47 protein-coding genes (2 of these 47 cut by a window edge) are annotated in these 57,671 nt (G+C 32.7%); 29 read left to right on the top strand and 18 right to left on the bottom strand.

Features of this window, described 5'->3' with window-relative positions:
* Positions 1-603 carry the start of a zinc-dependent metalloprotease gene (locus tag J8M14_RS17775; protein ID WP_211076170.1) on the bottom strand. Its footprint begins 1,821 nt before the window's first position, so the window shows 603 of its 2,424 coding nt (coding positions 1-603); the start codon lies at positions 601-603; its stop codon lies beyond the left edge, outside the window.
* Positions 604-715: 112 nt separating this feature from the next.
* Between J8M14_RS17775 and prfB the strand changes: the two genes are divergently transcribed.
* A protein-coding gene (gene prfB, locus J8M14_RS17780; protein WP_211076171.1) for a peptide chain release factor 2 occupies positions 716-1,814 on the top strand; the annotation gives its coding sequence in 2 pieces (ribosomal slippage) (positions 716-778 and positions 780-1,814; 1,098 coding nt in all).
* A 12-nt stretch (positions 1,815-1,826) separates the two neighbouring features.
* Complete coding sequence (arsC, locus tag J8M14_RS17785) at positions 1,827-2,168, top strand: arsenate reductase (glutaredoxin) (protein WP_211076172.1); 342 nt, start codon at positions 1,827-1,829, stop codon at positions 2,166-2,168.
* A gap of 70 nt (positions 2,169-2,238) precedes the next feature.
* Here arsC and J8M14_RS17790 read toward each other — a convergent pair whose 3' ends face one another.
* Together J8M14_RS17790 and J8M14_RS17795 are read right to left on the bottom strand one after the other, a co-directional pair.
* On the bottom strand, positions 2,239-4,638 hold the full coding sequence (locus J8M14_RS17790) for an immunoglobulin-like domain-containing protein (protein WP_211076173.1): 2,400 nt from the start codon (positions 4,636-4,638) through the stop codon (positions 2,239-2,241).
* 14 nt (positions 4,639-4,652) lie between these two features.
* Positions 4,653-5,204, bottom strand: coding sequence for a conjugal transfer protein TraO (locus J8M14_RS17795; protein WP_211076174.1), 552 nt, complete (start codon positions 5,202-5,204; stop codon positions 4,653-4,655).
* Positions 5,205-5,565: 361 nt separating this feature from the next.
* On the opposite strand from J8M14_RS17795, the gene J8M14_RS17800 reads away from it, so the two are divergent.
* Positions 5,566-8,046 (top strand): TonB-dependent receptor, encoded by a 2,481-nt coding sequence (locus tag J8M14_RS17800; protein ID WP_211076175.1) that lies wholly within the window; start codon positions 5,566-5,568, stop codon positions 8,044-8,046.
* Positions 8,047-8,063: 17 nt separating this feature from the next.
* Here J8M14_RS17800 and J8M14_RS17805 read toward each other — a convergent pair whose 3' ends face one another.
* Together J8M14_RS17805 and J8M14_RS17810 are read right to left on the bottom strand one after the other, a co-directional pair.
* Complete coding sequence (locus tag J8M14_RS17805; protein WP_211076176.1) at positions 8,064-8,609, bottom strand: conjugal transfer protein TraO; 546 nt, start codon at positions 8,607-8,609, stop codon at positions 8,064-8,066.
* Between the two features lie 230 nt (positions 8,610-8,839).
* Positions 8,840-9,046, bottom strand: a complete 207-nt coding sequence (locus J8M14_RS17810) for a hypothetical protein (RefSeq protein ID WP_211076246.1) — start codon at positions 9,044-9,046, stop codon at positions 8,840-8,842.
* 157 nt (positions 9,047-9,203) lie between these two features.
* On the opposite strand from J8M14_RS17810, the gene fumC reads away from it, so the two are divergent.
* Both fumC and J8M14_RS17820 read left to right on the top strand, forming a co-directional pair.
* On the top strand, positions 9,204-10,601 hold the full coding sequence (gene fumC, locus J8M14_RS17815) for a class II fumarate hydratase (protein WP_211076177.1): 1,398 nt from the start codon (positions 9,204-9,206) through the stop codon (positions 10,599-10,601).
* Between the two features lie 1,239 nt (positions 10,602-11,840).
* Positions 11,841-12,269 carry a DUF1801 domain-containing protein gene (locus tag J8M14_RS17820; RefSeq protein WP_211076178.1) on the top strand — a complete coding sequence of 143 codons (429 nt, stop codon included), beginning with the start codon at positions 11,841-11,843 and terminating at the stop codon, positions 12,267-12,269.
* 61 nt (positions 12,270-12,330) lie between these two features.
* On the opposite strand, the gene J8M14_RS17825 is transcribed toward J8M14_RS17820, so the two are convergent.
* Positions 12,331-13,608 (bottom strand): cystathionine gamma-synthase family protein, encoded by a 1,278-nt coding sequence (locus J8M14_RS17825; RefSeq protein ID WP_211076179.1) that lies wholly within the window; start codon positions 13,606-13,608, stop codon positions 12,331-12,333.
* Positions 13,609-13,783: 175 nt separating this feature from the next.
* On the opposite strand from J8M14_RS17825, the gene J8M14_RS17830 reads away from it, so the two are divergent.
* The 7 genes from J8M14_RS17830 to J8M14_RS17860 all read left to right on the top strand — a co-directional run bounded on the left by J8M14_RS17830 (position 13,784) and on the right by J8M14_RS17860 (position 18,983).
* Entirely contained in the window at positions 13,784-14,239 is a 456-nt protein-coding gene (locus J8M14_RS17830; protein ID WP_211076180.1) for an Lrp/AsnC family transcriptional regulator, read from the top strand.
* Between the two features lie 114 nt (positions 14,240-14,353).
* Positions 14,354-14,971: a hypothetical protein gene (locus tag J8M14_RS17835; protein ID WP_211076181.1), complete on the top strand. Its 618-nt coding sequence runs from the start codon at positions 14,354-14,356 to the stop codon at positions 14,969-14,971.
* Positions 14,972-15,024: 53 nt separating this feature from the next.
* On the top strand, positions 15,025-15,945 hold the full coding sequence (locus J8M14_RS17840; protein ID WP_211076182.1) for a helix-turn-helix domain-containing protein: 921 nt from the start codon (positions 15,025-15,027) through the stop codon (positions 15,943-15,945).
* 82 nt (positions 15,946-16,027) lie between these two features.
* Positions 16,028-16,519, top strand: coding sequence for a nuclear transport factor 2 family protein (locus J8M14_RS17845; RefSeq protein WP_211076183.1), 492 nt, complete (start codon positions 16,028-16,030; stop codon positions 16,517-16,519).
* Between the two features lie 18 nt (positions 16,520-16,537).
* Positions 16,538-17,431 carry an alpha/beta hydrolase gene (locus J8M14_RS17850; RefSeq protein WP_211076184.1) on the top strand — a complete coding sequence of 298 codons (894 nt, stop codon included), beginning with the start codon at positions 16,538-16,540 and terminating at the stop codon, positions 17,429-17,431.
* Positions 17,432-17,658: 227 nt separating this feature from the next.
* Positions 17,659-18,240 carry a GDP-mannose pyrophosphatase NudK gene (gene nudK / locus J8M14_RS17855; protein ID WP_211076185.1) on the top strand — a complete coding sequence of 194 codons (582 nt, stop codon included), beginning with the start codon at positions 17,659-17,661 and terminating at the stop codon, positions 18,238-18,240.
* A 14-nt stretch (positions 18,241-18,254) separates the two neighbouring features.
* On the top strand, positions 18,255-18,983 hold the full coding sequence (locus J8M14_RS17860) for an SDR family oxidoreductase (RefSeq protein ID WP_211076186.1): 729 nt from the start codon (positions 18,255-18,257) through the stop codon (positions 18,981-18,983).
* 426 nt (positions 18,984-19,409) lie between these two features.
* Here J8M14_RS17860 and J8M14_RS17865 read toward each other — a convergent pair whose 3' ends face one another.
* Together J8M14_RS17865 and holA are read right to left on the bottom strand one after the other, a co-directional pair.
* Positions 19,410-20,756, bottom strand: a complete 1,347-nt coding sequence (locus J8M14_RS17865) for an MFS transporter (RefSeq protein WP_211076187.1) — start codon at positions 20,754-20,756, stop codon at positions 19,410-19,412.
* 142 nt (positions 20,757-20,898) lie between these two features.
* Positions 20,899-21,903, bottom strand: coding sequence for a DNA polymerase III subunit delta (gene holA, locus J8M14_RS17870; RefSeq protein ID WP_211076188.1), 1,005 nt, complete (start codon positions 21,901-21,903; stop codon positions 20,899-20,901).
* Positions 21,904-21,929: 26 nt separating this feature from the next.
* On the opposite strand from holA, the gene J8M14_RS17875 reads away from it, so the two are divergent.
* The 5 genes from J8M14_RS17875 (at position 21,930) to J8M14_RS17895 (ending at position 25,689) form a co-directional block, all read left to right on the top strand.
* A complete protein-coding gene (locus tag J8M14_RS17875; protein ID WP_211076189.1) occupies positions 21,930-22,373 on the top strand; it encodes a type I restriction enzyme HsdR N-terminal domain-containing protein in 444 nt (147 codons plus the stop codon).
* A gap of 116 nt (positions 22,374-22,489) precedes the next feature.
* Positions 22,490-23,494, top strand: coding sequence for a glycosyltransferase family 2 protein (locus J8M14_RS17880; protein WP_211076190.1), 1,005 nt, complete (start codon positions 22,490-22,492; stop codon positions 23,492-23,494).
* Positions 23,495-23,586: 92 nt separating this feature from the next.
* Positions 23,587-24,453 carry an OmpA family protein gene (locus J8M14_RS17885; protein WP_211076191.1) on the top strand — a complete coding sequence of 289 codons (867 nt, stop codon included), beginning with the start codon at positions 23,587-23,589 and terminating at the stop codon, positions 24,451-24,453.
* Positions 24,454-24,540: 87 nt separating this feature from the next.
* Positions 24,541-25,314 carry a DUF3108 domain-containing protein gene (locus J8M14_RS17890; RefSeq protein ID WP_211076192.1) on the top strand — a complete coding sequence of 258 codons (774 nt, stop codon included), beginning with the start codon at positions 24,541-24,543 and terminating at the stop codon, positions 25,312-25,314.
* A gap of 6 nt (positions 25,315-25,320) precedes the next feature.
* Positions 25,321-25,689, top strand: a complete 369-nt coding sequence (locus tag J8M14_RS17895) for a hypothetical protein (protein WP_211076193.1) — start codon at positions 25,321-25,323, stop codon at positions 25,687-25,689.
* A gap of 40 nt (positions 25,690-25,729) precedes the next feature.
* Here J8M14_RS17895 and J8M14_RS17900 read toward each other — a convergent pair whose 3' ends face one another.
* Positions 25,730-26,617, bottom strand: coding sequence for a carbohydrate kinase family protein (locus tag J8M14_RS17900; RefSeq protein ID WP_211076194.1), 888 nt, complete (start codon positions 26,615-26,617; stop codon positions 25,730-25,732).
* A gap of 13 nt (positions 26,618-26,630) precedes the next feature.
* Entirely contained in the window at positions 26,631-28,481 is a 1,851-nt protein-coding gene (locus J8M14_RS17905; RefSeq protein ID WP_211076195.1) for a glycoside hydrolase family 13 protein, read from the bottom strand.
* A 247-nt stretch (positions 28,482-28,728) separates the two neighbouring features.
* Here J8M14_RS17905 and J8M14_RS17910 point away from each other — a divergent pair, with 247 nt between their 5' ends.
* The gene (locus J8M14_RS17910; protein WP_211076196.1) at positions 28,729-29,772 is read left to right on the top strand and encodes a histidine kinase; all 1,044 of its coding nucleotides are present in this window, start codon (positions 28,729-28,731) and stop codon (positions 29,770-29,772) included.
* Between the two features lie 11 nt (positions 29,773-29,783).
* Positions 29,784-30,506 carry a response regulator transcription factor gene (locus J8M14_RS17915; RefSeq protein WP_211076197.1) on the top strand — a complete coding sequence of 241 codons (723 nt, stop codon included), beginning with the start codon at positions 29,784-29,786 and terminating at the stop codon, positions 30,504-30,506.
* 58 nt (positions 30,507-30,564) lie between these two features.
* Here the strand turns inward: J8M14_RS17915 and J8M14_RS17920 are convergent, their stop codons facing one another.
* Positions 30,565-31,152 (bottom strand): hypothetical protein, encoded by a 588-nt coding sequence (locus tag J8M14_RS17920; protein ID WP_211076198.1) that lies wholly within the window; start codon positions 31,150-31,152, stop codon positions 30,565-30,567.
* A 235-nt stretch (positions 31,153-31,387) separates the two neighbouring features.
* Between J8M14_RS17920 and J8M14_RS17925 the strand changes: the two genes are divergently transcribed.
* Positions 31,388-32,269 (top strand): AraC family transcriptional regulator, encoded by an 882-nt coding sequence (locus tag J8M14_RS17925; protein WP_211076199.1) that lies wholly within the window; start codon positions 31,388-31,390, stop codon positions 32,267-32,269.
* A 106-nt stretch (positions 32,270-32,375) separates the two neighbouring features.
* Here J8M14_RS17925 and J8M14_RS17930 read toward each other — a convergent pair whose 3' ends face one another.
* Positions 32,376-32,996, bottom strand: a complete 621-nt coding sequence (locus tag J8M14_RS17930) for an L-threonylcarbamoyladenylate synthase (protein WP_211076200.1) — start codon at positions 32,994-32,996, stop codon at positions 32,376-32,378.
* A 46-nt stretch (positions 32,997-33,042) separates the two neighbouring features.
* Entirely contained in the window at positions 33,043-35,373 is a 2,331-nt protein-coding gene (locus tag J8M14_RS17935; RefSeq protein WP_211076201.1) for a UvrD-helicase domain-containing protein, read from the bottom strand.
* A 202-nt stretch (positions 35,374-35,575) separates the two neighbouring features.
* Between J8M14_RS17935 and J8M14_RS17940 the strand changes: the two genes are divergently transcribed.
* From J8M14_RS17940 to J8M14_RS17975, 8 genes are all read left to right on the top strand, one after another.
* Entirely contained in the window at positions 35,576-39,343 is a 3,768-nt protein-coding gene (locus J8M14_RS17940) for a DUF3857 domain-containing protein (RefSeq protein ID WP_211076202.1), read from the top strand.
* A 170-nt stretch (positions 39,344-39,513) separates the two neighbouring features.
* Positions 39,514-39,801, top strand: coding sequence for a hypothetical protein (locus tag J8M14_RS17945; protein ID WP_247672692.1), 288 nt, complete (start codon positions 39,514-39,516; stop codon positions 39,799-39,801).
* A gap of 99 nt (positions 39,802-39,900) precedes the next feature.
* Entirely contained in the window at positions 39,901-42,051 is a 2,151-nt protein-coding gene (locus tag J8M14_RS23330; RefSeq protein ID WP_211076203.1) for a PKD domain-containing protein, read from the top strand.
* Positions 42,052-42,188: 137 nt separating this feature from the next.
* Complete coding sequence (locus J8M14_RS17955) at positions 42,189-42,728, top strand: DsrE family protein (protein WP_211076204.1); 540 nt, start codon at positions 42,189-42,191, stop codon at positions 42,726-42,728.
* A 4-nt stretch (positions 42,729-42,732) separates the two neighbouring features.
* Positions 42,733-44,022, top strand: coding sequence for an amidohydrolase (locus J8M14_RS17960; protein ID WP_211076205.1), 1,290 nt, complete (start codon positions 42,733-42,735; stop codon positions 44,020-44,022).
* Positions 44,023-44,033: 11 nt separating this feature from the next.
* Positions 44,034-45,593 carry an FMN-binding glutamate synthase family protein gene (locus tag J8M14_RS17965; protein WP_211076206.1) on the top strand — a complete coding sequence of 520 codons (1,560 nt, stop codon included), beginning with the start codon at positions 44,034-44,036 and terminating at the stop codon, positions 45,591-45,593.
* Between the two features lie 51 nt (positions 45,594-45,644).
* Positions 45,645-46,163, top strand: a complete 519-nt coding sequence (locus J8M14_RS17970) for a hypothetical protein (protein ID WP_211076207.1) — start codon at positions 45,645-45,647, stop codon at positions 46,161-46,163.
* 340 nt (positions 46,164-46,503) lie between these two features.
* Positions 46,504-49,371, top strand: a complete 2,868-nt coding sequence (locus tag J8M14_RS17975; protein ID WP_211076208.1) for a PKD domain-containing protein — start codon at positions 46,504-46,506, stop codon at positions 49,369-49,371.
* An 81-nt stretch (positions 49,372-49,452) separates the two neighbouring features.
* Here the strand turns inward: J8M14_RS17975 and J8M14_RS17980 are convergent, their stop codons facing one another.
* The 3 genes from J8M14_RS17980 to J8M14_RS17990 are packed head-to-tail and all read right to left on the bottom strand — an operon-like array spanning position 49,453 to position 53,371.
* Positions 49,453-50,376 carry a patatin-like phospholipase family protein gene (locus J8M14_RS17980; RefSeq protein WP_211076209.1) on the bottom strand — a complete coding sequence of 308 codons (924 nt, stop codon included), beginning with the start codon at positions 50,374-50,376 and terminating at the stop codon, positions 49,453-49,455.
* Positions 50,377-50,383: 7 nt separating this feature from the next.
* Positions 50,384-51,277: a patatin-like phospholipase family protein gene (locus tag J8M14_RS17985; RefSeq protein WP_211076210.1), complete on the bottom strand. Its 894-nt coding sequence runs from the start codon at positions 51,275-51,277 to the stop codon at positions 50,384-50,386.
* A gap of 9 nt (positions 51,278-51,286) precedes the next feature.
* A complete protein-coding gene (locus J8M14_RS17990) occupies positions 51,287-53,371 on the bottom strand; it encodes a M1 family metallopeptidase (protein ID WP_211076211.1) in 2,085 nt (694 codons plus the stop codon).
* Between the two features lie 102 nt (positions 53,372-53,473).
* Here J8M14_RS17990 and recG point away from each other — a divergent pair, with 102 nt between their 5' ends.
* Complete coding sequence (gene recG / locus J8M14_RS17995) at positions 53,474-55,576, top strand: ATP-dependent DNA helicase RecG (RefSeq protein ID WP_211076212.1); 2,103 nt, start codon at positions 53,474-53,476, stop codon at positions 55,574-55,576.
* Positions 55,577-55,590: 14 nt separating this feature from the next.
* On the opposite strand, the gene J8M14_RS18000 is transcribed toward recG, so the two are convergent.
* A complete protein-coding gene (locus J8M14_RS18000) occupies positions 55,591-56,097 on the bottom strand; it encodes a GNAT family protein (RefSeq protein ID WP_211076213.1) in 507 nt (168 codons plus the stop codon).
* 110 nt (positions 56,098-56,207) lie between these two features.
* A protein-coding gene (locus J8M14_RS18005) for an SLATT domain-containing protein (protein WP_211076214.1) crosses the window boundary here: on the bottom strand, positions 56,208-57,671 show its 3' portion. It continues 6 nt past the right edge of the window; only the last 1,464 of its 1,470 coding nucleotides appear in the window; its start codon lies beyond the right edge, outside the window — the gene reads right to left on this strand; it ends in the stop codon at positions 56,208-56,210.

Genomic DNA, 57,671 nt, shown 5'->3' on the forward strand with positions numbered 1-57,671 from the left:
ATGTTCTCCTTTTGGAGCACCTTTATAGGTTAATAAAACTTCAAACTCAACATTCTTAGGGAAAGCTTTAGTTCTTTCTAAACTCAAAGCACTTTTAGACTTATCAATACTATAAGTCCCTTCTTTTTTAAATTTTAACCTAGATATAACCTCATGGGCATCCTGCATTAAGAAAGGAGTGAAATCAATAATATACTTACCAGAATTTTCTTGCTTTATGGGAAACCCAAACAAAACAGATTTAGCAAATGCTTGTTCTATACTTTTCTTTTCAAGTTCATTATTTGTTTCAGCCCGATATCGCTGATTTGGTTGAATAAGTAATAGTTTATTCCCACTCTTTTGGAATTTTACTACTACCCCATCTCCAATTTGACCTCTATCTAAACCGATATCATTGGACCCAAGACCGGTAGTTAATGAATGAACATACAGAAACTCTTCACCTATTTTATCAACCTCTAAATAAATTTCATCCTTCGATTCATTATAATAAAAATTAAAATATCCTTTGTAAGGTTTAAGATCTTTTTGTTTTTCTAAAAATTGAGCTGAAATTGAACTAGTTATAATTAAGAACAAATAAAAGAGATGTGGTTTCATGAACGATGGTTTGTATAGAGATATTTGCAAAAGTTTTAAAGCTATAAAATAATCCAAAAATTGTTTCTTACTGAACTGTTAAATCCTATTTTTGCTATAAATTAAAACTACTATGATTAACACAGAATCTATATTAGATCTGAGAAAGCGCCTGGTTGCGTTAAGGAGGTATCTTTGACATTGATGCCAAACTAATTGAAATAGCCAACGAAGAAGAAAAAACTTTTGCTCCTAATTTTTGGGATAACGCCCAAGAAGCCGAAAAAATAATGCGGGCTCTTAATGCAGAAAAAAAATGGGTTTCGGATTATGAAAAAGGAGAAACTCTGGTTGATGATCTAGAAGTATTATATGAATTCTACAAAGAAGGAGATACTACGGAAACTGAAGTTAATGAAAGACACACCGAAGCATTAGAGCAGATCGAAGAGCTTGAATTTAAAAACATGCTCAGTGACGAAGGAGATAGCATGAGTGCTGTATTACAAATTACTGCTGGTGCTGGTGGTACCGAAAGTTGTGATTGGGCCAGTATGCTAATGCGAATGTACTTAATGTGGGCTGAAAAACAAGGCTTTAAGATTAGAGAATTAAATTATCAAGGAGGAGATGTTGCCGGAATAAAAACTGTAACTCTAGAAATTGAAGGAGATTATGCTTTTGGATGGCTTAAAGGAGAAAATGGTGTACATCGCCTAGTCCGAATCTCGCCATTTGATAGTAATGCAAAACGACATACCTCTTTTGCTTCAATTTATGTCTATCCTCTTGCCGATGATAGTATTGAGATCGATATCAACCCTGCAGATTATGAAATTATAACATCTCGATCTAGCGGAGCTGGAGGGCAAAATGTGAATAAAGTTGAAACTAAAGTACAACTTACACACTTCCCTACCGGAATTCAGATCTCATGTTCCGATACCAGGTCACAACAAGAAAACAGGTTAAAAGCATTGCAGATGCTAAAATCACAGTTATTCGAGATTGAACTTCAAAAACAAAGAGCGCAACGAGATGAAATAGAGGCTTCTAAAATGAAAATTGAGTGGGGTTCTCAGATTCGTAATTATGTAATGCACCCTTATAAACTGGTAAAAGATGTCAGAACTGCAGAGGAAACTGGTAATGTAGATGCAGTTATGGATGGAAATATTGATGCTTTCCTAAAGGCCTATCTCATGATGATGGGGCAAAAAAATGAAGACTAAAAAACAATTACAATGGTTAAAATATATCACAATCCAAGATGTAGCAAATCCAGACAGGCTCTTTCTATTCTAGAAGAGCAAAATCAAGATATACATATTATTAAATATTTGGAAAACGTTCCTACTGAACAAGAATTATCTGAACTCATTAGTCTTTTAAACATTTCTCCAATTGAACTTGTGAGAAAAAATGAAGCTATTTGGAAAGAAAAATATAAAAGTAAAGAGCTTTCAGATCAAGACTTGATAAAAGCTATGGTTGAAAACCCTAAATTGATAGAGAGACCTATTATCGTTAAAAACAAAAAAGCAGTTATTGGAAGACCTCCAGAGAAAGTTATAACAATATTATAAAAGAGAAAAACCCTTTATTTTATAGCATAAAATAAAGGGTTTTTCTCTTTTATCTAAATCTTTAAACCTTTTAGAGTAAGCATCTATCTATTTGTCCTTCCGGAACACATTCACAAAATGGAAGGTCTGGGCAAGGTACAAAGCCAGGATCACAAACACATTGTACTCTAACAGTTCTAACTTTTTCCTGAGCAGCATTACCAGCATTATCAGAGACATTATACCTAACAGTATAAACTCCTGCTATATTTGTATTAACATTAGACGTGGTTTGAATTCGAGAAGTAATATTTCCATCTCTATTATCAGTTGCTGTTGCTCCTGCATCCACGTAATTAGTTCCAACTTCTATCGTTACATTCGTGAAACCTTGAATTGTAATAACTGGTGGAGTAGTATCTGGAGGATTAGTCACCGTAATCCTTACCGTAGCCGTATCTTCTCCTCCTCGGCCATCCCTAACAGTCATTGTCACATCGTATGTCCCTGCACTATTAAAGGTAAAGCTTCTATTATTTGGAAAACCGCCAGTATTATTACCGTTACCAAAATTCCAAGTTGAATTCTGTATCGCATCATCAGGGTCAGTAGATCCAGAATTATTAAATGAAACCGTCAACGGAGCTGGTCCAGAGGTTGTATTTGTTGTAATTCTAGCTACAGGCGGAGCATTTACGATAACAGTCCTTGTAGCTGTAGCTGTATTATTTGCAGCATCTCTAGCAGTATATGTAATAATATATGAGCCAGCAACACTGGTATTTACTGTTCCGGAAGGAGTTGCAGTTACTGTACCATCTACATCATCTAATGCGGTTGCTCCTAATTCAGTATAGGTTCCTCCTAACTGTATTATTTGAGGGTTTTGAGCCGGACTATTCAAGGTTATTACAGGTGCAGTTGAGTCTGGGTTTATAGACTCTATTTGCACAGTTGCAGTTCCTACTCCACCTAAATTATCTGTTACAGTTAAAATAGCAGTATAATTACCCGCAGCGTACTCATGAGTTGTAGCTAAAGGAAATACACCAGATGTGCCTTCTCCATCCCCAAAATCCCAAGAAGACGATACAATACTACCATCACTATCAGTTGATCCAGAATTATTAAAAGATGTAGACAAAGGCGCTAATCCAGATAGTGGACTTGCACTAATCACAGCTACCGGAGGTGCATTAACAATTACCGTTCTAGTAATTGAGGCTGTATTTTGTGCAGCGTCTGTTGCGGTATACGTGATAGTATACTCCCCAGGAACATTAACATCCACATTATTAGACGCTATAACCTCAACTACACTGTCTCTATCATCTGTAGCGGTAGCTCCAGGATCAACAAGAGCATTCCCTTGCTGCACAATAAGGGGATTTTTATCCTCATCAACCAATACAATTACAGGAGCAGTAACATCTGGATCCTGAATCACGAAATTAATCATTGCTGTTCTAACAACAGGTGTCTGATTTGCATTAGAAACAGTAAAAACAAGCTCATGAGTTGCTGCTACCGTTCCTGTATACTGTCCTGTGATTTCATCAAGTACAAAAGGAATTTCTTGTCCTGGTTGATAAGATGTTCCGTTATATAATAAACTTCCTTCACTAGATGTTGTATAGGTCATGGTATACGTCGAAGAGCCTGCCGTTTCTTCAATACTAAAACCAAGACTATTTGGGACCCCTGTAATAGGAGGAGCACTTGTTCTAAAGACACTAAATTCAAAATCAGGAGTATCTGTTACTTGTAAAGTAACTGTAGCCTCTCTAATTATACCAAAAGTTTTACTTTCAGTTGTAAATAAGATTTGAACTCTTCCTAAAGTAAGTCCTTCAAATTGCCAAACAAAATTTCCAGCAGGTGTATCTACTAATGTATCCGGAGCAGCATCCTCGCCATTAATCAATACTTTAGCTGTACCAGTATTCTCATCAGCAACGACAAACGAATACCTCGTCTCATAAGTATCTGGGCTTACCTGTGTAGTATTTTGAGTTAGCTCTTTTACTTCTCCAATATAAGCAGAACCTTCCTGAGGTTCAATTTGGTAAGTAAATGCAGTATCTTGAACATTATAAGTTAATTCTATTTGTTCTTCTCTTTGTTGAATATTCCTTATCGTGATTAAAACTTTATGGGTTCCTACTGTAGTCCCTGTATAACTCACAGAAATAGAACCACTAGGGAAATCTATGAATTCATCTTCCGGAATTTCTTCAGAATTAATGGTATATGAACCTGTTCCTTCTATAACTTCGTATTTGAACATATAGTCACCAGCCTGAATACCATCAATACCGGTAATGTTAAACTGAATATCATCAGATGTATTAACAAAAGTCTGAATAGCACCAGTTTTACTTACTTCAACCTTAAAAAACACTAAAAGATCTTCAGTTATTTCTTTAGTACAAGCGATTGCTAACAAAAGAAAAACTAACATCCCAGAAATATATTTGTAACTCTTTTTCATAGTTCTAAAATTTTTTAGAATAATATTAATTTTCCACCAACGCCAATATATGGGCTAAATTCTCCGATATCACTATTGACATGGTACATTTCATTAATCTTTATGTTTATGGTAAACGTCGGAATAATAAAAATATCTGCATCTATTCCTGCATAAGCACCATAGACAAACTTACTATCAATAAGTAATAATTGACCATTATCAAGTTTGTCATCTCCGTTATTTATAACTTCATATCCTAAAGTAGCGCCCGCACCAAGTGATAAAGCAAATTTTCTACTGTTATTTCTTATAACATCAAAGAAAAAACCAGGATTAAATGCATACAAGTTTACAGGAACATCAACATCCTGAACTTCTAAATTAGAAAAGCTGGCTTGTACATTAAACTGAAGAAAATCAAAATCATTAACCTTATAATCTAATGTAGCCACAACACCAAATCCGTCTTGAACTATTCCCCCAGTCAATGATAAATCTGTTTTATGACTTTGTGCATTCAATGAGTGTGTAAAAACTGAAATAATAAAAACTAATAAAAGCTTATTAATCAACTGTATTTTCATAAACAATTATTTGACGATTAGTATGTTAATTTTTTAAAAACAAAGTGCAAATGTAAATACTCGAAACGTAATGACAACAAGAATTATTGTGTTTTTTTTATGTGGAAAAACCGTAAAGAAATTTTATGTTTTAAAATTACATTAACAAAAACCTCAACATTTCATTTAAAGCACTGTAAGACAATACCTTATAAATTAACAAGAATTTTCATACTAAAAAAATCAAAAAAAAGATTTTTTCGATTAAACCATATATCAATTAGTTAGTGCAAAAATTGTATTAAATCATATTTAACAGACAATTAACCTCATCGTTATATGTACTTCGATACTTTTGGTCAAAAAGCTATACTTGCTAAGCATGAGAAAACCTATATTTATTGTAATTTTCATCTCTACATTTTTAATTTCTGCACAACAAAGAAATTTCCAAGAGGAATCCGTAGTTATTTCTGGTTTGATATTAGATCAAGACACTAATAAACCATTGGAATATGCAACTGTATCTTTCTATAACTCTAGATTGCAAAAAATAATAACCGGTGGTATTACAGATAAAAATGGAAAATTTAGTATCGAAGTCAATAGAGGAATTTATGATATCAATATTGAATTCATTTCTTTTAAAACTAAAAAGCTTCCCAAGCAAAAATTATTCAAATCTAAAGATATAGGTACAATAACATTAAGCTTAGATAGAGAAACTCTTGATGATGTGGTAGTAGTTGCAGAAAAAACTACCGTAGAAATCAAATTGGATAAAAAAATCTATAATGTGGGTAAAGATCTTACCATAAGGGGTGGGACTGTTAGTGATGTATTAGATAATGTGCCTTCTGTATCTGTAGATGTTGAGGGTAATGTCGCTTTACGCGGAAACGACAATGTTAGAATATTGATTAATGGAAAACCTTCTGGATTAGTCGGATTGAATAGTACAGATGCATTGCGACAACTACCTGCAGAATCCATTGAACGTGTAGAAGTAATCACATCTCCTTCTGCACGGTATGATGCTGAAGGAACAGCAGGAATATTAAATATTATTCTAAGACGAAGTAAACTTCAGGGATTGAACGGTGCTCTAACTATGAACTCTGGATTTCCATTTCAGGCTGGTATATCAGGAAACCTTAATTATCGTACAGGAGACTTTAACTTTTTTACCACCTCAGGATATAATTATCGCGAAGTACCAGGAAATTCTCTTACTGAATCACAGTTCTTCAACCTAAGATCTGATCCTGATAATCCTGGGCAAATAATTGATCTTCCAGATACTTTTCAAAATGAGGAAAGGGATTTTGATCGTATCCGAAAAGGTTTAAATACTAATATAGGAGTAGAATGGTATATTAATAAAACATCTTCTATAACCGCTTCATTTTTATATCGATCTAGTGATAATGAAAGTAATACTACAAATATTATCACAAGACCGGATACTGACGGTACGATATTAAGTCAGAACATACGTTTTGATCCTGAAATTGAAGATGATACAACAAAACAATACTCACTTAACTATACAAAAGATCTTAATGCTAATGGTCATAAATTAACTTTTGATTTTCAGGTTGAAAATAGTAGTGAAGAAGAAAACTCCAGAATCACCCAAGATAATATATCAAGAATAGAATTAGTAAATACCACAGAAGACCAAGATCGTATCTTATTACAAGGAGATTATGTACTACCTCTAGGAGAAAAAAGCCAGTTTGAGCTAGGCTATCGAGGTAACTTTAATGACTTAGATACTAATTTTTTGGTTGAAGATGAAGATAATGGAGTTATTATTAGAAATGACAGTTTATCAAATAATTTGATTTTTAAAGAGCGTATTAATGCAGCTTATACCCAATACGGCAGTAAGATTGGTAAATTTTCTTATCTATTAGGGTTAAGAATAGAAGATACCAGAATCACAATAGACCAACAAACCAGTAATGATTTTATTAAAAAGAATTATACAGATATTTTCCCAACAATAAATTTAGGGTATGAATTATCTAAAAAACAAAGTTTAACTCTTGGATATAATAAAAGGATTAGAAGACCACGCTCTAGATTCATTAATCCATTTCCTTCTAGATCCAGTGCTACTAATTTATTTCAAGGGAATCCCGATCTTGATCCAAGCTATGCTAATACTTTTGATTTGGGTTATCTAAATAGATTTGGAAAACTAACCCTGAATACTTCTATTTATTATAGCCATTCTACTCAGGTATTTACTTTTATTTCTGAAGACACAGGAACGACTGCAGTTATAGGTATCGATGATAACAATGAGGAAGTTCGAGTACCTGTAATAAGAAGAACACCAGTAAACCTGGGTAGTTCTGATCGATACGGTTTTGAGTTTACACTTACATATAACCCTAGTCGTAAATGGAGAATTAATGGTAATTTAAATGCTTTTCAGAATAATATTAGAGGTGATTTTAATGGGCAAAATTTTGATGCAGATAACTTCAGTTGGTTTATAAGACTGAATAACAAAGTTACTTTGCCAGCCAAAGTCGATTGGCAAACTAGAATATTCTATAGAGGACCAAGTGAAGATGCACAAACCAGACGCGAAGGTATTTTTAGTATGAATCTGGCATTTAGTAAAGATATTTTTAAAGAAAAAGCTTCATTAACCTTTAATGTAAGTGATGTATTCAATTCACGAAAAAGAATAAGTACTGCTACAACACCTTCCTTTACTTCTGATAGTGAATTTCAATGGAGAGAACGTAGTTTTAATCTATCTTTTACCTATAGATTTAATCAAAAGAAAAAAAGACAACGATCCAGAAGAGACTTCAATGGTGGAGATGAAGAGTTTGAAGGATAAAATAATCTTCCAGATCTCTACTTCAGAATTAATTTCGCTCCCAACCCGACATACGGCGTAAATTCTCCAACATCACTATTAATATGATATATCTCGTTTGCTTTGATGTTCAATGCCAATGTAGAATTCAAAAAAATGTCAGCATCAATACCGGCATAAGCTCCATAAACTATCTTACCGGTATCGATTGTAAGAAGTGAATTGTTTTCTAATACTTCATCTCCTCCATTGATGGTTTCATAACCTATAGTCCCACCTGCACCTATTGACAAAGCAAAGGTTCGGGAATTATTCCTAAGTATATCAAAAAAGAAGCCTCCGTTAAATGAATATAAATCAACAGGAACATCTATGTTTTCCAATTCTATTTCAGAAAAACTAGCCTGTAAATTAAGTTGTAGATAATCGAATTCATTTACTTTATAGTCTAAAGTTGCCATACCGCTAAATCCATCTTGTACTATTCCCCCGGTCAGAGATGCAGCAATTTTATGGCTTTGCGAATAGCTGATAAGTGATACAAAAAATAAGGTAATGATTAATAATGATCTATTAAATGACATATTTTAATGAATAATGATTTGTGTTTAATTTCTTTTACGTAAAGCAAATCAATTACTCAATGACTTTAATTATTTTGAGGATGGGTGTTCTAATTTTGTGGATAAATGTTATTCCTCAAGGTATTTATGTTTCGAATATTATTTATCAAAAAGAATATAATACGCCGGTAAACAAAAAAAGGAAGTCCAAATTGGACTTCCTTTTATATAATATATATAATAATTTGTATCTATTCTCCTAATGCTGCTTTACGCTTAGCTTCTTTTCTTAATTTGAAATTCTCAAGATTAGCACCAATAATCCAATAAGGAACTACAAAAGTTAATAAAAAGATCATTAACCAAAACCCTATAGTCAGGATTGTTAAAAATGCTAAAAAACCAAGATACTGATCAAACTCGAACATAACGATATTATAATTTTCAATTTTTGCCAAAGATAATAACTCTTCCTTTTAATTCATAGCTTAAAATAATTTATTTAAAAAACTTCCTTAATGCTTCCTTTCTTACTTTAAAAAGTAATCTCTTTATTCAGAAATAGCTTATCAAATGCTTAAATTTGCGTTTTCAAAAAACAAATCATCTTTACCTATGGAATATAGAATAGAAAAGGATACAATGGGCGAGGTAAAAGTTCCTGCCGATAAGCTTTGGGGAGCTCAGACAGAACGTTCCAGAAATAATTTTAAAATTGGTTCTCCGGGCTCTATGCCTTTAGAAATAGTATATGGATTCGCATATCTAAAAAAAGCTGCTGCTTACACCAATTGTGAGTTAGGAGCATTACCTATCGAAAAAAGAGATCTTATTGCACAAGTATGTGATGAAATCTTAGCAGGGAAACATGATGATCAGTTTCCTTTAGTAATCTGGCAAACCGGATCAGGCACCCAAAGCAATATGAATGTAAATGAGGTAATTGCTAACCGTGCGCACCAAATAGCAGGTCACACAATTGGCAAAGGGGATAAAACATTACAACCTAATGATGACGTTAACAAATCCCAATCTTCTAACGATACTTTCCCAACAGGAATGCATATCGCAGCATATAAAAAGATCGTAGAAGTTACTATTCCCGGAGTTACGCAACTAAGAGATACATTAAAGAAGAAATCTGAACAGTATAGAGATGTAGTAAAAATCGGGCGTACTCATTTTATGGATGCTACTCCTCTTACTATTGGTCAAGAGTTATCCGGTTATGTTTCTCAATTGGATCACGGATTAAAAGCTTTAGAAAGTACATTACCACATCTAGCAGAATTGGCACTTGGAGGAACAGCAGTTGGTACTGGTTTAAATACCCCAAAAGGATATGCTAAACGTGTATCAGAATTTATTGCACAGTTTACCAGTTTACCATTTATCACTGCAGAAAACAAATTCGAAGCTCTAGCGGCTCATGATGCTTTTGTAGAAACTCACGGCGCTTTAAAACAGCTAGCTGTTTCTTTAAACAAAATCGGAAACGATATTCGTATGCTAGCTTCTGGTCCCAGAAGTGGTATTGGAGAATTAATCATTCCGGCCAACGAACCTGGTAGTTCTATTATGCCAGGAAAAGTAAACCCCACACAGTGTGAAGCCTTAACCATGGTTTGCGCTCAGGTATTAGGTAATGATGTAACAATAAACGTGAGTGGAATGCAAGGACATTTTGAATTAAACGTCTTCAAACCAGTAATGGCTGCCAATTTATTACAGAGTGCTCAACTTATTGGTGATGCCTGTGTATCTTTTGATGAACATTGTGCACAAGGTATTGAACCGAATCATAAAAGAATTACAGAGCTATTAAATAGCTCATTAATGTTAGTTACTGCATTAAATACTAAAATTGGATATTATAAAGCAGCTGAGATTGCGAATACAGCCCATCAAAATGGCACTACGCTAAAAGAAGAAGCCATCGCACTAGGGTATGTAAGTGAACAAGAATTCGAAGAATGGGTAAAACCAGAAGATATGGTTGGAGCTCTGAAATAAATTCTAAGAATCGTTTTACATTAAAAATCCGTATGCCTAGGCATACGGATTTTTTATTTTCCTTACTAGTTAAGTTTCCCCCAAAACACTAACACTAAGGTATATTTTTGCAAAAGCTATTGACTATCTATGAATAGCGTGGCTACTAGCTTTTGGAAGTTCTTTAATAAACTCTAAAATAAATCGAAAATTGAAGCTAAATAAATTCATGGTTTTATAGATGTAATAATGGTTCATAAAGTGTTTTAAATAATATGGTGTAAAGATACTTTGATAACACATAATGCGCAATGGGGGAAAACACCCATTTTTGATGGTTGATACCCCCTAAGTGCTTATTAAAGTAGAAATCAGATATATTTCAGTTTATAATAATTATGATATTTTGAAGTAATCATTAATGATAAATAACAAAAAGTAAATTATACCTATCAAAATCATCTTACTCCTTCCCAAGATAACAACATGTAGTTACCATAATTTTGAAGCCAAAAACATATTAAAAGGTTAGAAAAAAACGGTAGACAACAATTTCACTTCTAAAATTAAAAAGAATTCAATAGTTAATCTTAAGAAAAATTTAGATCAAAATATCCAAGAACCGATTAAAAAAGTATTGATTTTCCAAAACTTCAACAATATTATCATATTAATATAAAAAATAATACAAGCAGTGATGATCTAAATCTTAAAACCCTAATAAACAAAAGGATAACTCACTAAAAAAGACAAGTTTTCTACTATACAAAAAAACCGTAAGCCTTAGCAAACGGTTTTTTTATTTTCCTTACCAGTCAAGTTTTCCCCAAAACACTAACACTAAGGTATATTTTTATAAAAACTATTGACTATCTGTGGATAGCGTGGCTACTAGCTTTTGGAAGTTCTTTAATAAATTCTAAAATAAATCGAAAGTTGAAGCTAAATAAATTCATGGTTTTATATGTGTAATAATGGTTCATAAAGTGTTTTTAATAATATGGTGTAAAGATACTTTGATAGCGCATACTGCGCAATGGGGGAAAACACCCATTTTTGATAGTTGATACACCCTTAACACTTGTAAATTAGAATATTACCTATTTATACTCTTCCAAAAAATCAACATATTAAAGAGTACAAGTCAAAAACATCAGGGAATTATGAGAGATAATTAACCTTTAAATTTTATATTTAAGTAATTATTATTTTGATTTTCCTTTTCTATGATATCCAATATCAATTAAAATTTGCTGATAAATGAACAATGTAGAAATCAATACAAACCAGGAAGTTGAGCCTGTATTCAACAATTATCCTAATGCCATTCGAAAAAAAATAGAAAACCTTAGAACCTTAATTATAGAAACCGCAAACGAAATAAAAGAAATATCGGAGATAGAGGAAACTCTAAAATGGGGTGAACCCAGCTATCTTAATAAAAAAGGCAGTACTATTAGAATTGACTGGAAGAAAAGTAAACCAAAGCAATATGCTATGTATTTCAGTTGTTCTACCAAATTAGTTACAACATTTAGAACAGTATATAAAGACTCTTTTAGTTTTGAAGGAAATAGGGCAATAGTTTTTAGGATAAATGACAATGTACCTGAAGCTAAATTAAAAAAATGCATTACTGCAGCTTTGCTCTATAAAAAAGTAAAACATCTCCCTACTTTAGGTATATGAAAAAGCACAGCTTTCTTCATAACCGTGCTTAATCTATTATGAGAAGGATTTTTTGTAATCCCTATAACGTTTCGACTTCTAGATTGACCTCAACTTTTTCTAATGCTTGTTCCAGGTCCCATATCAAATCTTTAGCGCTCTCTACTCCTACTGATAAACGTAATAGTTTATCTGTTACATTCATTTGTTGTCTTTGTAATTCATCTACTCCAGCATGTGTCATCGTTTTAGGGTGTTGTGCTAAACTCTCAGTACCTCCTAAACTTACAGCTAGTTTCATCAGCTTCAAACTATTCAGGAACATAAAAGCTTCCTTTTCACCTCCTACGATATCAAAAGATACCATTGCTCCAGGAGCAGAACATTGTTTTTGATATGTTTCATAGGCTTCTGTTCCTTCTTCTAATAATCCCAGATAGTATACTTTATCTACTTTAGGATGATTTTCTAAATAATCTGCAACCACTTGAGCGTTCTGGGTCTGTTGATCCATTCGTATTTTTAATGTTTCTAAACTTCTGAGCATCAACCAAGCCGTATGAGGGCTCACCATATTGCCTAAAAATGTACGCAAAGTTTTCACTCGCAACATTAACTCTGAATTTCCTAAAACTGCTCCAGCAATTAAATCACTATGCCCACCAATATATTTAGTTGCAGAATACAATACTAAATCTGCTCCACATTGTAGCGGATGTTGCCATAGTGGTCCCATATAAGTATTATCTACCGCCACTAATGCTTTTCTATCCTCTGTACTATACTTTTCGGCCAATAGACTGAATTTTTCAATATCTACAATATCATTAGTTGGATTAGCGGGAGTTTCCAGATAAATCATTGCAAGTTTATCCGCTTTGCCCGAAGCTTTAATCATCTGCTCTACTTCTTCTATACTTTGATTCGGCATGACTCCAATAGTATCTACACCAATTTTATCCAAAAAATGGTGAATAAAATGATCTGTTCCACCATACACAGGGTTACTATATACGAGCAGATCCCCTGGTTTCAAAAATTCTAACAACACGGTACTAATGGCAGACATACCACTCTCAAACACTGCACAATCATCTGCTTTATCCCATAGACACAGCCTGTTTTCCAGTATCTCCAGATTAGGGTTATTAATTCTACTATAAATTAGCCCCAATTCTTCTTTAGGTGATTTTTCACGTAAACCATAAGCCAATTCAAAAAAAGCTTTTCCTTCTTCTGCGGTTTTAAAAACAAATGTTGATGTCTGAAATATTGGACATTTAATAGCTCCTTCTGACAACTCTGGTTTGTAGCCGTAGGTCATCATCAAACTCTCTGGATTAAAGTCGTGTTTGCTCATATATTAGGTATTATATAATAAAATAGTTGTTCTTTTTACTCTTTATAAAATTACACCTAAAAGAATTTAAAACCATAATACTGCATAAATTCAGCATAAAAAATAAAATTTATAGATATATAAAGAATTAAATTCTATTTTTGATATGTAGATAATATTCAAACAGAAAAATATTATGGATAAAACTGATCGATCAATACTACTTCTATTACAAAAAAATGGTAAAATCACTATCAAAGAGATCGCAGAGCGGTTAAACCTAACTACTACTCCAATTTTTGAACGTGTGAAAAAATTGGAAAAAGAAGGATATATAAAATCTTATAAAGCAATTCTAGATCGTAAAAAAGTTGGGCTTCAATTAATGGCCTTCTGCAATATCACATTAAATCAGCATCAAAAAGATTTTATCAAAAAATTCGAAAAGGATATTCAGCAGTTTCCTGAAGTGGTAGAATGTTACCATGTAGCTGGAATGTTTGATTACCTCATTAAAATCTATGCTGTAGATATGGAGCAATATCAGGATTTTCTTTCAAATAAATTGGCATCATTAGAAAATATTTCTAAAGTGCAAAGTTCTTTTGTTATGACCGAAGTAAAGGATTTCTCATACCTACCACTTTCATAGAAATTTACATTTAGAGCTAACAAAAGATCCGGAACTCATCATATTCTTTTGTTGACGTCAATAAAAAAGAATGAAAATTAGGACTATTTTTGAGAAAACTAACTATAATTCAGAATGAATAAAACCACAAAAAACATTTTTAAATATCTTATAGAAATAATTATTGTCGCATTTGGTGTGTTTTTGGGAGTTTATTTTAGCAACATAAATGAGGCCAGTAAAATAAAATCAGAAAAGAAAAAATCTTTAAGTATAATTGTTAATGAATTAGAATCTAACCAACAATTACTTGAAAAACATATCAATTATCATGAAGCCATTAAAATCCAAATTGATAGTATATCAATCAATTTAAGTGAAAAAGATAAGTTTTCAAGTTTTACAATAACCAATAAGTTTAATCACCATAAAATAAAAGGATGGAATGGGTTTCTATTTGCCAGGCTACAAAAGACTGGTTTTGAGGGAGCTAAAATTAGTGGAATTATGAAAGAATTCGATATTGAATTAATTCAAAAAATATCAAATGTGTATACATATCAAGAAACATATATCGATTTTGGCACATCTGTATTACACAAAGCGTTAGAAACAAATTCATCAACAAAAGTCGTTGATTTTATAGGAGTAATTAAATTAATGACATCAGACTTACTCGTTTTGGAAAAAGGATTAAATACAAGGTTTAAAAAAGCGATAACTGAGTTAAAAGCAACACATAGTAAGATGTAAAAATATATCAAAACATATTTTACACTTACCGCTTCGTATAGTATAAGAACCAAATGAAAAACTTCAAAACATTAAAAGAATACTCAGAGGCAACGGGAATACCGCTTGCTAAACACGAGCATTTTGTTGTCAGAAGTTTCCAAGAGAATATGCCTACAGTGGTTCATAAAATGCCAGCCTTCAGACATGCCTTTTATGCAATTGCATTAAAAATAAATGGAGAAGGTAAAGCCCTAGCCAGTCATTATTCAGAATTTCCTAATGGCTCTGTTGTTTTTTTTAATTCACCTTTTCAGATTTTATCCTGGGATATTGCTCCCAATTGGGAAGGTTATTATATTTTAATGACTCGCGACTTTATTGCTCAATCTCATCATTTTAAAGACTTTTTAGAAATATTTCCTTTCTTAAAGATTGATAAGGCAATTCCTTTTCAGGTTGATGAACAAGAGACGAAAACATTATTGAACATCTATGAAAAAATAAATCATGAATACCATAGTGACAAGGCTGATAAATTTGATTTCATCACTACCTATGTTCTTCTTCTTTTAAATCATGTAAAAAGATACTTTGACCAGGAAGTATCTAAAGAAACTGCCAATCAAATCATCAAAACTGCAGATTTAAAATTATTAAGTCGTTATCAGGAATTAATAGAGGTTCATTTTCGAGAAGATAATGAATGGGATTATTCTAAAAACTTGCACTCACCTAGCTTTTATGCCGATATCTTAAACGTACATCCTAATCATCTAAATGCTATCGTAAAGAACAATTTAGGTATAACCGCGTTACAATATATTCACAAACACCTCTTACATCTAGCAAAGTCATACCTGACTCAGACCAATTTAAGCATCAAAGAAATAGCTTACCAATTACAGTTTGACTCACCAAATAACTTCAACAATTTTTTTAAAAAACATACCCAAAACACTCCCGGCAGATACAGGAAGTCTGCTCATATTTGAAATTCATACTTTTTAGTTTGTTTTCATAAATAAGCTGTGCTGTCTTTGTGCGCATCTTTGTATCAACAAAAAAATAAATGATATGAAGAATTTAATCATCGTCTTGTTAAGCCTTTTTACAATCACCTTACACGCACAGCATATGAAAAACACACAAGAATTCATCAACCAGCTTTTTATAGCTGCAGATCAACACAACTGGCAAATAGTAGAACAATCATTTGCTTCCAGAGTAACTCTTGACTACTCTTCAATGACGGGAACACCTGCTAATGAAGTTAGTCCTAAACAAATTATAGATAGCTGGAAGGGTATCCTTCCCGGTTTTGATTACACCCACCATCAGGTAAGCAATTTTATTATTGAGCAGAATGATACCAATGCAAAAATATTCTGTTACGGTACAGCTACTCACTATTTAGAAAATGAGAAAGAAAATTTATGGACCGTAGTCGGTAGCTATGATTTTAACCTAAAAAAGAAAGAAGAAAAATGGTTAATTACCGAAATGCGGTTCAATTTTAAATATCAATCAGGAAATATAGCATTGTCACAATTAGCCATTAAAAATTAAACACCTAAAAAATACATTATGAAAAAAGTAAAATTTCAAAGTAACGGTTCAGAACTTGTAGGAGACCTTTATTTACCTGCTAATTATGAAGAGGGAAAGCAATATCCGGCGATTCCTATATTAGGGCCTATGACCTATGCAAAAGAACAAGCGCCAACCGAATATGCTAAAAGATTTGCAGAAAGAGGTTATATAGCATTAGCTTTTGACCCACGTTATCGCGGAGAGAGTGCGGGTACACCAAGAGAACTAGAAGACCCAATTGCTAAAGTCGAAGATGCAAAAGCTGCAGCTAGATATCTGGCTTCTCTTGCTATGGTTAATGATAAGCAAATTGTTGGATTTGCGTTATGTCAGGGCAGCTCAGAAATGCTAAGAGCAGTATCAGAAGATAACATATTCAAGGGATTAGTAACAGTTGCAGGACACTACCGAGACCGACAAGGTGATATTCAATGGATGGGAACAGAAGAAGCATTAGAAGAAAGGATTGCAGCTGGTAAAGTAGCCCTTAATACCTTTAAGCAAACAGGAGAAGTCATTAATGTCCCTGCAGTAGATCAAACCAGAATGGATGTTGGTATGCCGGGAAAATTTGTGTGGGATTGGTATCACAGCTGGTCTGATAATGGAGTATGGGTAAATAATTATCCAAAAATGAGTGATGCATTGCTTTTTGATTATGAATCATTAACTGCAGCCCAAAAATTAGATAAGCCCTATTTGATGATTCATAGTGATCATAGTTTTTTACCTGATGCGGCTAAAAGACAATTTGAAGCGGTACCAGCGACCATGAAAAAATTACAATGGGAAGGAGAAACAGGTCACCTACAATACTACGACGATCCAGAAGTTTTAGACAGAACTGCTGATCAAGCTATTGAATGGTATAATGCTATCTTTAAATAATTTAGAATATAAAATATTGTACATAAAGTGATGCAGGAACTAAATCCTACATCACTTTATGTAATTATAAAATCATAAAATACAAGACACAACATCTTATATACTTAATCGCTACGGAATTTCCTCAGGAGAAATTCATTTGAATTAATTAACTTGCCAATACAGCAGAAAGCTGTAACTGATTTTCGGTAATTAATCATACATAAAAGGTTTTATAATAACAAAGTATGAATGATAGAATCAAAATACTCAAAACAGAATTATTATCTGATAATTGGTATACCCTAAATAAAGTCACATATAATTATCAAAAAAAAGATGGTCAATGGGAAACCCATTCCAGAGAAGCATATGATCGGGGAAATGGGGCCACAATACTTTTATATAATACTAAGAATAAGAAAGTCATACTTACTAATCAATTTAGACTGCCAACCTATGTAAATGGAAACCCAACTGGGATGCTAATTGAGTCCTTTGCCGGATTATTAGATAAAGATAATGCCCAGGATTGCATAAGAAAAGAAACAGAAGAGGAAACAGGGTATAAAGTATCCAAAGTTAAAAAGATTTTTGAATCTTATATGTCTCCCGGTTCGGTAACAGAAATTGTATATTTTTTTGTAGCTGAATATGATAAAGAAATGAAAGTAAGCCAGGGAGGAGGATTAGCAGAAGAACAAGAAAACATAGAAGTAATCGAATTAGATTTTGACAAGGCGTTTAATATGATCTATACAGGGGAAATTAAAGATGGAAAAACGATAATGCTATTACAATACGCAAAAATTCATAATCTTATAACTTAAAATCTTTAGAATCCATGAATATAAAAGATGCAAAAGTACTCATCACGGGAGGAAACTCCGGAATAGGTAAAGCTACTGCCAAACTTTTAAAAGAAAAAGGAGCTCAGGTGGTCATCTCCGGAAGAAACAAAGATACACTTCAGCAAACCGCACAAGAATTAGGAATTGATTATATACAAGCAGATGTAACAGAAGAACTCCAGGTGCAACAAATGGTAAAAGAGGCCAAAAACAAAATGGGAGGTCTAAATACTTTGGTAAATAATGCCGGATATGGTTATATCTCCAGGCTTATTGATATTGAAGCGGATAGGTTTACTGATCAGTTTAAAACCAATATCCTAGGAGCAACATTATGTGCTAAAGAATCTGCTAAGCATTTTATAGATCAAGAATATGGTAATATTATTAACATCGGTTCTACCTCTTCTCTCAAAGGATCTCCCACTGCCTCTCCTTATGTAGCTACCAAATTTGCTTTACGCGGAATGACAGAAAGCTGGAGAAATGAATTACGCCCTCATAATATCCGAGTAATGCAGGTAAATCCTAGTGAAGTAATGACCAGCTTTGCAGATAATCGTGTAGATCAAAATGTTGAAAAAAAACAATACACTGAAGCTGAACAACAAACCAAACTAAGAGGAGAGGAAATTGCACATACCATTTCCAGTCTTTTAGAGATGGATGATCGTGGTTTCATTACTGAAGCTACCGTATATGCTACTAATCCAAAGGTATAAATAAGACAACATTACTAAAAACCTTCCTTTTGACCAAAAAAGACATTCCGTTTGGTCAAAAAGACGTTCTGTTTAGATAAAAAGACGTTCCGTTTAGATAAAAAGACGTTCCGTTTGGCCAAAAAGACGTTCCGTTTGGCCAAAAAGACGTTCTGTTTAGCTACAAAGACATAAGTTTTAGCCTGGAGAGCTAAATTTTTAGTAATCAGCACTATATTTTTAAGAAAGATGAATAAAAGTTTTAGTCGATGGAGCTAAACACTTCGTTAAAAAGACGCAACACATCGTCTATATAACCAAAAACATAGTCTGCATAGCTATACGTTAAGCATCGGAGATTAAAATTTTAGTTTTCGAAATTAAACGTTTAAGCAGGATGACTAAAGTTTTGGTAAGCAAAGCTAAAATTATTCTGTGCTATATGTTCTAAACTACCTGTGCTTCAGAAGTAGGTTTTGATATAGGTTTTTGTGTTTTAAAATAATTCCAAAATATTAATACAAATATCAAAATAAATATCCCGGATCCGATCATAAATACTTTGACACCAATACTCTCAAACAAAATACCCCCCAACACTAGTCCAAAGATACTGGCAAAACTACCCATACTGTTTCCGTATCCCTGTATGGCTCCTTGCATCTGATGATTTCCTGTCTTGGACAACAAGGATAAAAAACTGGGCCACATTAACCCATTCCCCAGAGAAAGTAATGTAATCGCTATATACAACATAACGATATCCGAAAAAGACAATAAATAAAAGCTTGTAGATAGAAAAACAGCACCTATAGCGATATAAAAAATATTAGAAATCTTACCAGAAAGATAGGATAATAAAGGTCCCTGTACTACAATCATAATTACACTAGAATATGCTAAAAAAATACCCAGGTCTATTGATGACCAATTCAATATTGTAGATGCATAAATCGGAAGCCCTGCATAAAACAGACTGAATGCCAAAAAAGTCAAAAAGTATATCCCAAATAATAATGGAACGCCTTTTTGTCTTAAAACTTTTACTAACGAATTATCATTTTCTTCTGCTGTCAGGTCATCTGTATAACAATCTTTATGTTCTACCTGAAAAAAACGTCTGAATGATTTTACATTAAGCCCACCAGTATCTACAACACAAGGGTTACTTTCCGGTAATCTACGCACAATTACAAAAATAGCAATCAATGAGATCATAGCGGCTAACATTATTGGTAATGATTCTCCTAAAAAAGTTGAGGCTAGAATACCTGCTACGGCAGGTCCTAGTACAAACCCTAAACTAGTGGATGCGCCCATCAATCCAAAATTCTTATCGCGATCTTCATCGGTAGAAACATCAGAAAGATAAGCGTTTGCGACTGAGACATTACCTCCGGTAAATCCGTCAAAAATTCGAGCAACAAAAAGCAAAACTAATGGTAATGTCATTATATAATTACCTGTTAATTCAGTATTTGATGACCATAATGTGATTTTGGGGAGCAGTAAAGCAACCAAAAACAAAGCCCAAGCAAGAAACGTTCCCGCTTGACTAATTACCAACACCTTTTTCCTACCAATTCGATCAGAAAGTCTACCGAGAATAGGGGCTCCTATAAATTGAAAAAAAGGATATGTGGCACCCAATATTCCATAAATAAAGCCATTACCTCCTAAATCGGTAACTATAAATATTAGGATGGGGATTACAATACTATACCCTAAAATCCCTATAAAATTAACCAGTAAAATTGGAAAAATGCTCTTGGTGAAGAAATTAAAAACACGCATCCCTAAATTTAAGGTTGATGTCCTTAAACCAATGTTAAACAATTATTAATAAAAAATATAATTCTGCTACTTTATATCATTTAAGATGTACTGCATCTTCACCCCTTGGAGTTAAGTATGCTCAAACCATATCGTTATTGATTCACCCCATTATTTTTACTAAAAGCTCTTTTAGGATATCACTTTGTGGAAGATTGGCTGCCCCTACTCCTTTGCTCTTTACATCAGCATCACGCAATAAAGCAATAATTTGACTTACCTTTTTCATGGGGTAATTATGTGCTGCTTCTGTATAGTCTTTTACAAAATATGGGTTGACCTTAAGGGCGCTCGCCACATTACGTTGAGACTTATCTGACAAACCGTGGTATTGCAAAACCTGTGAGAAAAAACTGTATAATAAAGAAATAGTCATCACCAAGGGGTTATCCTTAGGATTCTGAGCAAAATAATTAATAATTCTGTGTGCTTTGACTACATCTCTAATTCCGATTGCCTTACGAAGTTCAAAATTATTAAAGTCTTTACTGATTCCGATATTTTCTTCTACATGATGAGCAGTGATCTGTGACCCTTCAGGAATAATAAGTTTTAACTTTTCTAATTCATTACTGATTTTACCCAGATCTGTACCCAAAAACTCCACCAACATTTGCGCAGCTTTGGGTTCAATATTATACTTTGCACCTGCTAATACTTTCCTTATCCAATCAGCAACCTGATTTTCATAAAGCTTCTTTCCTTCAAAAATAATCCCATTTTTGGCAATAACCTTATGAAGTTTCTTTCGTTTATCTAGCTTTTTATACTTATAACAGACCACCAAAACCGTTGTAGGCTGTGGGTTTTCAGCATAATCTACTAGTTTTTCGATCGTTCTGGATAGATCCTGCGCCTCTTTAACAATAACTACCTGGCGTTCTGCCATCATCGGATATCGTTTTGCATTAGAAACAATATCTTCTACACTCACATCTCTCCCATACAGCACCATCTGATTAAAGCCCTTTTCTTCCTCTGCCAGGACATTTTTATCAATAAATTCTGAAATCTTATCAATATAGTATGGTTCTTCGCCCATCAGAAAATAGATAGGCTTTATATTACCATTCTTGATATCATTAACAATTTGTTTTACTTCGTCCATTCAGAAAAAATCATCACATTTGTGTTATGCAAAAGCTTAACTTTCCAGCATATCAATTCAGATTCAAAAGTAGCGAAAATAAAGTTTCTATTTTTGACCAAATTCGTAAAAAGTTTATCATCCTTACTCCCGAAGAATGGGTTCGTCAACATACAGTGCAGTACCTTATCGAAGAAAAAAAGTATCCCAAAAGCCTAATTAATGTAGAAAAACTGATCAAAGTTAATGACACCAACAAGCGATATGATATAATTATATTTAACCCCGATGGTAGTATATTTCTTATTGTAGAATGTAAATCAAATACCGTAAAGATTACTCAAGAAACCTTTGATCAGATTGCCAGATACAACCTAGAACTGCAATCAGAATATTTAATGATCACTAATGGTATGAACCATTATTATTGTCAGATGAATTATGATGAGAAACGTTATTCTTTTTTAAAGGATATTCCAAATTATAAGTAGAAAGTATAAAGTTTGTAGTTATATCATACTATAAGCTACCTTTATCGTTTTTTAAAACATAAAATTAGTTTTATGAACAACCGTTAATTAAGAATTAAACCTTTTATTTTGCACTTGTGAACATTGCAGTCGTCATATTAAACTGGAACGGAAAGACTATATTAGAGGAATTCTTGCCTTCTGTTGTAACACATTCTAAAGAAGCTAAGATATATCTAGCAGATAATGCCTCTACAGATAACTCCGTTACTTATGTTTCCAAAACTTTTCCAGAAATCAATATTATTCAGAATCAAACCAATGGTGGATATGCAAAAGGATATAATGATGCTTTGGCAAAAATTGAAGCCGATATATATTGTTTGATCAACAGCGATATTGAAGTAACCGAAAATTGGCTTACTCCAATTATTGAAACCTTTCAAAATGCTCAAGAAGTTGCAGCAATACAACCTAAAATTCTGGATTACAAAAAGAAAACGCACTTTGAGTATGCGGGAGCTGCAGGTGGTTTTATTGACAAATTAGGATACCCATATTGTAGAGGACGAATTTTTGATACGCTAGAAGAAGATCTTGGTCAATATAATAATGCTAGTGAGATCTTCTGGGCAAGTGGAGCATGTTTATTTGTTAGAAAATCTGTTTTTGATGAAGTTGGAAAACTAGATGAAGATTTCTTTGCGCATCAGGAAGAAATTGATTTATGTTGGCGAATTCAAAATCAAGGTCACAAGATTTTATATAATGATAAGTCAACTGTTTATCATCTAGGAGGTGCCACATTGGATACCATGAATCCTAAAAAGACATATCTTAATTTTAGAAACAGCTTATACTTATTACTCAAAAACGTTTCTGGAAATAAGGTTTGGTTTATATTAATTATAAGAATGATTCTGGATGGAATTGCTGGAGCAAAATTTATTTTCGAAGGTAGATTTTCTCATTTTGTCGCTATTATAAAAGCACATTTTAGTTTTTATTATAATTTTCCAAAATTTATCAAAAAACGTAAAAAAACTAGTGGTAAAAAGAAATATTATGTTATTTCTTCCGTTGTATGGCAGTATTATATACTAAAGAAAAAACTATTTAATCAATTAACCCCGGTTAGATAAATTTAAAATAATGTTAAGGGTGTATCTATGCGTCACTTTTTTAATATTTTTGAGTTTATATAACCAGAATAAGACTAAAAACACATTTTCTAATGAAAAAAGTAATGATTATTGGAGCCTCAATGGCTGTACTACTATCTTCTTGTGTATCGCAAAAGAAGTTTACAGATCTCCAAGCGAAACAGAAAGAAACTCAAGATTTACTAAATACAGCAACTGTAAAGTTAAATAGCTGCCTTGAAGATAAAGCAAGTAATGACTCTGAATTAAGAGTATTGAGAGATCAGGTTTCTAATTTAAAGAATCAAAATTCTGCTTTACTGAATAATGTAGGAAACTTAGCTACTTTATCTACTAAAGAAGCAGAAAACCTGGAAAAATCTTTAGAAAGCATCAAAGAAAAAGATCTACAGATCAAAACGATGAATGATGCTATGAACAAGAAAGATTCTGTAACCTTAGCTTTAGTAACAAGCTTAAAAGGAGCATTAGGTAATCTAGCCGATGATGATATCGAAGTTAATGTAGAGAAAGGTGTAGTTTATGTTTCTATTTCTGACAAGCTTCTTTTTAAGAGTGGTAGCTACAATGTATCATCTCGAGCAAGAGAAGTGTTAGGAAAAGTTGCTAAAGTAGTTAATGACAAGCCAGACATTGAATTCTTGGTAGAAGGACATACCGATAATGTGCCTATCAAAAACAAAGTTTTACTTGATAACTGGGATCTAAGTGTAAAAAGAGCAACTTCTGTAGTTCGTGTATTACAAAATGATTTTAAAGTTGATCCTAAGCGTATGACTGCTGCCGGACGTAGTTACTATGTTCCTGTTACTGATAATGGTAGCTCAGCAAATCGTGCAAAAAACAGACGTACTCGAATTGTAGTATTGCCTAAGCTTGATCAATTCTATAATATGATCGAAGAAGGAATGAAAAAAGCTTCTCAAGGAGGAAACTAAAAAAATATAATTTATATTAAAAAGGGTTATCATATGGATTAACCCTTTTTTTTATTTTATATTTGACAATATTTTTTTATTCAAATGATGAAAAACCTATTTATTTACCTTTTTCTTGGTATTACCTTTTTTGCCAAAGCCCAAAACTCTACTAACACATCTATCGGAGCGAATGAAAAACTAACGTATACCGCTTCGTATAACATGTCTGGATTACTTACTAATCTTGCACAGGTTATTATGAAAACCGAAAGAGTAAACACCGGAAAAAGTAATTATCTGCGATTAAAATGTAATGCAGCTACATATTCTAAATGGGATTCATTTTTTAAAATCAGAGATGTCTATGAAGCCTATGTAAGTCCAAAGACTTTAAAGCCATATCTATACAAAAGAGATATCAACGAAGGGGGCTACATCAAAAAAGAAAAATATGTATATAGCTATAAAAAGAAAACCATTAAAGCTACTATGCAAAAGAAAAAAGAGCCTAATACTACCACTTTAAAAATGAGTAGTAATACATATGATGTAGTTTCTACGCTATATCAGATTAGAAATATGGATATTGACAAAGCTCCGGTAGGTTCTAATCAAAAGATTACCATTTTGTTTGACAGAAAACCTCAGACTGCATATTTAAAATTACTGGGTAAAGAAACCATTACCAATAAAGTTATAGGTACAAAGGAATGCTACAAAATTGCCGTAAGCTCCAATAGCAATGTCCTTAAAGGAAATAATAAAAATATTATTTATCTGACTGCTGATAAAAACAAAGTTCCTGTTTTGATTAAGTTCAGTATCCCTGCAGGAACAGGTTTACTTACCCTCACCGATGCTTCAGGATTAAAAAATTAAACAACTATGAGAGTTCTATTCATAATATTAGCTGCCGTAGCTTCTTTATTAGGTTTAATAATGACTATCCTTCCGTTTGGCACATTAGGAATTCTTCCTGGTATTATTGCATTACTAACAGGTTTGGGAGCTTTTTATATTTCTAAAAAACAACAAAAGCCTAAAAAGTTATCGTTACTATTTGTTGTGATAGGAGTTTTGGTAATACTAGGTAGTGGTACAAAATCTTTATGGGTTAAAGATGAGGTTGCTGTTGATCAGGAATTCGAACAAAAAGAAGAGAAGATTAAAGAGGAAGCTATAGAAGAACTCAAAGAAATAGAAAGTGAATTAGAAGAAATCGAAGGAGACCTTGAAGAAATTGAAGGCGAATAATCTATTCTAATCCACTTTACTAAAAACTTGAAATACGATATCAAGAAAAATATTTTTGATATTCTTGATCTATACGTTTTGCCGATAAATCATGATTAGCAATCTCATCTGATTGAATGCACAGACCCGCAGAAATTGTAGCCAATTGCATACATTTTCTAATACTATACTCTTTTGAATGACCATATACGAAACCGGAGAAAAAAGCATCTCCTGCACCATTAGTGTCTTTCATTACATATTTATCGATAATAGGTATATCCATCCAGCCGTCTGGAGTAATCACTGAAGCACCATCCTTTCCATGAGTACAAACAACTATTTTTTTGCCTTGCAAAATCATTGATTCCATAAATGGTTTATAGTCCTTAAGATTATCTGAGCTTAAAAAAATATAATCAGAAGCATTTATAAAATCCTGATGATAACCACTAGTTCCATCATAATCATGTAAGTCTGTCCATACCTCCACTCCCACTTCATTGCATAAAGGAAGAATATTTCTACAGTAATTAGAAATATTGACCACTACGATATCTGAGGAATTCAACTCATCAGAAAACTTATCATAATCGATATCAGGAGTATCAGACATAGGATTCATAAAAATAGAAATCCGTTCTCCTTTTTGATTCATAATATTAAGATGTCGTTCTGTTCCCTGAGGATCGATATCATATATAAAATTAAGTTGCGGTTGATCGAGATAATTGATAATTTCTTCTCCATAACTATCTCTTCCGATCAAAGAGTGAAAGGTAACATCAAAATCTAATTTACATAAACTAACTGCTTTTCCGGCACCAGTATTGGCTACAGCTTCTTTAAATTTACAGTGATGAATTGTAGTAGGAACAGGTTCTGGAAATTCATCCAAATGAATAATTGAATTGTATGATACACCTCCAATATTAAATACTTTTTTCATACCACCAAGTCATTTATTTAGATAATTCTAAAATTAAAGCTGAATTTCCCGGTAAATCAATCTTGTTTAAGTTCCTAAAATCTTTACCTGTCAATATATCTTTTGCATTGACAAACTCCCCTATAGATTCCCTAAAACGTCTTAGATCATAACCTTTATAACCTTTTTTGCTATTATTAATAATCACCATAGTTTTTTCGGAATCTGTATGTCTAAAATATACATATACATTATCCAACGGTTGATAATGAGTAAGCTTACCCTCGTGTATAGATTTAGCATTTTTTCTCCAATTCAGAATAGTTTTGATATAGTTAAAAGTAGAATTCTCTTCTGGTGTTCGACCAGCTTTAGTAAACGCGTTTCTCTTATCACCTTTCCATCCACCAGGAAAATCCTGTCTTACTTTCCCGTCAGGTCTTTTATTTTTCATCAAGATTTCATCTCCATAATATATTTGTGGTATTCCACGTGTAGTTAAGGTAAACACCATACTTAACTTTAACTTCTCTACATCTCCGTCCAACAACGCTAACAACCGATCCACATCGTGGTTACCATTAAAGATTTTATTATTTCCTGGATTTCCATAAACAAAATCTTCAGCAAGAGTTTTATATAGTTCTGAAATATCACCGTTAGGTTCAAAAGCTCTGATCATCGAATAGTATAAAGGATAATCGCTCACACTATTTACATAAGGTGTATACCCATCTCTATTCTGTTTATCGTTATTCCAGTATGACAAATACGATGCTCGTTCTGCCCAGGTCTCTGCCACCATATAAAAGTTAGGGTACTCTGTTGTAAGCGCTTGCATCCAATTAGCCATAGCTTCTTTATATGGATATGGGTATGTGTCCATACGTATCCCATCAATTCCTGAATATTCTACCCACCAAATAGAATTTTGAATCATATAGGTTTGTAGTAATTTGTTTTCAAGATTTAAATCAGGAAGGTTGGTATCAAACCAACCCTTCGTTAGTAGGTTAAAATCACTCTGTGATACATATGGATCACCAGCTGCAATGTTGGTAAAATTACTACGAGTAAAGGTGTCCCATTGATTTAACCAGTCTTTTGATGGAAGATCGTTCATCCACCAATGTCCAGCTCCACAGTGATTAAATACCTGATCCATAATTACTTTCATTCCTTTTTGATGTGATTTATTTACTAGAGTAATAAAATCATCATTATTGCCAAAACGCGAATCTGTTTTATAAAAATCTGAAATTCCATAACCGTGATAAGAATAGGCAGGCTGGTCATTTTCTAAAAAGGGATTTAACCACAAAGTAGTAACACCTAATTCTTCTATATATTCAAAATGATCCAGAATACCTTTTAGATCTCCCCCATGTCTTCCGTTCATATCTTTACGGTTTTCTTTTTCGATAGTATCATCAGTAGAATCATTAGTGACATCTCCATTAGCAAAACGATCCGGTGTGATTAAATACATAACATCAGATGGTGTAACCAATTGACCATTTCTACCACTGTTTTCTCTTGATTTCAGGGTATAAGTATGATCAAAAGTTGTCTTTCCATTCTTGAACCTAATTTTTAGATTACCTGGATTGGCAGTTTCAGAAATAGATATATCTAGAAATAAGTAATTCGGGTTTTCTACTTTGTTACTAGTTTTTAATTGAACTCCGGGGTAATCAATAGATGCATCATACTTAGCGATGTTGTCTCCGTGAATAAGTAGTTGCAGATTAGAATTTTTCATTCCCACCCACCAAAATGGAGGTTCTACGTGTTTAATATTTTCTTTTTTTTGAGCTTGACTCATAAAAGAAGTCCCAAAAATAAATACTGTGGCAAGCAGTATACTTCTAAAATTGATTTTCATAATTATATTTTAATTGTTTTCAGGCTCTAAGTACTTACACCGGAATGCTAATAACAATTTGATAATACAGATTACCCGATTTTTGGATAAACAACCAATTATTACGGAAACTTGCTGAACAATAATTCAAGTAGTATTTAGAAATTGTATTAATGTTGTATGTATTATATTGCCGGTTGTTTGTAATCAAAACTATGATACGTATACTTTTTTTCAGATTTTGGAGATCCAATTCATATCTATTTTGATGAATCTATTTATTACCAAAAACAAATTTCCGAACCGAATTGCAAAACACATTGTGTATTGGATAGGGTTGATCATATTTTTTGGTGTCACCTGGGGAACACACGATAATGATTATAGTCGCTCATTTATCATACAGTCTTTCGGGTTGCCTGCAAGAATGATATTAGTATATGTTTCTATTTACATTCTGATTCCAAAATTTTTCCTCAAAAAACAATTTATCGCTTTTATCATATCATACATCTTACTTTTACTTTTCTGTAGTATTTGTATACAAAGACCCATCATATACTTTCATGTAGAACCATCTTATTTCCCTGGTTGGCAAAGTCAGGGGTATTTTACCATCACAGAATTAATGAATACTGTTTTGGATGTAAATATTGCCGCTATTATCCCACTGGGCGTAAATTTCTTTAAGTTTTATTACAACTCTCAACAAAAGGCACTAACACTACAAAAAGAAAAATTAGAGGCAGAATTAAATCAACTTAGAAACCAGGTTCACCCACATTTCTTGTTTAATACATTAAATAATCTATATGCGCTAATAATTAAAAAATCTGACCTGGCAGGACAATCAGTACTTAAGCTTTCGCAATTAATGCGGTATATGTTATATGAAGCAAATGTTCCAAAAGTTTTTATATCTAAAGAAATTGAATACCTTAGAAATTATGTTGATCTAGAAAAAATAAGATTTGATAAAAATGTAGACATAAGTTTTAATTCAGAAATAGATAAAGACTACGAAATATCACCCTTTCTTTTAATACCGTTTGTAGAAAATGCTTTTAAACACGGTACATCTTGTACCCAAAACTCCTGGGTAGTTATTAATTTAGTCGTAAAACAATATCAACTTGTATTACAGGTCGAAAACGGAAAAAATCAAAACTCAAAAGAACAAACCACAGATAGCGGTATCGGTTTTTCTAATGTCGAAAAAAGGTTAGATTTATTATATAAGGATAAACATACTTTAGTTATAAAGGATAATGAATTATCATATGAAGTATTTTTAAAATTAAATCTGCAGTAAATCAATTTAGGATGAAAGAAAAGATTAAATGCATCGTGGTTGATGATGAGCCTCTGGCAAGAGAAATTATAGAAAGTTATGTTTCTAGAATTAATGATCTGAAACTTATAGGTTCTTGTGCCAATGCTATTGAAGCATTTGATTTTATTGCAAAAAACAAAGTTGATTTAATTTTTCTGGATATACAGATGCCAGAACTTACCGGGATTGAGTTTTTAAAAGGACTTAACCCTACTCCTAAAGTAATCTTTACAACTGCATATAGTAATTATGCGGTAGATGCATTTAATCTGGAAGCCATTGATTATTTACTCAAACCCATTGAATTCTCCCGTTTTTTAAAATCTATACATAAAGTACTTAAGTTAGAAAAACCAGCAACCCAAATTAAAAATACAGTAGACGACGGGATTAACTATCAAGAAGCTTTTATATATCTCAAAGTCGAAAAAAAGATGCAAAAGATATTCCTGAAAGATATCTTATGCATAGAAAGTCTAAAAAATTATATCAAAATAAAAACAATTGATCGAGAGATTACTGCTCATAAAAGTATTTCTAGTATTGTAGAAATACTCCCGACAGAAAAATTCTTAAGAGTTCATCGTTCTTTTATTATAGGAATCGATTTTATTGATGCTTTTTCTCCTAGTGAGGTCGAAATAAAAGGACTAAAAATACCTATTGGCAGGAATTACAAAGAAGAGGTCAAAAAAAAACTGGGATATTTCTAAAAAATAAAAGGCAGCCCTATCAGAAGCTGCCTTTATTGTTGTGGTTATATAAAAACAATTAAATACTAACGCGTTCTATAAAAGTTCTATCCTTTAACTTAAAATAGACTTTATACTCACCAGAAGGTACTTTAGAAAAATCAAAAGATCTTTTTATAATATCTTCATTTTTTGATATCACTTCTTCGTGTAATAAAACATCTTCTTTATCATAGATATAAAGGTTTACCTGCGACTTTTCTGCATTGGTAAACATTACATTAATCATACCGTTATCTTTGTCAATAGCCGGCTTAAAAATTGTAGTTACAGAATTGTTTATCAAAGCAACACCTTTATTATTCTTTAAAACAGGAGTTACTTTTATTTCGAATTCAGTTTCTGTTTCCACAAAATAAATACCATCCTGTAGTAACTCCAGATCAAAGCTTTTTACAAATGTTTTTTCTGGTTGCAGGGTAACATTAAATAATATATCACCTTCATAACTCTTTAAATACAGCTGTTGACCAATCGCAGCATTAGATAAAGAAACATGAATTGTAGAAGCGGTTCCAATTTTTACAGATAAAACATCTGCTGCTTTCATGCTTGTACTGAATACTACAGCACAAATCAATACACATAGGTTAATTACTCTTCTCATCATTTCTAGTTTTAAAGTTGTTAACGTTTTGTGGTACAAATGTAAATCAGGATCATTTTAACAAATACATCTATATTTGCATATATATGTTCTATTTTAACATCAATAAATACGTTTAAACCATATTAATGATAATTTAACACATTATTAAAATTAATTAAGCATATATTTAACATTTTCAACACAATATTTTGGGGAATATTACCTCTATAAAAATCTATTTAGTTTAAGAACTATGAAAAAACTACAAAGTGTAAAGCCTACTCTAGAGAAAATTGTTCCTGAATTCGGGAGTTCGATATATTATGAAAGTTTCTCTAAAGAAAAAATGAATAAAGCCCCCATCTGGCATTATCATCCTGAAATAGAGATTGTTTATGTCAATGGTGGTACAGGAAAAAGACAAATCGGTAGTCATATGTCGTATTATAGAAATGGAGCCCTAATGCTTATTGGATCTAATCTACCTCATTGCGGTTTTACCGATACCTTAACCGGAAATAGTAGCGAAACTATTATACAGATGTTACCGGATTTTTTAGGAAGTTCTTTTTTTAATATTCCCGAAATGAATAATATTGGTAAACTACTGGAACAGGCTAAAAAAGGAATCGTATATCACGGAGATACAAAAAGAAGAATAGGCGCGCAAATCGAAGCCTTAAAAAATCTAGATACATTTGATAAACTTCTGGGCATTTTACAAGTTTTAAAAGAAATGCAGTTAACGGATGATTATACAATTCTTAATGCCGAAGGCTTTATTATTGAAACAGAATTACAGGATAATAATAGGATTAATCTGATATTTAACTTTGTTCAAGAAGAATTCACTCGTCCTATACCTCTTGAAGAAATTGCCGAGAAAGTAAGCATGAGTGTACCCGGATTTTGTAGATATTTCAAAAAGATTACTGGTAAGACTTTTATTCAATTTGTAAATGAATATAGGCTTGTCCATGCCGCAAAATTATTGCACGAGAAACAAACGAGTATTACTGATATCTGCTATGAAAGTGGTTTTAGCAATTTTTCACATTTTAATAAACTATTCAAAAAATTTACCGGAAAAACACCAAGTGCTTATAGAAATGAAATGAATTATGTTGTTGAGTGATTGAGTATTGGAGTATCGGAATATATTATAATTATGAATTTTTGAATTTAGAAGTACACACCTAATACCTCACCTCTAATAGCGAAGCGCCCTCACAAACTCATCTCTATATAATATCCACACTCCCCTTACCTTCTCGAAGCAATACAGGTTCTCCACTTGTTAAATCAATTACCGTAGAAGGAATATTATCACCGTATCCTCCATCCACGACCATATCAACCAGGTTATCCCATTTTTCGAGTATTAACTCAGGATCTGTGGTATATTCAATCACTTCATCCTCATCATAAATAGAGGTAGAAACAATAGGATTCCCCAATTCCTCAACAATAGCTTGGCAAATATTATTTTCAGGAACACGAATTCCGACGGTTTTTTTCTTCTTAAATACCGTTGGTAGATTATTACTCCCAGGAAGGATATAGGTATAAGGTCCAGGCAACGTACGTTTAAGTAGTTTAAACGTTGCATTATCTATTTGTTTTACATAATCTGACAAATTACTAAGATCCTTACAAATAAAGGAAAAATTAGCTTTAGCCAATTTCACTCCTTTGATCTTCGCAATACGTTCTAAAGCTCTGGTATTAGTAATATCACACCCTAAACCATAGACAGTATCTGTAGGATAAATTATTAATCCTCCATTACGTAAGCAATCCACTACTCGCTGTACTTCACGCGGGTTTGGGTTCTCTTCATATAATTTTACGAACTCTGCCATTATTAATATAGTTACCTGTAAAGGTACAATACACTTTAATTAATTATTATCCTATTATCTTTAACTTAGCAAAACGAAGCAATAATTTTTTTATTCCTCCTTTATCAAAATGGATTTCGGCTTTTTTATCTTGTCCTATTCCTTCTAATTTTAAGATTTTTCCTTTTCCGAAACGCATGTGTTCAACCATAGTCCCCGGAATAAGATCACCATCAAAAAGGTTAGTTTTGGATTCACCAGCTACATTATCAGTTGCAGGTCTTAATTTACGAAGCTTTCTTAGTTGTTCTTCAGAAGGCTTATGGGCAACTGGTGGAGATCCTGAAACTGGTTTTTTTAGCCTAAGCTTGCTTTTATCTACCTCTCCAAAAATATCAGAATCAATTAATGGTTTATATCTATAATTATCTACAGGAGTAATATAATCTAAGAACTGATCATCTATCTCCTCAATAAACCTACTGGGCTCTGCATCAACCAATTTTCCCCATCGATAACGAGATTGAGTGTACGTTAAGTAGGCTTGTTTTTCGGCTCTAGTTAAGGCTACATAAAACAAACGTCTCTCCTCTTCTAGTTCACTCCGGGTATTCATACTCATACCAGATGGAAACAGATCTTCCTCCATACCTACAATATAAACATAAGGAAACTCTAATCCTTTTGCCAGGTGAATGGTCATTAGTGCTACTCGGTCATCATCTCCGGTATCTTGATCCAGATCTGTTGCTAAAGCTACATCTTCCAGAAACTCTGCCAGAGAACCAGTTTCATCAGCTAATTCTTTTTGACCTTCAACAAAATCCCGAATACCATTTAGTAACTCTTCAATATTTTCGATCCGAGCTATTCCTTCTGGAGTACCATCCTTTTTAAGTTCTTGTAATAAACCCGTTTTTTTAGCCACCATCTCAGCCAGAACAAAAGCATCAGATGTCTGATTCGCAATCTGAAAACTTTTGATCATATTCATAAAGTTTTCTAATCGGGTTTTAGTACCACTATTGATTTTTAGATTTATACGATCTAGATTTTCAATAACTTCAAAGATAGAGCGATCATAATGGTTTGCCGCTACTACTAATTTATCAACTGTAGTTCCGCCTATTCCTCTGGTCGGATAATTAATGACACGTTTTAATGCTTCTTCATCTTTTGGATTAATTATTAATCGAAGATAAGCTAGTACGTCTTTGATTTCTTTTCTTTGATAAAAAGATAACCCACCGTAGATCCTATATTTGATATCACGCTTTCGTAAAGCATCTTCTATCGCTCTGGATTGGGCATTAGTCCTGTACAATACTGCAAATTGTCCATTCCCTAACTGATGTTGCATTTGATTTTCAAAAATCGAGCTCGCTACAAACCTTCCTTCATCACCATCAGTAATTAATCTGTTTACTATAATTTTAGGACCAGGATCATTTGCTGTCCAAACAACCTTATCAAGCTTGGTCTTATTTTTATCAATGATAGAGTTTGCTGCTTCTACAATATTCTTTGTAGATCGATAATTCTGCTCTAATCTATATTGCTGTACATTATCATAATCTCGCTGAAAATTCAAAATATTATTGATATTCGCTCCACGGAAAGCATAAATACTCTGCGCATCATCACCCACCACACATATATTCTGAAATTTATCCGATAAGGCTCTTACAATTAGATACTGAGAATGGTTTGTATCCTGATACTCATCTACTAATATGTATCTAAAACGATTCTGATATTTAGCTAAAACATCAGGAAAACGATTCAACAGCTCATTGGTTTTTAATAATAAATCATCAAAATCCATTGCCCCAGCCTTAAAACATCGATCTACATAATGTTGATAGATTTCTCCCATTCTAGGACGCTTTGCCATAGCATCAGCTTCAACAAGTTCAGCATTTTGAAAATATGCCTTTACAGTAATCAGACTATTTTTATATGAAGATATACGAGAATATACTTGTTTGTATTTATAGATATCTTTATCCAGCCCCATTTCTTTAATGATGGAGGCTATCAATCGCTGAGAATCTTGCGTATCATAGATAGTGAAATTAGAAGGATATCCTAGTTTATCGGCTTCAAACCTCAATATTTTAGCAAAAATTGAGTGGAATGTACCCATCCATAGATTTTTAGCCTCGCTAGAGCCTACAATCTGGGCAATACGCTTTTTCATCTCACGTGCTGCCTTGTTAGTAAATGTCAGGGATAGTATATTAAATGAATCCACTCCTTTATGCATCAAATAAGCAATACGATAAGTTAACACTCGTGTTTTACCAGAGCCCGCACCAGCTATAACTATCATAGGGCCATCTACCTGAAGTACAGGAGCTCGTTGCGCATCATTCAATTCTGCTAAATACTCTTCCAAAATCTGCAATTATTTAAAACCCGAAATTTAAGTAAACCAAGACGGTTTTGGAAGCTTATATAAGTTTACTTTTAAACAAAACATTAACTATCTAGTGTTTACACAAGATTAACACAACAAAAATCCCTTAGATTTAGTATATTGCAAGCTTATAGATAGTTTCCCCATTATCTACATTAAAAAATATATAACCTACAGAATTATGAAGAAATATTACTTCTTTATAGTGCTTTCTGCACTTATTTTTTGCAACACTTTTTCTCAAGAATCTTATCAAAAATATTGGAATGAAGTATTATCCAATAACAGAGAAACTGCTATCGAGTTATTTCGAAAACAAAAGATCAAGCAAAAAAATATAGAACATCTTATTACAGAACAAATTCTGAGAGCAGAAAATGGACGCTTTGCTACCCTGAATGGGTTTATAGATAAACTAATGGCCTTTAATGACTATGAATATTACGTTTATGCACTATGGAACAAAGAATTTTTATTCAATGATTACTTAAAATCAGGATTTAATATCAATAATATAAGTGCAATTGAAAAAGTTTCTTCAAAAGAAGTAGAAAATCAAACCATACAAGAAGCTTTACTATATCTAAATTCTGTTGTATATAGATATCAAAATAATTGGGAAGAATACTATCAAATTCAATCTAAATTATCTGGGATTAGAGAATGGCAATTCTGCGGTGTTTTTGAAAATCTAAACAACAGTGGATTAGACATTGTATACCCTCCTGAGCAAAAAGCTTCAAGTACTGAAGATTTTGATGCCAATAGTAATGGAAGCGTAAATTGGTATATCCCTAAAGAATTAAAAAAAGAGGCCTATCAGTTTTTCACAAACCATGCTGAGTATGGTTATGGAGTAAATTATGCTCAGACCTTTATTACCTCTCCAAACGACCAAAGAGTAGTTCTAAGGTTAGGAAATTCAGGTAATTTCAAAGTTTGGTTGAATGATATAATTGTATACGAAAATGCTAAAGATGTAATTACTGATATAGATGCCTACAACGTAGAAATTACTATTCCTAAAGGAGTTAACAGATTACTAATCAAAAATGCAGAAGGAAATAGTGCTAGCTATTTTATTGCCCGAATTACTGACAAATCCGGATATCCTATACAAACTCTTAAATATAGTGATACCGTTACTGATTACAATACAGCCTCTAAAGAAGTGATCAACCCCATAAAAGTAAATCACTCTGTAGAGGAATTCTTTCTAAATAAAATCAAAGAAAATCCTAATAATTTCTTTTACCAATATTGTTTGATTCAATGCTATATCAGAAACTCTAAATACGAAAAAGCAAAAGAATACTTGACACCAATATTAAAACAATACCCTAAGAGTTCTATGATCAGAAAATTAATGATCATCACCTATGAATTAGAACAGGATAGAACATCTTTACAAGAGCTTATGAAAAATCTGGAACTTGATGATGAAGAATATTATTTATCTCTGATTTATAAGTTTCGTGATCGATCAAAATTATCCAGAATGGATATAGAAAGCTTGGAAAAATTTCTAGACAAACTTTCTAACGCAACAGATTATAAAATGATGTCCCAATCGGCAAATATAATTTTAGCGGTAAGAAAATCTGATAAATCCAAAATTAAGAAAGAACTAGATAATTTAGTTGCTACTGCCAAAAAAGATAAGTGGATAAAAATATTGAATGCTTATACTGGTTTATACACTGCAATACTTGGTGATAATGAAAAGGAAATTGAATTACTAGAATATATCGTCGAGAATTATTCTGATTATTCATCTAAAACCAAACTAGCACGTTTATATAATAAACAAAATAAAGAAGAGAAAGCTTTATCCATACTTAAATCTTTGTATGAACCCTTAAGCGGAGACAACTATGCTGTAGAAGATATTATACAGCAACTACATAAATACGAGAAGTATAAAGAATCATTACCTTTTATAGAAAAAGCTTTGGATAACTATCCGTATTCATATAAAATGCAAAAATATAAAGGAGATGCTTTATTACAGCTAAAAAGAAAGGAAGAAGCATTAATTGCATATCAGGAATCGCTATCACATAATAGTAATAATTCATCTTTAAGAAAAAAGATTAAAGATTTAAAGAATGAAAAAGATATCATTGAAACTTATGTTACTAAAGATGCTTATAATTACATAGACACCCACCGTAATAAAGATTTATCCAACAACTATGGATTTAATATTTTATTAGATGAAGTAGTTACTCTTTTATATCCAGAAAGCGGAGGAAAATCTAATAATACTTTTATCTACGAAATTACTTCAGAAGCAGGCATTGAACGTTTTAAGGAATATGATTTAGGATTATCCGGTGGGTATACAATCATCAAATCCGAAATTGTAAAACCAGATGGATCTGTTATTCCTGCTGAAAAAAGTGGCTCTAAATTTGTTTTTAATGGCCTTAGTAAAGGCGATGTTATTCATATTAATTATGAAGCTCGTTATAGCGGATATGGAAGGTTTTATAACGATTTTATAGATTATTATCAGTTTGATTCATATCACCCATGTGTAGAAACCAAATATACCCTCCTTGCTCCAAAAGGAAGATCTGTACAGCATAAAGTGACTAATGGTGAGTTATCATACACCAAAGAATCCAAAGATAATTTTGATGTATATACCTGGAATCTAAAAAATAATAAACCATTACATCAAAGCGAATATTATATGCCGAATGATGTGGATATTGCACGATATCTTCATATAAGCACAATATCCAATTGGAATGATATTGCATTTTGGTATTCAGACCTAGTTAGATCTCAAATGATCTTTAACCCAGAGGTTCAAAAAGCATATGATAGTATTTTTCCTAAAGGAACAAAATCCTTATCACAAGAAGATATTGCAAAAGCTATCTATAACTATATAATGAATACGATGAGTTATAGTTATGTTAGTTTCAGACAAAGTGGTTTTATTCCTCAAAAACCATCAAAAACAATAAGAACCAAACTAGGAGATTGCAAAGACTTCTCAACACTATTTGTTACACTAGCCGAAAAAGCAGGCTTAAAATCTAATCTATTGCTTATTCTTACCTCAGACTATGGACAGAAGGCACTTGTATTGCCTAGTCAAAATTTTAACCATTGTATTGTAAAAGTAATAATCGATGGAAAAGAACAATTCTTAGAATTAACAGATAAACACCTACCCTTCAAATCTTTACCAACATCCTTATATAATGCAACCGGATTGGAAATTCCTTTTATGTCAACCAATAATAATAAGAAATACGATTTGTTTAAACTTAAGGATGTAACCAAAACTAAATCTGTATTCAACAATAAGATTAAGGTCAATATAATAGATAAAAATCAACAATATAATATTGAATCTTCAATTCAGGGTGCCGCTTCATCATATTATAAAGGTATATTTATAGAGCCTAGTTACAAAACTTTGAAAAAAAACATATATGAGGCCTTTTCTTCCTCATTAGGTTCAAACATAAAAATCGATACTGTATATCAAACTAAAACTCGTATTAAAAATTCAGATATAGATTTTACTATCGATGTCACTTCAAAAGAAAAAATTAATAAAATCGGAAATACTAAAATTATTCAACTACCAAAACCTACTATGGCATATAGCAGTGATATTATCAATGTAGATGATCGAAAATACCCAATTGAGTATATCCAATACGAAACTATTGATCATTATATTAATGAATATGATATTCATTTAGGGAAGTCTAATAAATTCACAGAAATACCAGAAAATCAATCATATACTTATAAAAATCACTCTTTTAAAATAAACTACAAATTAGTTAGTTCTAACCATCTAAAAGTAAATATTGAATCTAAAACTAATTTAAAAAATATAACAACAGAAGAATATCAGGAATATAAAACATATGTCACTTCTGTGCTCGAAGCTCAGGAAACTTTTATAGGATATCAATAATTCCTACAAAAAACTACTGTTTTAATTTCAAAATTCCTACATCGTTAATAACTTTAAAAATTAAAAATCGATAAAAAGCGTTTTTATAAGTCAAAATACGTTATATTTAACCAGTTTTAAACAAAACCCCGTTTCCCTTTATGAATATATAGTAACTTAAACCTAACACTATGGCCCCTAATATGAATGTAACGAATATTGAAAAAGAGCAAATTAGATTTCTAAAATTTCCAAAACAAGATGTTCTGAATAAGAGAAAAGATCAAATTGATCGATTTCTTGAACTACAAAGAGCCCTATCCCTTGGTAATCTAGAACATCAAAAAGTAAGAATTGTTTTTGTAGATGATCAAGGATTCAAAAAAGTGGAAACTACCATATGGGGAATTACAGATAAAGAAGTCATACTTAAACAATCTACTATTATTCCATTAGAACGAATAATTAGTATTTCATAACAGAATTTATAAATCCTTTGCCAAAACTCTCAATGATTACTTTCTTAAAATGCGTTGAGAGTTTTATTATTTATTAAAAAACATAACGAACGAATAATAATGAATATTAAAACCCTCAAGTACTGTTTCTTTGCTTTTCTTATGGTAAATTACTTTACTACTAATGCTCAGTCAGAAAAATCATTCTTGATTTCAGAAAACCAGAGTGATTTCATTAATAAATTACTTATATCTAAGAAATCACAACAAGAAACATTCAATCTAAGTAACGGTGAGTTTTTATCATTAAAGTTAAATTTCCAAAAAACAGAAGGCCAAAATCTTACCTTAATAGGTTCTGTAAACAATCAAGAGTCTTCAACCTTTACTTTTTCCAAAACTAATGGTAAACTAGAAGGTAATATTGTTATAAGAGAATCTAAAATTGCTTATGAAATTTTTACAGAAGAAAATGGTAGAGTTTTTATCAAGCAAATAGATATCAACAAAGTGCTCTGTATTGAGCTTGATAGAGTAGATTCAAAAAGTGAAGAAGATGTTGGAACGGTTTTTTCAAAAATGGCACCCATTTTAGAAAGTCTTCCAGGTGCTCCGGGAGTTGTATATCTAGATTTTGATGGTGAAGTAGTTTCAGGAACAAGCTGGGTAAATGGAGGAACCATAAATGCTGTGTCTCCAAATTTTTCAGATCAAAAAATTATTGAGATTTGGAAAATTATGGCAGAAGATTTTAGGCCCTTTAATATCAATATAACAACTGATCGAAGCATTTTTGAAGCTACACCAAAAAACCGTAGAATGATGTGTATCTTCACTCCTACAAATGATGCAGCTCCAGGATCTGGCGGTGTTGCTTATGTTAATTCTTTTTCAAGAAGTAATGATAACCCTTGTTGGATATATAATTTATCTACAAGAGCTGCAGGAGAGACCGGTTCGCATGAGGTTGGTCATACTCTAGGATTATCTCACGATGGTATTGGTAGTACAACATATTATAATGGTCATGGTACATGGAGTCCTATTATGGGATGGAGCGCAAGTAAACCTATTGGTCAATGGAGTGCTGGAGAATACGATGACTCAACAAGTACCCAGGATGATATTGCAATTATAGCAAATGACAGAAATGGAGTTGGGTTTCAGAATGATGATCACGGAAATGATATTAACCAAGCTACTCCAATACTTGTAGAACAAAGTGGAAATGTGAGTCCTAATCAGAATTTTGGTTTGATTAGCCAAAGAACTGATAAAGATGTATTTTCTTTCGTTATTGAAACAGGAAATGTGTCTTTTGATTTTAATCCTGATCCAGATTACCCTAACCTAAATATTCAAGCTAGAATCTTAAATGCATTAGGAGAAGAAGTTGCCTTTTCGGATCCAACCGGCCTAAGTGCTTCGATAAACACTCAACTTACCGATGGAACATATTTTATAGAGATTGATGGTGTAGGCGAAGGATCAAATCCTTCTACGGGATATACCGATTATGCTTCTTTAGGAAACTATACAATTTCTGGACAATATACTCCTGGAGATAATAATCAACCGCCACTTTCTAATTTTGAAGCCAGAACAGATTGCTCCCTAGCTACTTTTACCAGTACTTCTATAAACAAAGTGGATTCATACTTATGGAATTTTGGAGATGGTAATACCTCCACAGAACAAAACCCAGTACACGAATACACTACAAGTGGAAGTTATACCGTTTCATTAACTACCTCTAATGACCTAGGTAGTGATACAGAAGAAAAAATAAGTTTTGTCACAATTAATATTCCTGGTCAACCAATAGCGAATGACCAAAATATTTGCACGGGAGAATCAGTTACAATTACTATGACCGGTAGTGATGATTATGAATGGTATGATGCTCCTACGGGAGGTAATCTAATTACATCAGGCTCCATATACAAAACACCTATACTGTCATCTACACAAACATATTATATACAAGGAGTTGCAGGAGATTGCATAACAAAATCCAGAACCTTGGTCAATATAAATGTATCTGACCAATGTAGTCAGTATACCTTTGCTCCAAATCCTATAAAAAGTGATGAAAAATTACTGATACAAGGGTTAACTATGAAAGAAAATGATATTAGAATAGTTAATTCTATTGGAAGAATAGTCTCTGTATTTAAACCGAATGAAGAGCTAAACATATCAGAACTATCATCTGGTTTATATTTCATTTTAATCAATAACGAGTCTGTAGGGAAATTGGTTAAACAATAAAAAATAATTTTTAATACTTTATAAAGCATATTACCAATTAAGTAATATGCTTTTTTTAGTATATCTGTATTTAAATAGGAATTTTTAATTTTCCTTTTATAGATTTTTGAATATCTTTAAAAACCAAAAATCAAAGTTTGAAACTCAAATTATCTATACTCTTAACTGTACTTATTCCATTATTAAGTGTTGGTCAACAAAAACAAATACAAGGACAAATCATAACTGAATTCGGAAAAACATATCAGGTAACAAATCCTGATTTTGATACAGATATGAAAAGTGAGCTAAAAGTTGTTTTCGACGTAGGTCGCACTTTTAATGATAGCACCAAGGTAAATCCACTTATTAATACTGCTGCTCGATTCTTAAATATGCACAACCATGCTGGCGTTCCCTTTGAAAACATCAAAGTAGCATTAGTTATACATGGCTCAGCAGCAAATGATATTCTAAATGATAAAAAGTATAAAAGTAAATATGGGATTAACAATCCAAATAAACCTTTAATCTCTTCCCTGGCAAAAAATGGTGTTCAAATTATATTATGTGGTCAGACTGCTGCTCATAGGAGTATTTCTAAAGAAGATGCTTTACCAGAAATAAAATTTGCTTTATCTGCTATGACAGCCCTTGTTCAATTACAAAATAAAAATTACAGACTCATTAACTTCTAACTCAATGAAAAATATAACACAATTCATCCTAGTCATAATCCTCTTAATTTGTAGTACCTCCCAAGCTCAGATTAATCCTGAGATTAAAGCAGCTGCAGAAAGTATAGAGAAAAAAGTAATCGATTGGCGAAGAGATTTCCATCAAAATCCAGAATTATCAAATCGAGAGTTCAACACTGCTAAAAAAATAGCAAAACATTTAAAAGATCTAGGTATAGAAGTTACTGAAAATGTAGCAAAAACTGGAGTTGTAGGTGTTCTTAAAGGCAGTAAAGAAGGAAAAGTGGTTGCCTTACGGGCAGATATAGATGCGCTTCCTGTTACTGAGCGTGTTGATATTCCTTTTAAATCTACTGTAACAACTACCTTTTTGGGTCAGGAAGTTGGAGTAAGTCATGCCTGTGGCCATGACACACATACTGCCATTCTAATGGGGGTTGCAGAAATTCTCAGTAAACATAAAGACAAAATTAATGGAACTGTAAAATTTATCTTCCAACCTGCAGAAGAAGGACCTCCGCCAGGAGAAGAAGGAGGAGCTAAATTAATGATTAAAGAAGGAGTTTTAAAAAATCCCGATGTTAATGCAATATTTGGACTTCATATTAATTCCGGAACTCCTGTAGGTAAAATTAGATATAAACCTGGTGGCACTATGGCAGCAGTAGAACGTTTTGTTATTAATGTCAAAGGAAAACAAACACATGGGTCAGCTCCCTGGAGTGGTGTAGACCCTATTCTAATCTCGGCAAAAATTATTGATGGACTTCAGACCATTATCAGTAGAGAATCTCCTTTAGTCAATGAAGCCGCAGTAATCACGGTCGGTAAAATAACAAGTGGTGTACGATTTAATATCATTCCGGAAAGTGCAGAAATGATAGGTACTGTAAGGACGCTAGATCCAGAAATGAGAAAACTGATTATTAGAAGAATGAATGAAATGGTTCCTTCTATTGCTAAGACATATGGTGGAGAGGCTACAATTGATTTTCAGAACAATACATCAATTACTTACAATGACCCGGATTTGGTAAAGAAAATGCTACCAACTATACAAGGTATTGCTGGAAAAGAAAATGTAATTTTATCAAAAGCTACTACTGGAGGGGAAGATTTTTCATATTTCCAGGAAGTAGTTCCCGGATTTTATTTCTTTTTAGGAGGAAAATCAAAAGAAACTGAAAAAGCTGCTGCACACCATACTCCAGACTTTTATATAGATGAGAGTGGTTTACTTTTAGGTGTAAAAGTGATGTCACAACTTACAATAGATTATCTTAATGCTCAATAATTAAAAATAATTTGGAAACTATTCTTAATTTTTTAGGTGTAATTTCGTGGTGGGGGTGGATTCTCATCATATTGGCTATTGTAGCCATAAGAGATATTTTTTTTAATAGAAAACATACTATAAGTCATAACTTTCCAATAGTAGGACACCTTAGATACTTGTTAGAGAGTATCGGTCCGGAAATAAGACAGTATTTTGTTGCCAATAATCGCGAAGAGCTTCCTTTTAATAGAATCGAAAGAGGTTGGGTATATGCTTCTTCTAAAAATGAAAATAATTACGAAGGTTTTGGTACAGATAGAGATATTTACTTACACCAACACATTTTTATAAAGAATTGTATGATTCCATTTAGAGTGGATAAAAATCATCCTAATAAGCTGGATAAAACATTTCTTCCCTGTGCAAAAGTGATGGGATTATATAATAAACGAAAAAAACCATATCGACCTGGATCAATAATCAATGTATCGGCGATGAGTTTTGGTTCTCTTTCTGCAAAAGCTGTCGAATCTTTAAACATAGGAGTTCAAAAATCCAATGCATATCATAATACAGGAGAAGGAGGACTCTCTCCATATCATAGTAATGGTGGTGATGTTGTTTTTCATTTCGGAACAGGTTATTTTGGTGTTAGAGATGAAAATGGTAACTTTTCTATGGAAAAAATGAAGCAGTTGGTGGAGAAAAATCCATTTATCAAAGCCATAGAAATTAAACTATCCCAAGGTGCTAAACCCGGCAAAGGAGGAGTTCTTCCCGGAGCCAAAATAACCTCTGAAATTGCAGATATTCGAGGAGTTGAAGTAGGAAAAGATGTCCTATCTCCTTCAGCACATACCGCATTTAGTGATGTTTCGGAATTGTTACAATTTATAGAAGATATTGCAGAACAGACTGGGCTTCCGGTTGGAATTAAAGCTGCAATCGGTAAAACAGAGCAATGGGAATTATTGGCTAAACTTATGTCAGAAAGCAATAAAGGTCCTGACTTCATTACTATAGATGGCGGAGAAGGTGGCACTGGAGCAGCACCACCAAGTTTTGCGGATCACGTTTCTTTACCCTGGATATATGGTTTTGCATCGATTTATAAAATATTTCAGCAATATGATCTCACTGATCGTATTGTATTTATCGGTAGTGGTAAATTAGGGTTTCCTGCAAAAGCCGCAATGGCTTTTGCAATGGGAGTTGATTGCATTAATGTTGCTCGAGAAGCTATGATGAGTATTGGTTGTATCCAGGCTCAGATATGTCATACCAATCGATGCCCAAGTGGTGTTGCCACCCAAAGTAAGTGGTTACAAAAAGGAATTGATATTCCTCTTAAATCAGACAGGTTAGCTCAATATTTTAAAACATTTAGAAAAGAACTTATAGAAATAACTCATTCAGCAGGCTATGAACATCCAAGTCAGTTTACCATGGAAGATATTGATACTAATGTAGATGATGGAGAATTAACCCGAACACTAAAAGAGTCATTTAAATATAATAAGAATTCAGTAGCATATACTTGTACACAAGATCTAAAAGATTGTACGTATCTTGGTGGAGCATATAATTAATATATACTTTGGCTTAATTTTTTAGAAAAACATTAAATAGTTATAATACCTATGAATATAGAAATAATCCCTTTACTAATATCTTTGATTCCGTCATTATTTATTACACTATTAGCTTTTTATTTTTTTAAAGTGCATACGGATAATGAAGAAAAAAGACGAAGATTTCTTCTGCATAGAGAAACCCAGAAACAGTCTCTACCACTAAAGCTTCAAGCATATGAACGTATTGCTCTATTGTTAGAAAGAATTTCCCCAGGTAAATTACTAAACAGAATGCCCCCAGTAAGTCAAGAAAAAAAAGACTATGAATCTCTATTAATCCATACTATTGATCAAGAATATGAGCATAATCTTACACAGCAAATTTATGTATCGGATGATTGTTGGAATACAATTATAGCTGCAAAGAATGGAACAATAGCTATGATCAGAAAAGCTTCTCTCAATGAAGAAGTGAATTCTGCAGATAAAATGCGAGAAGTAATCCTTACACAGCTAATTGAAAATGGTGCGCCAAGTGACAAAGCTTTAGCCATCATTAAAGAAGAAATTAACGAAATCCTCTAGTAATAGCTTTGCTATTTTTTAAATTACTAATTTAAGTCGGCTTTAGTACAACGATAAACAACGCTGTTAAATTACTTGTAAAATACCCTTAACAAAACCTTAATTACTTACATCCTAGGGTAATTACCTAAATCTTTCTTCAGGCCTGTAATAATAGGCTTCTTATCCTCTATTTATATAAGTTAAAACTCCAACAGCTTTCCTACAACGTTAGCAAATACTGTTTAACCTACTATTAATCAGTGTAATAATTTTATAACTCAACAGTTATACTGGGTGGGAAACACAGATAATCTTTAAAACTAAATATTCTAAGCTTAACCAAACACAAACTCAAAAAATGAAAACCCTTATTTTATTAAAGCAATTATTGCGGGAACCCTGTAATACATTGCAAAATGGAAGTGTCAAATTCCTAATGATCTTATTCATTATCCTATTTGCCAACAGTACTGCTATTGCTCAAACTAAAAATTCTTATTCCCTTGGAAATGAAAGTATTTTTAGTCAGAAACTATTAAGTATTAATAAATCAAATACTATTACGTTAAAATTATCTGATACTGAATCTATTGCAGGAAAAGTTAATCTAAAAGAAGGAGATATAAACAATTACTCAATTATTGGATTAATTGGAAATAATACTTCTTCTACATTTAATATTACAAAACAAGATGGTATTCTAGAAGGTCATATTATTTTGTTTGATCAAAAAAAGGCATACAAATATTACTCTGGCGATAATGATGATGTGTATATAGAAGAAGTTGATATCAATAAAGTTTTATGTATTGATTTTGAACAAGTTGCATCTAAAGAAAAAGATATAGGAAAGGTTTCTGCAAAAGCACCTGATCTTCAAAGCCTTCCTGGAGCAGAAGCTACTGTATACCTTGATTTTGATGGAGAAGTTGTAGAAAACACCAGATGGGCTGGTGGATCAAGGATAGATGCAGTTCCTTCTGGTTATAGTGATGATAAAATCTTAGCTATTTGGAGAATTATGGCTGAGGATTTTAGACCTTTCAATATTAATATCACTACCAATAGAGCAATCTATGAAGCTGCACCTCAGAATAGAAGAATGATGTGTATTTTTACCTCTACAACCACTGCAGCTCCAGGCTCTGGAGGAGTAGCATATCTAAACTCTTTTTCTTCGACCAGAAATGATGACCCTTGTTGGGCATTTAACAACGGTACACGATCTGCCGGAGAAACAGGCTCTCACGAAGTTGGACATACCCTGGGTTTATCACATGATGGATTAAGATCAGGAACTACTTATTATGCCGGACATGGAGATTGGAGTCCAATTATGGGATGGAGTGTTAACAGACCTATTGGACACTGGAGTAAAGGAGAATATGACAATGCCGATCAAGATCAAGATGACTTGGCCATTATTTCTGGAAACCGTAATGGTTTTGGATACAAGAATGATGATTTTGGAGATACTATCACGGAGGCCGGTGAATTGATTGTTGATGCTCAGGGAAATGTAAACGCTTCTCAAAACTCCGGATTGATTACCACACGAGCTGATAAAGATGTTTTATCATTTATAACTGCGGGTGGAGAAGTTAATTTTGATTTCCAACCGGATCCTTATTACCCTAATCTAAATATACAGGCAAGAATTCTAAACGGTGCCGGAGAAGAAATTGCAATTTCCAGCCCATCAAGAGATCTTAGTGCTAGTATTAATACTACTCTAGATGGAGGTACCTATTTTATAGAAATCGATGGTGTTGGAGAAGGTAACTTATCAACTGGGTATTCAGACTATTCATCAATAGGTTTTTATTCAATATCAGGTTCTTATGCTCCAGGTAATAACAATCAGCCTCCTGTAGCTAATTTTGAGGCCTCAAAAGATTGTAGCCAAGTTGCTTTTAAAAGTACTTCAATAAATACAGTAAATACGTATTTATGGGATTTTGGAGATGGCAATACTTCTACATCTCAAAATCCAAACCACACATACTCGCAAAGTGGAACGTACACAGTAAAATTAACGGTGACTAATGATATAGGTAGCGATACCAATACAAAAGACAACTTTGTAGATATATCTGTACCCACATTACCTAATGGTATTTCTGAAAATGCATGTTCTGGAGAATCTGTAACTCTTAGTTTATCCGGAAGTAATGGGTATATCTGGTATGATCAAGAGCAAGGCGGCAATATAATTGCTACCGGTAGTACTTTTGAAACACCAGAGCTTACAGAAGGAAAAACATACTATGTATCAGGAACTTCTAGCCCTATAACTACTGCTGAAGTAGGTATGAAAGAAATAAGTGATGCTTCTGGTAATATACACGGTGGCGGATATTATCTGATATTCGATGCAGAAGAGCCTTTAATGTTAAAAAAAGCAAGAGTTTCTGCACAAGGTGCCGGGAACCGAACTTTACAGCTTCTTGATACTTCTGAACAAGTTTTAGCAACAAAAACTATTAACATACCTGATGGAGAAAGTATTATAGAAATCAATTTAGATATTCCTGCAGGAAACGATTTAAGAATTGGATTTACAGATGGAGCAAACTTATTTAGAAGTAACCAAAATATAAATTATCCGTATCAGGTATCTAATATTATTAGTATTAAGCAAAGTACAGCAACAAGCAACCCACAAGGATTTTATTATTATTTATATGATTGGCAAATCTCTACTTTAGGAGAGTGTGAAACTGATCAAAGAACAGCAGTAACCGTTAATACAATTGATGCTCCAGAAGTACCAGCTATTTCCTTAGATGACGATAAGTTTGAAATCTCAGTAGCCGGTCAATACTCAGCATACCAATGGTATCTGGATGATGTTGCTATAGAAAATGCTACCAATTCTAGTATCATTGTTGAAGAAATAGGTGTGTATACACTAGAAGTATTTAATGCCGCGGGTTGTAGCACTACTTCTGAAGGCCTTCTGATTGAAGCTTTATCCGTAGATACTCCTAATCCAATAGATAATGTAACTATTTATCCTAACCCTGCATACGAAACTCTATTTGTTAACGGGCTTGAAAAAGTTGGTGAAGAAGTATATAGCGTTAGAGTTGTTAATATGCTTGGACAAGTAGTAACAAGTTATAATGGTCCGATAGCTTCAGTAAACACTAAATCTCTGGAAGTTGGTTTATATTTTTTAGTAGTGAATAACAAAATGACTAAGAAATTTATGAAATCTAAATAGAGATCAACGAAACTTTTGAATATAAAAACAGCCGGAAAAATACTTTTCCGGCTGTTTTATGTTTATAAAGGCATAGTTACTCTAACCTGCCATATCAATATCCTTAAGCTTATTCTCTTCAGCTTGTTTAGCTTTTTGCTCTGCATATTCAAAACCCTGTCGCCACCAATTACGCATTAGTTTTTTATTAAACACTAGTGAATTTTCAGTAAGTTTAGATGGTGTGTAATATAAATTTAAAGCTACATCCTTATGAGTAGCTGCTAATTTGCCCAATACTGTATCATGACCTTCTACCTGATCAAGCATATAACTAAATAAATTTACCATTAAAGAAAATGGGTTTTTGCCTAATACTTTTTGATATTCCATATTCTCAGACTCAAGAATAATAGCATCAACTTCTGTTGCTCCTCGTTTTATTGCCTCTCGAATAGGCACCATACAACCAAAGCCGCCATCGGCATATTCACAATTGTTTTTGGTTGCCAAACTCATAAAAGGCACATAATTACAAGATATCCAAATCCAATCACAAAAATCTTCATAAGAGAAATCATTAATTGATTTATATTCTGTCCTGTTTTTGGTTAGATTAGATACAGTAACCACCACATCCTTTACTTGTTTTCGAGCGGCCAAAAAATCTGCTTCAGAAAAGCTCCTACGTATACTCCGTCTTAGGTTTTTACTTTCACCAAATGTTCGTTTTTTCTTTAAAAACTGCCATAACGATGAGAAAAAGTTTATAGATACAAACTCTCTGTTTCCTTTTTTACGAACCACAAACGGGTTAACATTGAAAATAGTTTTTTGGGTAACGTTAGTATAAATATCATATACTCTATCAATATTGCCCAATGCCAGATGTGGAATCAAAAGGCTACCTGTAGAAGTCCCTAGGAAAAGATCATACTCCCTTCCTTGCTCCTGCATCAAATATTGTGCAACACCACCAGCATAAGCTCCTTTACTACCGCCTCCAGAAATTACCAATGCTCTCATACTTATATTATAAAGGATTAGAATTATTTTTTTGCTTGGCAAATTTATAACCATTTGCCCACCATTCCGTCATCTTTTCTTTATCAAAAACTAATGAATTTGTAGTTAATACAGTTGGAGTATAATATAAATCCATAGTTACATCCTTTTGCATAGCATGATACTTACCTATTCTAATATTTTGTACTTCGATTTTATCCATCATAAAATTTACCATATTTGTTATCAAAGAAAAAGGGTTTTTAGTTGGCATACGATTTAGATAATTGACTTCGGTTTCTAAAACAATTACATCTAGCTCTGTGGCTCCTCTCTTAATTGCTTCTTCGATAGGAACCATAGAACCCAAACCTCCATCCACATAATCACAATTATTTTTTCGCACTAAACTCATAAAAGGTGGATAATTACACGATATCCAGATCCAATCTAAAAAATCTTCGTACTCACAATCTTTTAACAACTTGTATTCCACTTCATTTGTAGAAAGATTAGTCACCGTAACAATTACATCTACCGATTCTGATTTTAATATCTCAAAGTCTTCAATAGAAATAGCACTTGCGATTAAATCTCTAAGATTACTACTATCTCCAAAAGATTTTCTTTTCTTTAATAGATTTCGCAATACATTAAAATGATTGATACTGATATTGATATACCCTCTTTTCTTTTTAATAATAAAAGGACAATTACTAAATATTGAAGATTGGTTAACTGATGTATAAAAATGTTTAATTTCTTCAAGTTTGGATAACGCCAAATGAGATACTAAAAGACTTCCTGTAGATGTCCCAAGGAACAAATCATACTTTTTCCCTAAATCATTGATTAAATATTGTGCAACACCTCCTGCAAAGGCTCCTTTACTTCCTCCTCCAGAAATTACTAATGCACGCATAGACGACAGTTATGGGGTTAACTTTTTTTGTAAAAAATCTTGTTGATCCTTCGGCAAACTGTCCTTTAAAACTACATATTTCTTTTTATATTTTTCTTTCTTTAATAAATTATTCAAAATTTTTCTACACGTATCTCTAAATCTCCAGTTATAGTGAGTAGCTCCATCTACAAGATCAGTTAAAGATTGATCAGAAAAAGCGTTCAGGCTTTCTAAATAAGTAAAAGCATTCTCTCTAGTAGTAAAATGGTAATCAGACGAAGTATAACCAGATAATTCATTATAAAACTGCTGATGTTTATCAGTCTGGTAATTTTCTGTACTAAGTGCCAATACCAACCAGAGTATTCGAATATTCTTGTCATTAAAACCTAAAATATCCTTAGTGTCTTCTAAATATTTTTTTCTTTCCTTAGGGAAATTCGCCCAAAGATGATATAATGCAGGCTCTATAGTCGCATAAGAATCATCTTTTAACAAAGATTCATATTGATCCTTGAGGCCTCGAGGAATAGCACTCATCGTATTCGCAATTGCTTGACGAACAAAAATATTATTGGTCTCAAAAGCCTTATCATAAAGTGCTATAGCTTCTTGCGAAGTGTCTCCAGATAATTGGTAAATCACCTCCTGCCCTATATAATCATTTACTGGAAAATCCAATGACTTAGCTAATACTCCCCATTTACCAGCTAGTGGTTGGGTTCGCTCTCCTGCTAAACTCAGGTATTTTTTAATAAACTCAGATTTAGTTAAAATATCCAGTGCTTCCTTGGATGGAAACTTTACATTTTCTAACCATAATTTTCTAAATTCGGACAAATCCTTACCACTAACTTCTTCAGCAATGGCAAAGAAATTATCCGTATTTGCATTTTGGAATTTATGTTTTTCTAGGTAATTATGAATGGTAATCTTAAAACTAGTCTCTCCTATTAAGTTTCTAAGTGCATAAATCGCCCAGGCTCCTCTTTCATAAAAAGTCAGCGAACTTGCATTTGGATTCAATAAAGAAGTAGCATTAGAAGTCTTAGATAATTCTGTGAGCTGTTCTGCACTCTCATATAGTTTATAAAGAAAATAATCTTCTCCAAAAATTTCTTTTTCAGCCAACAGCGCGTAATAAGTTGCAAACCCCTCCTGAAGCCAATGATGCGTCCCTTCGGTCTCTGTTACTAAATTCCCAAACCATTGATGTGCAAGTTCATGAGCATTAATATTGATATAATTTCGATCACTAAATGCAATCTTATCCACTACAAAAGCATCAGAAAAGATAGTAGCACCCGTGTTTTCCATACCTGCATATAAAAAATCCTTTACCGGAATTTGCTTGTAATTTTGCCAAGGATATGCAACACCAATCTCTTTTTCAAAAAAATCAAATATTCGCTTGCTATCTTTATAAGTATACTCTACTTTTTCTTTGTCTTCAGGATAGTAATACATTTCCAAAGGGATTCCACTTGCAGAAGTCTCCACTACTTTTTCGTATTTACCAATTGCAAATGCTACTAAATAACTACTCATGGGCTTTTGCATATCATATTGCCAGCTTTGGATAGAGTCATTTACAGCTTCAACTTTGGTAAGTTTCCCATTGGCAATAACCTCATATCCTTTTTGATAATTGATCGTAAGGTCAAACTCTACTTTTTCATTCATATCATCGAGACTTGGCAGCCAATTAGAAGTATATTTCCCTTGTCCTTGTGTCCAGATCTGATCATTACCTTGATAATCCTTTATAAAATATAATGCTTTTCTTGGTTTAGCTCTATATGTTACAACTACTTCATGGGTAGAATTTATCTTAAAATCTGAAGCTATAAATAGTTTCTTTTTATCATAAGTAAACTCAGGCTTCTTACCATCCAAAAGCACACTTTCTATTTGCATTTGTTGTGCATCTATATAAATGGAGGATTCAGGTTTTAGTATTTTGAAGGTATATCTTACTTTTCCTTTTACAGTTTTGGTTTTAGCAGTAATTTTCACTTCAGCTTTAGCCTTAAGAAAATCCACTGAATCCAATTGCTGCGCCATACTTCCGAAGGAAATACAACATAAAAACACATATAAAATAATTCGCATATTCATTTCTAATCAAATGTTCTGCCAAAATAACGAATTTAACACGGTTATGTGGCAAATTTTGCTTTGAACTATATTTTAATAAATACTATATTCGTTATAATGAATCCGAATATTTTACAAACTCCAATTGATTATCTAAAAGGTGTTGGGCCATCGAGAGCTTCTCTTTTGAGATCAGAATTAGGGATTCATACATATCAAGATCTGGTCAACTTATTTCCGAATAGATATATCGATAAGACGCAATACTACAAAATCAATCAATTACAACGTAATTCTGCAGAAGTGCAAATCATCGGAAAAATTGTACATCTAAAAACTGTAGAACAGAAACGTGGTAAAAGACTAGTTGCTAAATTCATTGATGATACCGGAGAAATGGAATTGGTGTGGTTTAGAGGCCATAAATGGATTAGAGACAATCTAAAGTTAAATACTACTTATGTGATTTTTGGGAAAACCAAATATTATAATGGCTTTAGTATGCCACATCCGGAGATGGAACTGCTATCTGAACATGAACAAAATCTGAGAACTGCGATGCAACCGGTCTACCCATCTACAGAAAAGCTTTCTAATAAAGGAGTCACCAATCGAGTGGTGATGAAAATGATGCAACAACTGTTTGTAGAAACCAAAGTCAGGTTTTATGATACGCTTTCTTCTGAAATTCTAGAAGAATTAAAATTAATTTCTAAAAGCGAAGCTGTTTTTAATATTCATTTTCCGAAGAGCCAGGATTTATTATCAAAAGCTCAATTCAGGCTAAAATTCGAAGAGTTATTTTATATTCAATTACAGCTTATTACCAAAAAGCTAATTCGAAAACAAAAGATCAAAGGCTTCCCATTTACAGAAGTTGGAGAATACTTCAATAATTTTTATAAAAATCATTTACCCTTTGAACTCACTAATGCTCAGAAACGTGTTATTAAAGAAATACGCAATGATATTGGCAGCAGTGCCCAGATGAATCGATTACTACAAGGAGATGTAGGCTCTGGTAAAACAATTGTGGGATTAATGACGATGTTATTGGCTATAGATAATGATTTTCAGGCATGTTTAATGGCTCCCACTGCAATTCTGGCAAATCAGCATTACATGGGAATAACAGAACTTACTAAAGATCTGGATATTAATGTAAAATTATTAATGGGAAGTTCTACTGCAAAAGAACGTCGTGAAATCCATCAGGAATTAGAAGAAGGAACATTACATATTTTGATAGGCACCCATGCGATACTAGAAGATAAAGTAAAATTTAAAAATCTTGGATTAGCAATTATTGATGAACAACATCGATTTGGCGTAGCTCAACGTGCTAAACTTTGGCATAAAAATACCTATCCTCCACATATTTTAGTAATGACAGCAACACCAATACCCAGAACATTAGCTATGAGTTTATATGGTGATCTGGATATCTCGATCATCGATGAATTACCACCTGGTCGTAAAGCTATTAAGACGGTACACAGATATGACAGTAATCGTCTAAAAGTATTTAAGTTCATCGCAGATGAAATCAAAAAAGGACGACAAATCTATATTGTATATCCTTTAATACAGGAATCCGAAGCTATGGATTATAAAGATTTGATGGATGGCTATGAAAGCATTGCTCGTTCCTTCCCTGCTCCTGAATATCAAATTTCTATTGTGCACGGTAAAATGAAACCTGCTGATAAAGATTATGAGATGGAACGTTTTGTAAAAGGTGAAACTCAGATTATGGTTGCTACAACCGTAATCGAAGTAGGTGTCAATGTTCCTAATGCTAGTGTTATGATTATAGAAAGTGCTGAACGTTTTGGACTATCACAATTACATCAATTAAGAGGGCGCGTGGGTCGTGGTGCCGAGCAAAGTTTTTGTATTCTAATGACTAGTCATAAACTTTCTGCGGATAGTAAAACCAGACTAGAAACGATGGTGCGTACCAATGATGGGTTTGATATTGCAGAAGTTGACTTAAAACTAAGAGGGCCAGGTGATATTATGGGAACACAACAAAGTGGTGTATTAAATCTAAAAATCGCTGATATTGTTAGAGATAATGATATACTCAAAACAGCAAGACACTATGCAATGAAAATTTTAAGCGAAGACCCTTCTCTAGCTAAAGAAAAGAATAAAGTATTACTGTATACATATCAGCAATTAGCAAAACACAAGAATATCTGGAATTATATTAGCTAGATTATAAAAATTAATTAATAATCTTCCTTTCTTACCGCATACACTAACTCATCCTCATATTCTCCAAACTTAAAAAACGTTTTTTCAAATCTGGCTTCCAGTTTAAAACCTGTTTTCTCTAATACTTTTTGTGATCCAATATTACTTCCGTATGGCCTTGCAAAAATTCTATTAATATCAATCTTTGCAAAACCATAATCTATTATCTCTTTTATAGCTTGAGTCATAATCCCTCTGCCCCAAAAAGGTTCTGCCAACCAATATCCCAACTCAGCATTCTTACATTCTACATCAGTGTGAGGATGTAAACCAATTCCACCACAGACTTCACCATTAATTTCGATGGCAAAAATATGTGCAGTTTTATCTTCTAGGGTATAATTTATAAAACGTACACCATCCTCTTCTGTATATGGATACGGAAATTTATTAGTTAAGTTTCTCGCTATTTTATAATTATTAGCATAAACAACTAAGTTTTCCAGATCATCCATTTTCCAAGGTCTTAGAACCAATTCCATATCTGTGAGTATTACTTTTACGAACAATTAAGCACAAAATTAGTCTTAATCTAATTCAAAAAAATAGATGAAAGTAGAATTTATATCATATTCAATATAATAAGATATTATTATTGATTTCCTAAAAGGTTCTGTTCTTGTTGTTCCATAAAAAATTTATTTCCTTGCCAAATAGGAACTTTAATTTTCGGATGTAAAGGCACTGATGATTCATCAGAAATTTCATGTGGCCTATTAAAGATCTTAGAAGTTTCAAGATATGTTTTGCTAATAAAAACTGATGTCCCTGAATACACACCTCTCAATCTACTTTGTAACACTTCTTTTTTCTCTCTTAAGATTGCTACATTAGTGTTTTTATTATTGAGCTCATATAACAAATTTCTATATTGTTTCTGAATATCTAACAACTCTATAGCTGATTCTTTATGTTTTCTGATAACAGTACTAAAATTAAACCTTTGCACATATAAGTTAAAAACAAATAGCATTACAGAAACTCCAAAAACAATAACGCCTAAATTAAAATCATCAGTATTTCCTATAATCATCAGACCTATTACAATCATGGTTGCAAAAAACACCTGAGTAGCCTTACTTATATATCCTTTTTGCCTAAGTATATTAGCGCATTTCAATTCTGCCTTATGAAAACGTTCTACTTTTTGACACAGCTTTTTTATCTGGTTTTCTAACAATATAGATTCTGGAAATTTATTACCAAATATTTCTCGCCATTTTTGTCTTGACTTCCAGTATTTATTTTTTCGTTGCAGATCGATTGCATTTTTTGTGTTATAATAAGCTACTATTGCCTTGTACCTAAAATTTTCAACGTTTTTTATTACTCGTCCACTACCTAAAACTTCCCAAGAAATCTTAGAAGGCTTTTGGTTTTTTAAATATTCAAAAAACTCCACACACATTAAATCATAATTTTTATAATGACAATTTCTATGCTGCCATTGCATCAAAAAATCATAAGCAAATGTATCCAGAAGGACATCTTTAATTGGTACATTGCAATTCCTTTTCCAGGAATGAATCATTTTACACAACTGTTGTAGATTATTGTTTGTTATTTGATTACCCAGATTAATAGCTTTCACTTCTGATATTGGATCAAACATCTTCCAACTGCCTCCAGAACTTAGATCTGCCTTTAGATAAACTTCGCGTTTATCTCTAAAAACTGGTAATACATGAATCTTAAGTTTATCAGAAAAAATGACCGCAACGGTATTTTTTTCCTTATCAACCACTGCACTAGGGTAAATTTCTGAAATACGCTCTCTAACGTCATTAAGAAAAGCGGACTGAACGTTTGTTCCATAGCTTTCTACTTTCTGCTTTAAAGCAATGGGCATTTCAAACATCATTTCTACTTCGTTTGCCCACGAGTTTACAGTCCGCCTTCCATAACTTCCAATATATATTCCACCATAAGTAGAATTCAAATTCCAATATACCTTATTCAATTTTTCGCATATAGAATTAAACCTAAGAGAAATTATAGCCTGTTTCTCTTCTGAAATGGTCAAGTTGTCACAAAACGTATTAAAATTTGCAGATAC

Source organism: Aquimarina sp. MMG016 (assembly GCF_018100805.1).
Taxonomy (GTDB): Bacteria; Bacteroidota; Bacteroidia; order Flavobacteriales; family Flavobacteriaceae; genus Aquimarina.

Bases quoted from the DNA above. Each gene is read 5' to 3' on its own strand.
- arsC (WP_211076172.1), top strand. From the start codon at position 1,827: ATGGTTAAAATATATCACAATCCAAGATGTAGCAAATCCAGACAGGCT.
- J8M14_RS17790 (WP_211076173.1), bottom strand. From the start codon at position 4,638: ATGAAAAAGAGTTACAAATATATTTCTGGGATGTTAGTTTTTCTTTTG.
- J8M14_RS17795 (WP_211076174.1), bottom strand. From the start codon at position 5,204: ATGAAAATACAGTTGATTAATAAGCTTTTATTAGTTTTTATTATTTCA.
- J8M14_RS17800 (WP_211076175.1), top strand. From the start codon at position 5,566: ATGAGAAAACCTATATTTATTGTAATTTTCATCTCTACATTTTTAATT.
- J8M14_RS17805 (WP_211076176.1), bottom strand. From the start codon at position 8,609: ATGTCATTTAATAGATCATTATTAATCATTACCTTATTTTTTGTATCA.
- fumC (WP_211076177.1), top strand. From the start codon at position 9,204: ATGGAATATAGAATAGAAAAGGATACAATGGGCGAGGTAAAAGTTCCT.
- J8M14_RS17820 (WP_211076178.1), top strand. From the start codon at position 11,841: ATGAACAATGTAGAAATCAATACAAACCAGGAAGTTGAGCCTGTATTC.
- J8M14_RS17825 (WP_211076179.1), bottom strand. From the start codon at position 13,608: ATGAGCAAACACGACTTTAATCCAGAGAGTTTGATGATGACCTACGGC.
- J8M14_RS17830 (WP_211076180.1), top strand. From the start codon at position 13,784: ATGGATAAAACTGATCGATCAATACTACTTCTATTACAAAAAAATGGT.
- J8M14_RS17835 (WP_211076181.1), top strand. From the start codon at position 14,354: ATGAATAAAACCACAAAAAACATTTTTAAATATCTTATAGAAATAATT.
- J8M14_RS17840 (WP_211076182.1), top strand. From the start codon at position 15,025: ATGAAAAACTTCAAAACATTAAAAGAATACTCAGAGGCAACGGGAATA.
- J8M14_RS17845 (WP_211076183.1), top strand. From the start codon at position 16,028: ATGAAGAATTTAATCATCGTCTTGTTAAGCCTTTTTACAATCACCTTA.
- J8M14_RS17850 (WP_211076184.1), top strand. From the start codon at position 16,538: ATGAAAAAAGTAAAATTTCAAAGTAACGGTTCAGAACTTGTAGGAGAC.
- nudK (WP_211076185.1), top strand. From the start codon at position 17,659: ATGAATGATAGAATCAAAATACTCAAAACAGAATTATTATCTGATAAT.
- J8M14_RS17860 (WP_211076186.1), top strand. From the start codon at position 18,255: ATGAATATAAAAGATGCAAAAGTACTCATCACGGGAGGAAACTCCGGA.
- J8M14_RS17865 (WP_211076187.1), bottom strand. From the start codon at position 20,756: ATGCGTGTTTTTAATTTCTTCACCAAGAGCATTTTTCCAATTTTACTG.
- holA (WP_211076188.1), bottom strand. From the start codon at position 21,903: ATGGACGAAGTAAAACAAATTGTTAATGATATCAAGAATGGTAATATA.
- J8M14_RS17875 (WP_211076189.1), top strand. From the start codon at position 21,930: ATGCAAAAGCTTAACTTTCCAGCATATCAATTCAGATTCAAAAGTAGC.
- J8M14_RS17885 (WP_211076191.1), top strand. From the start codon at position 23,587: ATGAAAAAAGTAATGATTATTGGAGCCTCAATGGCTGTACTACTATCT.
- J8M14_RS17890 (WP_211076192.1), top strand. From the start codon at position 24,541: ATGAAAAACCTATTTATTTACCTTTTTCTTGGTATTACCTTTTTTGCC.
- J8M14_RS17895 (WP_211076193.1), top strand. From the start codon at position 25,321: ATGAGAGTTCTATTCATAATATTAGCTGCCGTAGCTTCTTTATTAGGT.
- J8M14_RS17900 (WP_211076194.1), bottom strand. From the start codon at position 26,617: ATGAAAAAAGTATTTAATATTGGAGGTGTATCATACAATTCAATTATT.
- J8M14_RS17905 (WP_211076195.1), bottom strand. From the start codon at position 28,481: ATGAAAATCAATTTTAGAAGTATACTGCTTGCCACAGTATTTATTTTT.
- J8M14_RS17910 (WP_211076196.1), top strand. From the start codon at position 28,729: ATGAATCTATTTATTACCAAAAACAAATTTCCGAACCGAATTGCAAAA.
- J8M14_RS17915 (WP_211076197.1), top strand. From the start codon at position 29,784: ATGAAAGAAAAGATTAAATGCATCGTGGTTGATGATGAGCCTCTGGCA.
- J8M14_RS17920 (WP_211076198.1), bottom strand. From the start codon at position 31,152: ATGAGAAGAGTAATTAACCTATGTGTATTGATTTGTGCTGTAGTATTC.
- J8M14_RS17925 (WP_211076199.1), top strand. From the start codon at position 31,388: ATGAAAAAACTACAAAGTGTAAAGCCTACTCTAGAGAAAATTGTTCCT.
- J8M14_RS17930 (WP_211076200.1), bottom strand. From the start codon at position 32,996: ATGGCAGAGTTCGTAAAATTATATGAAGAGAACCCAAACCCGCGTGAA.
- J8M14_RS17940 (WP_211076202.1), top strand. From the start codon at position 35,576: ATGAAGAAATATTACTTCTTTATAGTGCTTTCTGCACTTATTTTTTGC.
- J8M14_RS17945 (WP_247672692.1), top strand. From the start codon at position 39,514: ATGGCCCCTAATATGAATGTAACGAATATTGAAAAAGAGCAAATTAGA.
- J8M14_RS23330 (WP_211076203.1), top strand. From the start codon at position 39,901: ATGAATATTAAAACCCTCAAGTACTGTTTCTTTGCTTTTCTTATGGTA.
- J8M14_RS17960 (WP_211076205.1), top strand. From the start codon at position 42,733: ATGAAAAATATAACACAATTCATCCTAGTCATAATCCTCTTAATTTGT.
- J8M14_RS17970 (WP_211076207.1), top strand. From the start codon at position 45,645: ATGAATATAGAAATAATCCCTTTACTAATATCTTTGATTCCGTCATTA.
- J8M14_RS17975 (WP_211076208.1), top strand. From the start codon at position 46,504: ATGAAAACCCTTATTTTATTAAAGCAATTATTGCGGGAACCCTGTAAT.
- J8M14_RS17980 (WP_211076209.1), bottom strand. From the start codon at position 50,376: ATGAGAGCATTGGTAATTTCTGGAGGCGGTAGTAAAGGAGCTTATGCT.
- J8M14_RS17985 (WP_211076210.1), bottom strand. From the start codon at position 51,277: ATGCGTGCATTAGTAATTTCTGGAGGAGGAAGTAAAGGAGCCTTTGCA.
- J8M14_RS17990 (WP_211076211.1), bottom strand. From the start codon at position 53,371: ATGCGAATTATTTTATATGTGTTTTTATGTTGTATTTCCTTCGGAAGT.
- recG (WP_211076212.1), top strand. From the start codon at position 53,474: ATGAATCCGAATATTTTACAAACTCCAATTGATTATCTAAAAGGTGTT.
- J8M14_RS18000 (WP_211076213.1), bottom strand. From the start codon at position 56,097: ATGGAATTGGTTCTAAGACCTTGGAAAATGGATGATCTGGAAAACTTA.